44 protein-coding genes and 2 pseudogenes (1 of these 46 running past the window's edge) are annotated in these 57,671 nt (G+C 41.6%); 19 read left to right on the top strand and 27 right to left on the bottom strand.

The window, feature by feature from the left end; all coding sequences use genetic code 11:
- Together H6G97_RS19605 and H6G97_RS19600 are read right to left on the bottom strand one after the other, a co-directional pair.
- Window positions 1-2,292, bottom strand: partial view of an FG-GAP-like repeat-containing protein gene (locus H6G97_RS19605; protein WP_190942381.1) — the 5' portion only. It extends 765 nt beyond the left edge of the window; the window shows 2,292 of its 3,057 coding nt (coding positions 1-2,292); it begins with the start codon at window positions 2,290-2,292; its stop codon lies off the left edge, out of view.
- Window positions 2,261-3,772: a DUF4347 domain-containing protein gene (locus tag H6G97_RS19600; protein ID WP_190942380.1), complete on the bottom strand. Its 1,512-nt coding sequence runs from the start codon at window positions 3,770-3,772 to the stop codon at window positions 2,261-2,263. Before H6G97_RS19600 ends, H6G97_RS19605 begins: the two co-directional genes overlap by 32 nt.
- Window positions 3,773-4,648: 876 nt before the next feature.
- Between H6G97_RS19600 and H6G97_RS19595 the strand changes: the two genes are divergently transcribed.
- The gene (locus H6G97_RS19595) at window positions 4,649-5,908 is read left to right on the top strand and encodes a glycoside hydrolase family 10-like protein (RefSeq protein ID WP_190942391.1); all 1,260 of its coding nucleotides are present in this window, start codon (window positions 4,649-4,651) and stop codon (window positions 5,906-5,908) included.
- A gap of 84 nt (window positions 5,909-5,992) precedes the next feature.
- Here H6G97_RS19595 and H6G97_RS19590 read toward each other — a convergent pair whose 3' ends face one another.
- The 13 genes and pseudogenes from H6G97_RS19590 to H6G97_RS19525 form a co-directional block, all read right to left on the bottom strand.
- Window positions 5,993-6,184, bottom strand: coding sequence for a DUF6887 family protein (locus H6G97_RS19590; protein WP_190942379.1), 192 nt, complete (start codon window positions 6,182-6,184; stop codon window positions 5,993-5,995).
- On the bottom strand, window positions 6,181-6,357 hold the full coding sequence (locus tag H6G97_RS19585; RefSeq protein WP_190942378.1) for a DUF6888 family protein: 177 nt from the start codon (window positions 6,355-6,357) through the stop codon (window positions 6,181-6,183). The genes H6G97_RS19590 and H6G97_RS19585 overlap by 4 nt, the downstream gene beginning before the upstream one ends.
- 5 nt (window positions 6,358-6,362) lie before the next feature.
- Window positions 6,363-7,844 carry a site-2 protease family protein gene (locus tag H6G97_RS19580; protein WP_190942377.1) on the bottom strand — a complete coding sequence of 494 codons (1,482 nt, stop codon included), beginning with the start codon at window positions 7,842-7,844 and terminating at the stop codon, window positions 6,363-6,365.
- A 363-nt stretch (window positions 7,845-8,207) separates the two neighbouring features.
- The gene (locus tag H6G97_RS19575) at window positions 8,208-9,230 is read right to left on the bottom strand and encodes a spore photoproduct lyase family protein (protein WP_338421779.1); all 1,023 of its coding nucleotides are present in this window, start codon (window positions 9,228-9,230) and stop codon (window positions 8,208-8,210) included.
- Between the two features lie 103 nt (window positions 9,231-9,333).
- Window positions 9,334-9,690: a hypothetical protein gene (locus H6G97_RS19570; protein WP_190942376.1), complete on the bottom strand. Its 357-nt coding sequence runs from the start codon at window positions 9,688-9,690 to the stop codon at window positions 9,334-9,336.
- Between the two features lie 505 nt (window positions 9,691-10,195).
- Window positions 10,196-13,387 (bottom strand): annotated as a pseudogene (locus H6G97_RS19560) (RNaseH domain-containing protein).
- Window positions 13,388-13,389: 2 nt separating this feature from the next.
- Window positions 13,390-16,803, bottom strand: coding sequence for a pPIWI_RE_Z domain-containing protein (locus tag H6G97_RS19555; RefSeq protein ID WP_190942374.1), 3,414 nt, complete (start codon window positions 16,801-16,803; stop codon window positions 13,390-13,392).
- Complete coding sequence (locus H6G97_RS19550; RefSeq protein ID WP_190942373.1) at window positions 16,787-18,307, bottom strand: restriction endonuclease-related protein; 1,521 nt, start codon at window positions 18,305-18,307, stop codon at window positions 16,787-16,789. The genes H6G97_RS19555 and H6G97_RS19550 overlap by 17 nt, the downstream gene beginning before the upstream one ends.
- Window positions 18,308-18,433: 126 nt before the next feature.
- Window positions 18,434-19,639: a bifunctional phosphopantothenoylcysteine decarboxylase/phosphopantothenate--cysteine ligase CoaBC gene (gene coaBC, locus H6G97_RS19545; protein WP_190942372.1), complete on the bottom strand. Its 1,206-nt coding sequence runs from the start codon at window positions 19,637-19,639 to the stop codon at window positions 18,434-18,436.
- A gap of 80 nt (window positions 19,640-19,719) precedes the next feature.
- On the bottom strand, window positions 19,720-19,932 hold the full coding sequence (gene isiD / locus H6G97_RS19540; RefSeq protein ID WP_100897932.1) for a protein IsiD: 213 nt from the start codon (window positions 19,930-19,932) through the stop codon (window positions 19,720-19,722).
- A gap of 154 nt (window positions 19,933-20,086) precedes the next feature.
- The gene (locus H6G97_RS19535) at window positions 20,087-20,692 is read right to left on the bottom strand and encodes an alpha/beta hydrolase (RefSeq protein WP_338421778.1); all 606 of its coding nucleotides are present in this window, start codon (window positions 20,690-20,692) and stop codon (window positions 20,087-20,089) included.
- Between the two features lie 150 nt (window positions 20,693-20,842).
- The gene (locus H6G97_RS19530) at window positions 20,843-23,734 is read right to left on the bottom strand and encodes a helicase-related protein (protein WP_190942371.1); all 2,892 of its coding nucleotides are present in this window, start codon (window positions 23,732-23,734) and stop codon (window positions 20,843-20,845) included.
- A complete protein-coding gene (locus H6G97_RS19525; RefSeq protein ID WP_190942370.1) occupies window positions 23,688-24,263 on the bottom strand; it encodes a hypothetical protein in 576 nt (191 codons plus the stop codon). The genes H6G97_RS19530 and H6G97_RS19525 overlap by 47 nt, the downstream gene beginning before the upstream one ends.
- 414 nt (window positions 24,264-24,677) lie before the next feature.
- On the opposite strand from H6G97_RS19525, the gene purH reads away from it, so the two are divergent.
- Entirely contained in the window at window positions 24,678-26,198 is a 1,521-nt protein-coding gene (purH, locus tag H6G97_RS19520; RefSeq protein WP_190942369.1) for a bifunctional phosphoribosylaminoimidazolecarboxamide formyltransferase/IMP cyclohydrolase, read from the top strand.
- Window positions 26,199-27,514: 1,316 nt separating this feature from the next.
- Here purH and H6G97_RS19515 read toward each other — a convergent pair.
- Both H6G97_RS19515 and H6G97_RS19510 read right to left on the bottom strand, forming a co-directional pair.
- On the bottom strand, window positions 27,515-28,006 hold the full coding sequence (locus H6G97_RS19515; protein WP_190942368.1) for an orange carotenoid protein N-terminal domain-containing protein: 492 nt from the start codon (window positions 28,004-28,006) through the stop codon (window positions 27,515-27,517).
- Window positions 28,007-28,710: 704 nt separating this feature from the next.
- Window positions 28,711-29,109, bottom strand: coding sequence for a DUF6335 family protein (locus H6G97_RS19510; RefSeq protein ID WP_190942367.1), 399 nt, complete (start codon window positions 29,107-29,109; stop codon window positions 28,711-28,713).
- A 345-nt stretch (window positions 29,110-29,454) separates the two neighbouring features.
- Between H6G97_RS19510 and H6G97_RS19505 the strand changes: the two genes are divergently transcribed.
- From H6G97_RS19505 to H6G97_RS19465, 9 genes are all read left to right on the top strand, one after another.
- Window positions 29,455-30,552 (top strand): DJ-1/PfpI/YhbO family deglycase/protease, encoded by a 1,098-nt coding sequence (locus tag H6G97_RS19505; protein WP_190942366.1) that lies wholly within the window; start codon window positions 29,455-29,457, stop codon window positions 30,550-30,552.
- 105 nt (window positions 30,553-30,657) lie between these two features.
- Window positions 30,658-31,356, top strand: coding sequence for an SRPBCC family protein (locus tag H6G97_RS19500; RefSeq protein WP_190942365.1), 699 nt, complete (start codon window positions 30,658-30,660; stop codon window positions 31,354-31,356).
- Between the two features lie 102 nt (window positions 31,357-31,458).
- Window positions 31,459-32,628, top strand: coding sequence for a zinc-dependent alcohol dehydrogenase (locus H6G97_RS19495; RefSeq protein WP_190942364.1), 1,170 nt, complete (start codon window positions 31,459-31,461; stop codon window positions 32,626-32,628).
- 62 nt (window positions 32,629-32,690) lie between these two features.
- Window positions 32,691-33,080, top strand: a complete 390-nt coding sequence (locus H6G97_RS19490; RefSeq protein ID WP_190942363.1) for a hypothetical protein — start codon at window positions 32,691-32,693, stop codon at window positions 33,078-33,080.
- 157 nt (window positions 33,081-33,237) lie between these two features.
- Window positions 33,238-34,407 carry a zinc-dependent alcohol dehydrogenase gene (locus tag H6G97_RS19485; protein WP_190942362.1) on the top strand — a complete coding sequence of 390 codons (1,170 nt, stop codon included), beginning with the start codon at window positions 33,238-33,240 and terminating at the stop codon, window positions 34,405-34,407.
- A gap of 7 nt (window positions 34,408-34,414) precedes the next feature.
- A complete protein-coding gene (locus H6G97_RS19480) occupies window positions 34,415-34,756 on the top strand; it encodes a cupin domain-containing protein (RefSeq protein ID WP_190731111.1) in 342 nt (113 codons plus the stop codon).
- Window positions 34,757-35,235: 479 nt separating this feature from the next.
- Entirely contained in the window at window positions 35,236-36,153 is a 918-nt protein-coding gene (locus tag H6G97_RS19475) for a manganese catalase (protein WP_190942361.1), read from the top strand.
- A 159-nt stretch (window positions 36,154-36,312) separates the two neighbouring features.
- The gene (locus tag H6G97_RS19470) at window positions 36,313-37,224 is read left to right on the top strand and encodes a helix-turn-helix transcriptional regulator (protein ID WP_190942360.1); all 912 of its coding nucleotides are present in this window, start codon (window positions 36,313-36,315) and stop codon (window positions 37,222-37,224) included.
- Window positions 37,225-37,450: 226 nt separating this feature from the next.
- Window positions 37,451-38,644: an NAD(P)H-quinone oxidoreductase subunit H gene (locus H6G97_RS19465; protein ID WP_190942359.1), complete on the top strand. Its 1,194-nt coding sequence runs from the start codon at window positions 37,451-37,453 to the stop codon at window positions 38,642-38,644.
- 13 nt (window positions 38,645-38,657) lie between these two features.
- Here the strand turns inward: H6G97_RS19465 and H6G97_RS19460 are convergent, their stop codons facing one another.
- Window positions 38,658-39,623, bottom strand: a complete 966-nt coding sequence (locus H6G97_RS19460) for a GDSL-type esterase/lipase family protein (RefSeq protein WP_190942358.1) — start codon at window positions 39,621-39,623, stop codon at window positions 38,658-38,660.
- Between the two features lie 212 nt (window positions 39,624-39,835).
- Between H6G97_RS19460 and H6G97_RS19455 the strand changes: the two genes are divergently transcribed.
- From H6G97_RS19455 to H6G97_RS19445, 3 genes are all read left to right on the top strand, one after another.
- Window positions 39,836-40,012, top strand: coding sequence for a hypothetical protein (locus tag H6G97_RS19455; protein WP_176727114.1), 177 nt, complete (start codon window positions 39,836-39,838; stop codon window positions 40,010-40,012).
- 175 nt (window positions 40,013-40,187) lie between these two features.
- Window positions 40,188-43,088 (top strand): glycerol-3-phosphate acyltransferase, encoded by a 2,901-nt coding sequence (locus H6G97_RS19450; protein ID WP_190942357.1) that lies wholly within the window; start codon window positions 40,188-40,190, stop codon window positions 43,086-43,088.
- Window positions 43,085-43,420: a cupin domain-containing protein gene (locus H6G97_RS19445; RefSeq protein ID WP_190942356.1), complete on the top strand. Its 336-nt coding sequence runs from the start codon at window positions 43,085-43,087 to the stop codon at window positions 43,418-43,420. The genes H6G97_RS19450 and H6G97_RS19445 overlap by 4 nt, the downstream gene beginning before the upstream one ends.
- Window positions 43,421-43,515: 95 nt before the next feature.
- On the opposite strand, the gene H6G97_RS19440 is transcribed toward H6G97_RS19445, so the two are convergent.
- Together H6G97_RS19440 and H6G97_RS19435 are read right to left on the bottom strand one after the other, a co-directional pair.
- On the bottom strand, window positions 43,516-43,872 hold the full coding sequence (locus H6G97_RS19440) for a hypothetical protein (protein WP_190942355.1): 357 nt from the start codon (window positions 43,870-43,872) through the stop codon (window positions 43,516-43,518).
- Between the two features lie 139 nt (window positions 43,873-44,011).
- Window positions 44,012-45,532, bottom strand: a complete 1,521-nt coding sequence (locus H6G97_RS19435; protein WP_242055000.1) for an aminotransferase-like domain-containing protein — start codon at window positions 45,530-45,532, stop codon at window positions 44,012-44,014.
- A gap of 216 nt (window positions 45,533-45,748) precedes the next feature.
- On the opposite strand from H6G97_RS19435, the gene H6G97_RS19430 reads away from it, so the two are divergent.
- Complete coding sequence (locus tag H6G97_RS19430) at window positions 45,749-45,964, top strand: hypothetical protein (RefSeq protein ID WP_190942353.1); 216 nt, start codon at window positions 45,749-45,751, stop codon at window positions 45,962-45,964.
- Window positions 45,965-46,067: 103 nt separating this feature from the next.
- Here the strand turns inward: H6G97_RS19430 and H6G97_RS19425 are convergent, their stop codons facing one another.
- On the bottom strand, window positions 46,068-46,409 hold the full coding sequence (locus H6G97_RS19425; RefSeq protein ID WP_190942352.1) for a type II secretion system protein: 342 nt from the start codon (window positions 46,407-46,409) through the stop codon (window positions 46,068-46,070).
- Window positions 46,410-46,491: 82 nt separating this feature from the next.
- Complete coding sequence (locus H6G97_RS19420; protein ID WP_190942351.1) at window positions 46,492-47,979, bottom strand: CIA30 family protein; 1,488 nt, start codon at window positions 47,977-47,979, stop codon at window positions 46,492-46,494.
- Window positions 47,980-48,349: 370 nt separating this feature from the next.
- On the opposite strand from H6G97_RS19420, the pseudogene H6G97_RS19415 reads away from it, so the two are divergent.
- From H6G97_RS19415 to H6G97_RS19405, 3 genes and pseudogenes are all read left to right on the top strand, one after another.
- Window positions 48,350-49,617, top strand: a pseudogene (locus H6G97_RS19415) (ATP-binding protein).
- Between the two features lie 355 nt (window positions 49,618-49,972).
- Complete coding sequence (trpS, locus tag H6G97_RS19410) at window positions 49,973-50,983, top strand: tryptophan--tRNA ligase (RefSeq protein WP_190942350.1); 1,011 nt, start codon at window positions 49,973-49,975, stop codon at window positions 50,981-50,983.
- A 58-nt stretch (window positions 50,984-51,041) separates the two neighbouring features.
- Entirely contained in the window at window positions 51,042-51,971 is a 930-nt protein-coding gene (locus H6G97_RS19405) for a methylenetetrahydrofolate reductase (RefSeq protein ID WP_190942349.1), read from the top strand.
- A 108-nt stretch (window positions 51,972-52,079) separates the two neighbouring features.
- Here the strand turns inward: H6G97_RS19405 and H6G97_RS19400 are convergent, their stop codons facing one another.
- From H6G97_RS19400 to H6G97_RS19390, 3 genes are all read right to left on the bottom strand, one after another.
- On the bottom strand, window positions 52,080-52,325 hold the full coding sequence (locus tag H6G97_RS19400; RefSeq protein WP_190942348.1) for a hypothetical protein: 246 nt from the start codon (window positions 52,323-52,325) through the stop codon (window positions 52,080-52,082).
- Window positions 52,326-52,652: 327 nt separating this feature from the next.
- Window positions 52,653-53,207, bottom strand: a complete 555-nt coding sequence (locus tag H6G97_RS19395; protein WP_190942347.1) for a phosphate-starvation-inducible PsiE family protein — start codon at window positions 53,205-53,207, stop codon at window positions 52,653-52,655.
- A gap of 81 nt (window positions 53,208-53,288) precedes the next feature.
- Window positions 53,289-54,212, bottom strand: a complete 924-nt coding sequence (locus H6G97_RS19390) for a tetratricopeptide repeat protein (RefSeq protein WP_190942346.1) — start codon at window positions 54,210-54,212, stop codon at window positions 53,289-53,291.
- A gap of 267 nt (window positions 54,213-54,479) precedes the next feature.
- Here H6G97_RS19390 and H6G97_RS19385 point away from each other — a divergent pair, with 267 nt between their 5' ends.
- Window positions 54,480-56,528 carry an elongation factor G gene (locus H6G97_RS19385; protein WP_190942345.1) on the top strand — a complete coding sequence of 683 codons (2,049 nt, stop codon included), beginning with the start codon at window positions 54,480-54,482 and terminating at the stop codon, window positions 56,526-56,528.
- Between the two features lie 54 nt (window positions 56,529-56,582).
- On the opposite strand, the gene H6G97_RS19380 is transcribed toward H6G97_RS19385, so the two are convergent.
- Together H6G97_RS19380 and H6G97_RS19375 are read right to left on the bottom strand one after the other, a co-directional pair.
- Complete coding sequence (locus H6G97_RS19380; RefSeq protein ID WP_190942344.1) at window positions 56,583-57,053, bottom strand: hypothetical protein; 471 nt, start codon at window positions 57,051-57,053, stop codon at window positions 56,583-56,585.
- Between the two features lie 140 nt (window positions 57,054-57,193).
- Window positions 57,194-57,538 carry a PIN domain-containing protein gene (locus tag H6G97_RS19375; RefSeq protein ID WP_190942387.1) on the bottom strand — a complete coding sequence of 115 codons (345 nt, stop codon included), beginning with the start codon at window positions 57,536-57,538 and terminating at the stop codon, window positions 57,194-57,196.
- Window positions 57,539-57,671: the final 133 nt, after the last annotated feature.

The following is a 57,671-nucleotide window of genomic DNA, read 5'->3' as shown; positions in this document are numbered from 1 at the left end:
GATAATTGTACCACTAGCTTGGTTATCAATTATGCTTGCGTTAGTGGGGTTGATGAGATTGACAAAAAAGCGTTCGCTTGATTCAGCAACGAAATCGTTGAGAATCGGTACAGTGATTGTTTGAGTGGTAACTCCAGGGTTGAAAGTCAGGCTGCCTGTGACTGCGGTGTAATCAACGCCTGCGATCGCAGTATCATTACTAGTGTTGTAAGCGACTGTGACTATTTCACTACTGGCATTGGAGAGTTTGACGGTAAACACAAAATTGCCAGCGCTTTCGCTACCACTTTTATCTAGGATGGAGATAGTGGGAATGTTGTCATCATCAACTATGGTGATTGTACCAGGAGCGATCGCAACTGTTTGGTTGGGGTAACTCAGGTTAAGATTAATCGTTTCGTCAGTTTCAGTCACCTTCTCACCCAGAACATTGAGTGAAATGGTCTTTGTTGTTTCCCCAACAGCGAATTTTAAAGTCCCAGATGAAGTACCTGTTACAGTTCCAACTTTAATGTTATTGTAGTCGCTGCCAGAAGTTGCCGTGCCATCCAAGACATAATTTACAGTAGTGGCAATGGCAGTATTACCACTGCGAGTCACGGTGAAACTGACAATTTGGCTACCAGTATTACCTTCAATCACAGTTGGGGTAGCAGTTGAAATGGCGTAATTGAGATTAGCACCAGGAGCAAAATTAGTATTCCCAATATGATTCAATGGTTGCTCGGCAAAGTTTCCAGGTGATGTGTTAGCAACAGTACCTAATGTCAAATTCGGCGCTGTCCCAGTGATTAAACTTGCTACCCAATCTGAGGCTGTTGAACCACTAGTGTTACCTGAACGCCCTACATATCCAGCGACAAACGAGGTGTCAACAACTGTGGCATTAGCTGGAACTGAACCGCCAGTAGAACCTTTTCTAAATACAATCGAGCTATATGCTCTGTCCGTAGTAGATGTGCCATCTAAAACAGAAACTGAATCCAATACAGTCCAATTTGAGTACACACTACCATCAGCAATACCATCATCATTTGAGTCAATATCATTGCTAAGGATGGGTGCAGTAGTACTTTGAATCAGGAAAAAGCTAACAGAGTTATTTTCTATGTCAGCTGCGCCCGTGTGACCGATTGAACTTGAGGCTCCGCTTCCCCATCCGGCTCCACTTCCAGTATTAGTTAGGACATTTGCACCAGAGTTGACTGCATAAGTATTGCCTTTTTGTAACAGAACCAGCAACCCATTGCTTCCAAACTGCTTACCAGACAAATCAAAAATATCTTGAACCTTGCCAGGATTGGAGGAGCCAGAATCACCCTCGATCCCAATTAGATAAGTTCCGGGTGCTAGAGTTGCACCAGAAGTACCACGCAGCTCGATATATTCTTTAGGGCTATCTGTACTTGGGGGATCAAAAAGAATTTCGTTGATCAGTATCGGCTGAGGGGGAACGGGATCAACAGGAGTATTGGGATTACCGGGATTATTAAATAGCACCGAAACATTTTTAGATTCACTGTTTGCCACCGCCAAGTCAGATTTACCGTCTTTGTCGAAGTCGCCTACGGTGACAGCATAGGGTGTTGTGCCTACGTCAAAGTTCGTGGCATTTCCAAAGCTGCCAGTGCCATCTCCTAGCAGAACTGAAACCGTGTTTGAATCTGCATTTGCGACTGCTAAATCAGATTTTCCATCCCCGTTGAAGTCAATCACTGTGATAGATACAGGATTTAACCCCACATTAAAGTTGGCGGCAGGTTTAAAAGTGCCATTAATATCACCATTTCCCAACAGCACCGAAACATTGTTAGAGTCTGAATTCGCCACCGCCAAGTCAGATTTACCGTCTTTATTGAAGTCGCCTACGACGACAGAATGAGGATTTGTTCCTACATCAAATTGGGTGGCTGAGTTAAAAGTGCCATCACCGTTTCCTAATAGGATTGAGACGTTGTTGAAGTAAGAACTCGTCACCGCTAGGTCAGATTTTCCATCCCCGTTAAAGTCGCCGATAGTGACGGAAGTCGGACGGCTTGGAACTTTAAAGTTTTTGGCAACTGCAAAGCCGCCACTACCATCTCCCAACAGCACTGAAACATTTTGGGAGGCATTGTTTGCTGTTACTATGTCAGATTTTCCATCCTTGTTAAAGTCGCCCACTGCGATGGATACGGGAGATGATCCTGATGGCAGAGCAAAATTGATCGCAGTCCCAAAGCCACCAGTAGCTTTGCCATCTCCAAATAGCACCGAAATGTTACTCTGGTGCGCCAATGACGTAGTTACCATTACTGAGAATTGCTACAGCACTACCAAATTCACTATCGTCGTTATTAACCGAATTATTGAAAGTTTGTTGGAGTGAGCCACTGGTATTAAATTTGTATGCTCGTCCGACATCTGCAACTGCATCATCAAATTTAGGAGCGCCAATTAGGTAATCGATGCCATTCATTGCCACCGAAAAGCCAAATAACTCTCCTATTCCACTCGAAGGATTAGTAAATGTTTGTTGGAGTACACCATTGATATTTACTTGATATACTTCCCCTTTATTACTATTAGCTAAAGGTGCTCCAATTAAAATATTGGTATTATTAGATGCTAAGGAAAAGCCAAATTGCTCATTAGCAGCAGGTGATGGATTATTAATTGTTACAGAGGGGGTAGTTAAAACTGTAATAGCCCCACGCAAAATGTTAATCCAAGTCGTATTATTTTCAGTATTAGCTAGACCAGGAGTAGCGCTTGTACATATAGCATCATTTGACCAGTTATTAGTATTTGTGGCACCCACAGCCGAGTTACTAGTGTAAGCACTAAATTTACTAGTGGTGGGAGTTGTGGTTCGAGGAAAGGTATATATGGGAGTATTGCTAGAGTTTAGCAACTGGGGAACATCTGTATTGTCGGTGTTATTAAAAGCCTCTGTTGTTGTATCCCAGCCATTGTTACGTGTAACTGCATATACTCCACTAGTATTTAAAGATGATATTTTTAGTACATAGTCTCCAATTTTCGGGTCGTAAGTTAAGTCTGGAGTAATAGTGGCATCGATATCACCACCGTTATACAGCACTATTAAAGTTCCAGCTTTCAAAGAACTAAAGCCAGAGCCAGACAAAGTAATATTCAGGGAGCCATTACCGTCAACTAATGTGTGATTTTGGAGATTTACGTTGTCCCTAACAACTAAAAGTTCAACCCATTCTTTGGCTCCATCACTACCTTGAGAAAATTCATTAATAATTACGTCACCAGTGCCAGCTAAAACGTAGTCGTAAGTTTGTATTACATGGGTTTCAAATGCCAAGGCGGACTCAAATTTTCCACTTTTAAACTCAAAATCCCAATTACCACCTAAAGCTCTACTTCCTGTTTTGTCAATGGAGGCGGCAACATTTGCCCCGGTAATTTGGCTAATCTGCTCCACAAATTCTGTGCCTTCTCCATTTGCAACATCACAGCCATAAAGTAAAATATCCGCATCATCAGTTAAATAATTTCTCCACTGTTGTAATTGATTGGTGTAGTAGTTTAAATTGTTGCTATTTAATTGCGTGTAACCCAGTTGCAAGCTTCCGGTACTGCCGTGGGAGACAATGTGAACTGATTTGTATTTACCACCTTGCAAAGCTTGAGTGATTTGTTCTACTCCATCCTTATTGGAGTTAATAACTACTACACTAATTCCTGGCTTTATCCCAGTAATCAAACTTTGGTAGTCTATCACTGCGGTATCAATAAAGGCGATATTTTGATTTGACACTTGCAATTCCTCAGCAAAATTAGTTTGGATTTTATAAGTTTTGCTTTTTAGCATTTGCATAATTATTGTTGTTACTTTAAAAGTGAAATCTAGGAACTATTGACTCTAAAATAATGGCTTGAAAAATATAGAAAAAACAGGAGTGGTATGTTTCAGCATTCGCTTCTATACCTAAATTAATCGGCAGCTAGAACCTTTTTCTTTAAAAATTTCGCAAAGTAATGAAAAAAGTAGAAGCAAATTAGCTTGCTGTAGGTTATCACATTCGCGTCTCTCCTTCTCCCAAAGAGAGAGGCTAGCACCAAGGGAGAAGGACGCAAAAGAATAAGAGTTTTAGAGAGTAATTGCGTAACAGCTTATTTGTTGAAGTAAAACAGAAAAATAATATGATGACGCAATCAAAAATTAGGCCAAAAATACTAGATTTTCTACCAATGTGGTTCGGTTAAGGTTATGGGTGGGATTTTCTGGTGTGTAGTAGAGACGTTGTATTTCAATATCTCTACAAGTGTTATCGATAAGCAATTTATCTTAGCTAAACCTTATTTTATTTTCTACAGTATTATTACTGTAATAACTAAAATCTGCGAAAATTTTAGATTTATAAAGTTAATTTATGGACTGAGAAAAAATAAATTATCTCAAATTATTTTTACATTTGTAGGGCGCACATCTGGACTAGCCGGAGATGGAATGTTTTTTTAACTAAATCTACAATAATTAGAAATTCAAATTTTTCTAGCACCTAGCCGCTATTCCTTAATCTCCAGTCCTTCTTTCATGTTGCAGTTCATGACGATTGTTTTAGCGCTTACAATCGAAACGATCGCTATTTATGTTGATTGTTCATAATTTGATGATGTATGTAGCCAAATGATGAAAATTTTTGTAAGATGGTGTGTTGGGTTTGTTTCTTGGTGGAATATTCGCCAAAGCAAAAAGTCTCTTTTGTTTGGCGTTACGCTTATCTTGAGTGTGGTAAGTACGGTGATGCTGTCGTTTCCCTTGAACGCTCAAACAAATTTACCGCAAACGCCCGCATCTGAGTTAAGAGGGGTGTGGTTAACAAATATTGATAGTGATGTGTTATTTGAGCGCGATCGCCTTAAGGGATCTTTGCAACGCCTTGATGAACTTAATTTTAACACCATATATCCGGCGGTTTGGAATTGGGGATATACATTGTATCCCAGCAAGGTTGCACAAAAAGTTATTGGGCGATCGCTCGATCCTACACCGGGTTTAAAAGGACGAGATATCATTAAAGAAATTGTCGATGTGGGACATCAAAAAGGGTTAACAGTGATTCCCTGGTTTGAATTTGGCTTCATGGCACCAGCAGATTCTCTATTAGCTAAAAATCGCCCCCAATGGCTCACCAGTCGCAGCGACGGGACTCGGATTGTTAAAGAAGGCACACATAATCGCGTTTGGCTAAATCCCTTTCGCCCAGAAGTACAACAATTTATTCAAGATTTAATCGTTGAAATTGTCAGAAACTACAATATTGATGGTATTCAATTTGATGACCATTTTGGCTTACCATCAGAATTAGGGTACGATGCCTATACAGTGGCACTTTACAAAAAAGAACACCGTGGTAAAGCTCCCTCCAAAAACTCTAAAGATCCAGAATGGGTGCGCTGGAGAGCTAATAAAATTACCGAGTTTATGAAGCGGGTATTCACAGCCATCAAAGCTACTAAAAAAAATTGCATCGTTTCCGTTGCTCCTAATCCTCAACGTTTTTCCTATGAGTACTTTTTAGCAGACTGGCAGAAATGGGAAAGGATGGGAATCATTGAAGACTTAGTTTTGCAGATATATCGGGATGATTTGAATGTTTTTGTTAGCGAATTAGAATATCCAGAAGTGAAAGCGGCAAAGAGCCATATTCCAGTGAGTGTGGGTATTCTGGCTGGGTTGAAAAATCGATCTGTACCAATGCAGCAGATTCAAACACAAGTGCAAAAAGTACGCGATCGCAATTTTGCCGGAGTCTCTTTCTTTTTCTATGAAACCCTCTGGAACATGAGCAAAGAAAAACCACAAGAGCGTCAAGCTGCCTTTCAGAAGATTTTCCCCACACCAACGGCTTACCCCAATTTGCTTGCAGGTTGGAAACCTTTCAGTTAATTTTCCTCACAAGCTGTCTGTGAACACATCGCTTAATTTAAGCGATGGTTCACAGACAAATACTTAAAAATCTTTCATGGTAATTTAACTAGCTTGCTGTCCAAACCGTCTCTGTAAATCAGCCTCCGCTTCCTCAATTGTCATCGGCATCTGTTTTGGAGATTGGGCACGTCTCCTGTCGATGTAGATATGGAATGCTTCATCGTCGTTGCGATGCTCCAAAATATAAGTTCTTAGCTGCTCTAAAGGCATTTGTTGAAAGTTAGGTTTTGTCATAACCAAAGAATTTCTCCAGTTGGTGTTACCTCAGCTTCAATTGAATTATTGGCCAAGATATAAACATTTCTGGTGCGCTCGTCTAATCTTACAAGGTCTATTCTTTTATAAACTCTGGTAAGTTGGGCGCACACCCGAATTGCGGATATTGCTTGTTTGGGTGTAGGCTCCATAAGCACTATCCTATTCCCAAACGCCCAGCCAAGCCAGGAGTTAGGGGTAGAAGCGTGGTAATCATCAAGAATAGAGCCAAAAGCCCCAAAGCGGCTCTAGCATCATCAGGTTCAGTAACTTCATTCAAGCTGGGGCGTTCTTGATCCCGTTGCAAAAAGAAAATCACGATCGCCCAGTACATGGCCAGAGTATTACCGAGAGACACTAACGCCAGTAAAATTAAAGTTGCTACCGTTGCTCGTCCTGCGGTTTTGCGTCCATAAATCGCTTGAACAATGCGCCCACCATCGAGTTGTCCGGCTGGCATTAAGTTCAAAGCGTTAATTACTAACCCCAACCAACCAATCACCACTAAAGGATGAACACTTACCAGGGATGACTGCAACGCCGAACCAAGGACAACTCGCGCCAAACTTCCCACCAAAATCGACCCTTGGAAAAACTGATTGGGCAATTGAAATAAACTACCTGGGTGAGAAAGCAGCAAGCCTGTCACCAGCATTAACAAAGAGACAATACCACCTGCGGCTGGCCCTGCCAAAGCGATATCAAATAATACCTTACGGTTGGGTAACAAAGATTCAAAGCGGGTAATTGCACCAAAGGAACCAATTTGCACAGCTGGTAAAAAGAAGGGCCAGCTAAGGCGGATTTTGTGACGCTGGGCAAGTAACCAATGACCGATTTCGTGAACTCCTAAAATCGCAAATATCCCAGCGCCTATGGGCAAAGCTTCTTGAAACCGCCCTGGATTGGCAAAGAAATCAAAATTCAGCAGTAATCCCGCAGCTTCTAAACTTGTGGCAATGGTCGCTACCAACAGAATACCTGCAAAAGCTTTTTGCGATAACAACATCGGCCGGGGATCATTGCGACTCGGTAGGACGATTACCACTGGTTTGCCGTCTGTATTTTCCACTAAAAACAGGCGATATTGCTCACCAAGGCGTTGCTGCAAGTTTGCAGTTAGACGGTTGTGAGTCTCTTCTGGTTCTCCCCGCAAATTGCCTTTAAAAATGGCTCCATCTTGGTAAGCGATGGTTTCTGTAGCAAAAAACGTATCGATACCGAAAATACCTTTAACTACATTTAAGTCTTCTTCTGGTATCGGTGTGATCTCTGGTTTCAGTTCTGCTGCTGTTGGTTGTGAGGATTTTGCTTCAAGTAAAGAATCAGCGGCGATTCTTTCTGTCGCGCGTTGCTTAAGGATGGCATCTTGCCCAGCTGCGCGTAACTGGCTGCCTAAGTAGATGTACAATCCTGCGGAAGTTACTACTAAGAACAATATACCCGCTATATTGATGTAAATCCCTGCGGCAAACAATCCAAAAAACAGGAGCCAGGGAGTCATCAACACCACCGACTGTAACCAGGCTAAGATTCCCAGTTTACCAAAAGGTCTGGCGCGATAAAAGCCCCAGCCCAAAATGCCTAAAGCTAACAGTAGGATTGCCGCCAGGATAGAAGTTTCTGATAAAGTAAACATCTCCAAACCTTTGCTATTGAGACTAAGCCAGAACAAGTCCGGTATTGCAGATACACTTATTAATGTATAACGCCGCCTGTAGTCTGCCCAAATTATCCCCCTTTGAGTGGACGTAGCCCAACCCAGACATTGGGGAAGTCGAACTTGCAATAGCTCTTACAGTAGATTTTGGCTTGATGGATGCATTAATAGGTTTCAAAGGTAAGAGAGCATTTATAAAGTAAATCAAAAGTTAGGTGTATTATGGCTTTCCTAACGTACCAGCTTTTGAGCAAGTGGAAATAAGAGCGATCGCATAATATATCAATCGCTCTCTTGCCCAATAATTAATTTGTTCAAACTGTATTTGAGCGAAGTAGTCCCCTAAGTCCAATAAAGAACTTCAGCATTTGGAAAGCGCCTACTAATCTCACTCTCAAAAAAGCTACGCAACGCCTTCATTGTATCCTTCTCGTAAACGTACTTCGTCCCGCCAAACTTATTACGTTTGACGCTGCGTTTTGCCTCATCCATCTCTAATTTTGATTGCGGATACCAAGTTTGTAACACTTCTTTTGACCCAGGTGTAAACCGGTGTGAGATTAACTCAAAGGTAAGGTTACAGTCAAAATCTAGCGCCTCGTTTATCTGGTCAAACAAAGAAATATAGTGCATCTGCCAATCGTCTATCGGCATAATTGGCGCGATAACCAAGCCTACTGGATAACCGCCACCGCCACGCTCTTGTGGTAGCGCCAACCGTCGCAATGCATTCAGTCTGGATGCTACGGATGCTGTGCCACCTTCAAATTTGCCAGAAATCGGTGCGGCATTAACACTCATCCGACAGCGAGTATGCCCATTATGTGGTAAGTCGAGTAATCCATCCACAGCATCAAACTTCGATACCCAACGTAGATGTGCATTGGGACGAGTGCCGAAGTAACGGATACATTCAGCAAGACTTCCAGTTAAATGTTCTATACCTAATGGGTCTGTGTAACAGCTAACTTCAAAACTTGTGGTTTTCCCGTGTTGCTCGTAGTTAGCTAAGTTCTCTAATATCTGCGGTAAGTTGGCAAAAGCGCGGATGACAGGTGGCCCCGACAAGCTACCTGCTAGGTAGCAGTATTGACAGTGAGCCGGACAACCTTCGGCAAGGTGAAACTGCCAATCCGCAGAAGGTGGAATAGGACTCAGTTTCAAAGAACTGGGTGGTGCAGTAACCACCGCTAAGGTACGCTTGGCGATGTTGTAAGTATCCCGCTCAGACTCACCACGCAGTCCCTTCAAGCGGTTCTGTGATAATTCTTCTATTGGTAAGTTGAGTGACTGCACACGTGTAAGAATCTGCTGCCCCCAATCTTCATCTAGGGCAGCAGGTGTAAACAGTACCCGTTCAGGTATCCACAACCTTGGCGATTTTGTTTGTGTATCTGATACTGAAACTTGGTCTGTAATGGTATTCAGCAATATCTTTCTCCGTTATTTAGTTTGCTGACTTCTGCAATTAATTTTCTAGGACTTGCTTAATTCGTCGTTCTAACAAATCAAGATCCAAACTGCCTTCATCACGGTTAATTCGACGCACAGTTGAATTAACATTAGCTAAATTAACCAATAAATCTTGAAGAATTTCCTGCTGCTGACGGGCTTGAGTAACTTCTTGTGGTTCCTGTACTAAATCACGCACAATGGTATCTTCAGCGCGAGAGGCGATAATTGGATCGTTTTGCCCTTGAACGTGAACAAAGGTTCGTCGCCCTGGGCCTCGCTCTTCTTCTATTGGTATAACTGCTGTTACTTGGTCAGAACGCACATATTTGCCAAATCCCAAATGGACTAGTTCTGATGAGAGTATTTTCATACAATTGAAGCGTTATTTTTATGTCTTACTTATATTGTAAAATCTAGAAAAGTGACTTGAAGCCATAGAGCATACGGGTTATACCCAATTCAAAGTAGTAGTTTCCTTTCCTAATAGCTGCTTGATATTTCTATGTCAATCACACTATCTTTACCAGCTTTCGGGCTTGCTCTGGGGTTTTACTAAGCTCAATAAACTCAAGTTTTAGGTTGCAGTCTTAACTTTGGCTTGTTAAGTACAGCATTTCATTAATTTGTAGCGAATTAAATTTGGCAATCCCTTGTAATGCCAATGCATCCTTTTGCAATGTTAATGCATCGGGATGCATTAACATTGCGTCCGCTTACAATGCCAATGCATCGGGATGCCTTGTTAATGCGTTCCTTTGCAATGTGAATGCGTCGGGATGCCTTCTAACAGTCATCTTTCTGCAAGTTTGATTGTAAATAGTACCCGCTTCAAGTTGTAAATTTATTAGTAGCCTCTTTCTACACTGGCAGGATATTTAATCTTGCTCTGATTCAATATCTTCGTCTGCGATCGCAAAATCACTGATATAGTCCCGCACAACGCGCTCAAAAAATAAGGGAGCAGGTAAGGCTGTCCAATCGCTGTAGTGACCAAAGCCATAGCGTAGGGACTCAACAAGAGCAGCTAGGTCATCAGGATTATCTTCTGGTTGGCGCAAGGTAACAACAATCTCAAGGGGGTTGGGAGTAGGCCAGCGACCCGCAAATGGAGCTTGTTTAGTAAGATGATACACTTTTAACCCGGCTTTGTTACAAATTGGCTCTTTAGAATCATCAGTTTTTTTGACTAGAGTGTAAGTTGAACGATAGCAACTTTGTCCACGAGCTTTTCTTTGTGGTAATTCACGCGCCACAGATAGATAAGCTACGCATCCAGTTTTGTTAGTCGCACTAAGTCGAAATAAGCCGGTCGCGCTAGATGCTGAAGGAATTTCTAGCGCAGGTGGTAGTTTCTTTAGTTCTTCTTTAGTCCTGCTATCTTCTACAAAAGTTTCTATTATATGTCTGGCTTTTTTCTCAATAATGCCAGGAGCAAGTTATTGACGAATACGAATTATACGCGCGCCTTGCCAATCATCTTGCATATTCTCAGACTGCTGACCAAGGTTAATTTGATTAGTATTAATTCTGATATCAGCTAGCCAATTGCAAAGTTTAACGCAGTTGGAAGAATCAATTATAACTAATGGTTGCTTACCTTCTTCCACAGAATCAGAAATAATCTGTTTTACAAAGTCCATAAATCGGGTCTTGCGTACCTCTTCTTTATCAGCAAGTTTTATAGGAGTAAGCTGGGCAATAAAAGCTCGTGCATCAGAAAAACTAGCCCACGAACTGATGACTAAATTTCCTCTATCATAAGCACAGGAAAACTCACACTTTCCTGTATCTACATTGATGCGGATTGCTATTGGTAAAAATGTCTTTCCAATGTTTCCACGAGCGCGACCCTGTTGTTTACGCTCAATTGTAATTGCAATAATTTCTTTTGGTCTAGCTTCTGGTGGAATATTTTGCAGATACTTATCAGCTTTTTCTTTGATATCATCAATTCGACCAGAATGAGCAAAGATTAAATCTTTTAATGCTGATTGCATCCGATGGAAAAAATCTGCGAGTTTAAGACAGTTTGCTTTTCGGGTTTTTTCGATGGGTAATAAAAACTGCACACCAGCACCAGCCATTGCTAATGCTTTGCGAGTTGATGGTTTATTTACTTTATCATCATGCTTAACACTTTTTTGACCAGTAGGATCTGGGTAAAATTCTCTTGCCATTATTAAGCAGAAAGTTGGCTGATTCAGCTTTGCAATCTGTTTTGCAGTAGATTCCCATGCTTCAATTCGCTTCTGCGATCGCTTTTCAGCTTTCTCATCTTTCTCAGGTAAACCTTCTCGTGGCCCGTGGGTATCTTCTGGCAAGCGATTAATTTCTATTTCAAGTGTGTCTCCCCACAAAAGTTGAGTAACCTTCTGCAATAGTTTCGCTTCTGTTTGTAAATGAGCTTCATAAAAGATAAATAATAAAGGTTGCTCATTGGGATATAATCGCTCCATTGCTGCTTGGTTTGCCTGAATGATGGCTTGAAGTTCATCAGTCTGATTCCTTGTGCGTTGGCTGAATTGAAGAGCTTTTCTTCCCCAATGAATACCTTCTAAACGAATGTCAAAATATTTACTTAGCAAATCATCAATTTGTTTATTGTTGAGTTGATCAAGATATTTCGGAGTAAATTCAAAGTTGGTATTTGTTTCAAGAACTTCCAAAACACCACCAAGCAGTGTAGGAAGATTAATCATGCGCGATGCTGTATCATCTAGTTTATGCTTAGATGGTACTTCTGTGTAACCATCGAATATTTTGATTCCTAATGGTTTAAGAATTTTCGTGATCGCCTCAAACGCATCTAATTTATCAATCTCTGGTACACCTGTTTCAATACCGTATCTTTCTGAAGTTTCTTCGTCTTCTTCTGAATTATCTTGAAGTCCGTTACGGTAAGTTAGAAGTACCTCACAGCTATCAGTAGAGGCTAAACCTAAAGCGATTTCTTGACCATTACAAGATGACCCCAGATTCAATTTTCTCCGCAATATTTCAAAATGTTTATCTGTTTTCCAATTCCATTTTATCTGTTCTTGCTTTTTATTTTTTCCCTTTTTGCTGTTTTTATCTGCTTCAGCTTTGACTTGATAGTTAAAAGCGCGATCGGGATAGTCTTGAGAAAATATCAAACCGCTAATATTCTTACGATCATACTCAGGAGATTTTAACTGAGTGAACCAGCGACGTTTAGAAACCTCAACTTGTAATAAAGGTTGATGTAAAGATGGATAAGTAATGACTTCCAATCTCACTACAAAACTGAATTTACCCTTTTTGTTCTTTAAGGCGATCGGATCTGTAATCAGTTCTGCAATGCCAGAGGTAAATGTACCATTGCTGAAAATAACACGTTTCATCGGTCCTAACTCTGGAAAAATAACTTGTCCAGCAATTTGACAAGCCACATAATCTGCAAGCATTCGATAGGCATATTTATCTTTAGGTTGAGTTGTATCTGTCTCTTTATTCCAAGCCCAAGGTAACACTTGAGATTTGAATGGAGAAATTTTTATTAACTCTCCCGTATCTTGCAAATCTTCCAAACGGTCGATAATCTCTGTTGATATATCTTCTTCTTTAGCAAAAGGGCTGAGATAATTTATAAACCAATCGTTAATAATTGGGCGAAGTATTTTATTTATTTCTTCTTCATCGCCACTAGTAAGGTAAGCAAAAGGTTCTGGTAACTTATCGCCTTTAGTACAATTTAAGGCGTATTTGCTAAGACCTACCTCTGGTTCAATTCGTGCTGCATCTTTTAATACTACTTGTAGAAAATTTCGCAATGAGCCATAAGGAAGATTTTTGACATTAGCTCCTTTTTGAATCTCGTCAAAACATTGCAAACCTGCTTTTGTCCAAGTTAGAGTATAACCCTCTACTATAATTGGAGGCAGTTTATCTGGTACTGTGAAAGCTAGAGGATATTTTGCAATTGGTTTGATTGCGCCTGGTTGAATATACAATGTATCTGAAACCAAATCACCTTCAGTTTCTTCGTCTTCCTCTTCTGCAAAAAAATCATTTTCCAATTCAATTTCATTATCAAAGTTGTTAATCATTTTTACATTTCCAATAGTGGTGAAAACTCATCAAAACCTTCTTCTTCATCCGCAGATTCTTCTAAAGAACAAAGTTCATCGGGGTAAATTATTCCTTGAATGCGCTGCAAAGGTTTTAAAAATGCGCCATAAAGTTCCTGGTAAATTTCACGAATTACCGGGTCTTCATGATTAACACATTCCTCTAAAATGATTCGCATCTGAATCAGCATACTATCTCGTCCAGAGTCGGGCTTACCTTCTGTGGATTTTTTAGCCCAAGCTGCATCGACAAAGTAAACTGATACGGGGCATCCATTCCGCATTCCTCGACCAATTGTTTGCAGAATAGCTACCATTTGATTAGCCGTAAATGATTTGAATAATTCAGGCCCCAAACGGCTAGCCATTAAGGGTTCACGTAACAATCTATTGGCAGTTAACCACAGGTTTTTTCTTGATTGCTGCCAAGCTGTTGCTATTGCATTCAAATCTTCTGTTTCGCTAAAAACTCGACTATCAAATTCTTGTGTTGCTCGTCCTGCCAAGCTGTACAAAAGCTGCATATCGTTTTTGGTAGGGTGAGGACGAGTGAGGAAATAAATCGAGCCAATTGCCGCATCTAGTTTTCTTTCCCCTTTGGTAAAAACGATGTTGACGCCTCTACCAATTGCCAACATAGGAAAAATTAAAATATGGCAATTTTCATCATCTCCCAATGCTTCACACTGAGCAGAAGTGACAAAATCTTTTGGTTGTTCTCCCTCTTTCAGGGAGTTAACAACTGCTTTTGTATGCTTACCAATTTGAGGATGATAGTCATTGATATATTTCTTAATATCACGAGCTTGATCGTAACTATTAACAACTAAAGCAGCTTTGCGACGGATACCAAATTTGATATCAAATTTATCCATAGATTTGTAAATTTCAGGCTTAGTTCCTCCTACAAGAGCAGCGACCATCCGCAGAAGATTACGTTTTTGCAGGTCGCCAGCACCGCTATATTTGAGGGGTTCATCACCACGTTCCCTATCTGGAAACCATTTGAAACGATAAATGCTTTCTGCTGATTTATTATTTTCTGACTGACGTGGTTTAAGTAAATAATGGGGACCGACGTTAATGTGGTAAGCGGGACTTGCTTGTAAAAATGATGTGGCTGAGGTAATTAAAATGGCTGGGCTTGCTTGTCCGTCATCTGCTGCTAACAACCGATGAAAGCGGTGCATTAACATTCGAGGCGCACCTACAAATGTAATGTAAGATAATTCCACATTTCTGGCAGCAGTGCGCGTTGTTAGGGCTTTAAAAAAACTATATTGCACACCAGAAAATGAGCCTAAAATGCTCTCTGGAATGATTTTTCTGAGTTTTGGTGATGCAGTTGATTCTACAATAGGTTCACGAATTAGACCTTCTGCAACCATCGTTCTCGTTCCTGGTACAATTCGCTGATAACCCAAAATTACGAATGTAACAGTTATAAGTAATTTAATTAAATCTTCTGCTTCTATGGTTAATTGATGATCTGGAAAACAGAGTTTGAAAAATAATTCAATAATTTCTTGAACAATCGCATCACGATGCTTAATGAGATTTTCAGCTAGGTAACGGCGGAAATGATGAATGAGAGTCTTCCATTGCTGTTCTAAGGTTTCTTTGTTTATGCCTATATAATGAGGCCAAAAATCTGCTTTAAAATCTTGAGGGTTATTAACACCTGTGCGGTCATAAAAGGCATTATAGGCTGCTTTTTCCCAAAATTCAGCTAACGCTCTACTTCTGGTAACTTCTCTTTTGACTTCTTGTTCATCAATTTCATCTTGCCTATTAGATTTATTAACACTGTTTAAGAGTTCGCTAACAATCCGTAATACAGTCAGCAATTGATTTTCGTAGCGTTCTCTTACCCGCGACCCAGACATATTCTGAACAGTGGTAATTAAGGAAGTATTATAGTTACCAAATTCTGCCGAGTCTCGGCTGTAGAGTTCTACATCTCGATCAAATAATCGATGGCTTTCGCTGCCAGCAAAGCGGTTATGAATTTGTTCTAAAATTACCCGATGAATTGATCGCTCTGAGCCTGAAATACTTAAAGTTGCTGCCCCATAATTATCTAAGACGTTCTGCACCATGTCGCCTTCGTCGAAAACAACTAGGTCAAAGGTACGGGCAATTAATTCAAAATATCGTACTTCTTCCTGAATCGCGTGAGGTGATATTTGAGTATCGAGCGATCGCACATGACCAACCCAAATATTCGCATCCAATAAATCTCGCTGTGCTTTGTTGCGACCACACATTGTCCATAGGGGACACAGGCATTTTTTCATCTTTCCCTGTTTCCCGCCTCCTTGCAATATCTCGTTACAAGGTGCGTAACTAAAGCCCCACAAAGACATATCAGCAGTTGAAAAGGCTGGTAGAACGCAACTCATACCAAAAACTTCTGCTTGTTCCAAGGTATAAGCAAAACCACCATTATTTCCGGTAGCAGCGATCGCTTCTGCAATATTGTCTGCGTGACGGCGACGAGTTTCATCACCTTGACCGACAAGCATTCCCACCTTAACTTGATGAAATGCCAAATCAGCCATGTACTGTCTAGCAACTTCAATTGAAGGAAACACAAACATTGCTTTATAGTTATGTAGCCCCAACCAAACAGCAATCAACACAAGCAAGGTTGTTTTACCTGATCCAGGCAAACCAATTAAGTGCTTGATGTCTTCCAATTCCAACACATCATCTTGTTTCCGCAGTCCTTTTCCCGCCTCCGACACCATCAGATCAAAGCGTTCAAATCGATCTGCCCAATTACCAGGTCGTCGTTCAGGATCTTGTTTTTCACGCTCGTCCATCTCACGAGCCAAATCGCGCAGTTCTCTTAGCGGGATGAGAATCTTCCCTTTTGGTTGGCGGTTGAGCGAATGTGTGCGATGTGCAGCAATCGGAGCAGTGATACGGGGGATGGGTAACTGCACGGCGGTTGACTCTTCACCTAAGGCAACAGCCATTGGCTGACGAGGATCGGCAACTGTAAAACCATACGTCTCATATGGCAAAGGCGTACTAAGAATTTGCCGCGCCTGTGTAATTGATGAATTTTCTAAAGGGTCTGTTCTTTGAAAGTGAAGTGTTTCAATATCAATTTCATACGTCCCTTTAGTATTGTTGCAGTAATGATAATTGTTAAAGAGAGCAATTGCGTGCTTAACTGACTGGTTTGTAACATATGCCAGTGACATCTGCCGCATATTGAAGATAGCTTGACGGGCTTTTTCAAATGCAGGTGCATTTAGGATGCTGGCCATGCCTGACATTACTACTGGTGCATACTCCAGTGAATTAGTCCCGATAAATTCTTCCATGAAAACGCAAAGCCAGCAAATTCGCTCTGCACCTTTCCAAAACTTAGGTTTGGTTCGCATAGGGCATCTTCTTTAAAAACTCAATAACGGAGGATACTGACATAATTACTAAACTGGCTGGATCGTCTTTTTTATCAAGGGTTGATTTAAGAGTAGAAATGTAGCTTGGGTTATCCTCAATTAAGCGATCGTTCACAGCCAAAATCCGACGACGATAATAAATCAACCCGCCAATACTACGATTGAGACGCAAAGCCAGAGTCACTGGACTTGTGTAGGACTTAGCATCAATCCCAATTACTTTTCCATTAATCCCTATATCGCATAAATCTGACTCTGGATAAAGTTCAGCATCTAGCCCGTTTTGTCTGGCTATATCAAATATGGCTAATTCATCAATTGCTGGGCCTGTCCAGTAGGTGAGAATTTGCGGCTTGGCAATCCATAAAATATCTTTGTTGGGATCTAGCTTCTCATATACTTTTGGCGATTCATGGCCAATGCACTGGCGAATGGGACATCGCCCTTGTGCAAAAAGTTTACTGTTAGGATGAGGTCGCATGAGTGTGCCGCAGTCTGCACAACGGTGTGCCAAATTATCAATTAGCCAAATATCCGGTACTAGGTCGAAAAATTTCTCAATGATCATTCCTTGTAAAGGAGTTAAATCATGATCAACCAAGTAATCAAATAGTTGGCGTTGTCCTATCAGAGAATATCTACCAAACAACTCTCGTAATGCAGTGTAAGCCTTATGTTGACGACGACCGCCCAACCTTTGAGTTGCGTCGCATAACTCAGTATAAAGACGATGTTCTATAACATTATTTTCTCCAAAACCCCTACTTAGGTTGGCAATCTCTGCACAGTCTGATGTGGGAACTCGCAAATCTGGATCGATGATGGTTGCGTTAGAAAAGCGAAAGTCTGATTGGCTAAAAATTTTTAACCCCCAACGATCAGAACCAAGGGGGTAGCGTGCGTTATTCAAAACAGTGTGTACACAAGCCGCGCGATCGCATTGTCCTTCTTCAATATAGAGACGACCTAATTTGCACATTGCTTGATAGAGTTCTGGCGGCAATGTACTATCCTCTTGACGAACTATTTGTTTACCTGGCAGTACTCGTTCATATTGGCGAATAATTCCTTGCGCTAACAACACCACTGCATCTTCAGCCAGATCCATTGCTGGTCTGTGTCCAGTAGGTAACGGCAAAGCAGTTGCGGTGATTGTGGGTAGCCACGTGGGGTCTTGACCTTGTGCTTCTACCAGAATTTGCATCTCCAAAGTATCGTCAGAGAAAGAAGGCAATACTTGAGTAATTGCTGCAAGTGTCCAACCTTTCTTCAATAGGAGAGCAGTTGCCAAACCCTCCAAAACCTGACGAAAGCCAAATTCTTGTCCTTTGGGTTGTGATAAAAGTTGTTTCGTTCTCCACGACCGAACGGTACGCAGCGCAGGTGGTTCTATAGACAGTTCAAGCTGTTCAATCTGGCGTTTTAGCTCCTTTGCTAGAGCCTCCGCAGTTCCCTGCCACTGACGCACGTCCTCAAAGTACATAAGTGTAATTGGATATTTTTTACATCAATTCCTGTTTACACTAAATGATGTAATTTAAAATGTCAATACACCAAACAAGACGCAAAGAGTAATTTTTGTGTCTTGGCACGGTACTAGGGAACTTGGTCAAAATAGTACAAAATCAAATAATTGATGTGCCATTTCCAATTTAGAACAAGGTGCGATCGCTACTTGCCGTCCTTGACTATCTAAAAATATCGCTTGATTCTTATCACTCCCAAAACCACTATCAGGTTGATCGATGGGATTGGCAACAATAGCATCAAGTTTTTTACTCTGTAATTTTTCTAATGCAGGCTTGACAATATCTCTACTTTGTGCTGCAAAGCCAATTAATATCTGATGCGGCTGTTTGAGTTTTGCTAATTGGGCGACTATATCCGTTACTGGTTCCAGGGGTAAGGCTTGGGGGAGCGATCGCTTGGGTAATTTCTCTGTACTATAATCTCGTGGCTTCACATCTGCTACGGCTGCTGACATGACAATTACATCAGCGTTGGGTAAACATTCCAGCATGGCCTGCTGCATTTGCTCGGCACTAATGACGGGAATTGCTTGCACTCCTAATGGTACATCCCAATTAGCTGGTCCATGTACTAGAGTGACGTTTGCGCCTCGGTGAAGTGCGGCTTGCGCTAAAGCTAATCCCATTTTACCTGTTGAAGGATTGCCAATAAATCTCACTGGGTCAAGATACTCTCGCGTTCCCCCAGCACTAATTAACACTCGTTTACCTGCTAAATCTCGTTTACCTTGAGTGTGTAACAACGATTGGATATGAGCCAAAATTTCTGGAGGTTCTGCTAATCTACCAGCACCGACGCGATCGCACGCTAATAAACCCGATGCTGTATTCATTCCATGATATCGGCTATCTATCAATAGCTGTTGCCAATTTCGCTGCACTGATAGCTGTTCCCACATATCCGTATTCATTGCGGGTGCTAACAGCACCGGACAAGTAGAAGCCAGCACGGTATTTGTAAGTAAATTATCCGCCATCCCGTAGGCTAACTTTGCTAATGTATTAGCTGTTAAGGGGGCAATTACCATGACATCTGCCCATTCACCCAACTCAATATGCAAAGGACGAGAGTGAGTTGGTTTCCAAAAATCATCATCTGTGTAGGCGGGATGACGAGATAGGGTGGCTATTGTCAGAGGCGTGATAAATTCTTGTGCCGAACGGGTGAGGATAACTCGAACCTCCACCCCAGTTTTAAACAGCGTCGAAACTAATGCACAGATTTTGTAGGCGGCGATACCGCCACCTACAGCAATTAGAACCTTGTTCAACTTTGGATTAGGCATGATAAAAAGTTAGGAGTAAGTAGTTACAAAAATTAGTACTAAATAGTTAGAACTCCTAACTCCTAACTCCTAACTCTCAACTACGCTTCATCGTAAGGTTCCAAGTCTAAGAGGTAGATATAGGGTTCAACTAACTCTGGGCGCTGAAATGCGATCGCTCGCAATAAATGCCAATCATTTAAACCCTCAAAAGCATTACTATAATTATCTAGCTCCAGACGTGTAGCTAGTTCTTCTACTTCTGCCACAGTCATGGCAGCAATTTCTTTCCTGGAAATGCTTAGAGTTGTCATAATGCTCGCCCCTCCCTTATGCAGCACTCGCCTTCAGCATGGGTTAAGTTGCGCTGAACGCAGCCACCCAATATATATTACTCATTAGAAGTCATTAATTTCGTGAAAATTGTCAGAATTTGTACCAGAATTTATAAAAAATTCGTAATCCTGACTAAGCAATCGTATTTACAACGAAATTTCGTAGCACCTCTAACGTTTGTGGATTTATTTCATGCCCCATATCAAATTCGTGGTATTCTACCGCCACTTTTAGAGACTTAAGGGTTTCTCGTGCCTTGAAAGCAGCTTGTAGTGGCACAACTTCATCATACCTCCCGTGGCAGATTAAAGTTGGCGAAATCCCTTTTTGATCTGCCGTTACTGCATCAGGATGTAAATACCCACTCATAACAACTAAACCTGCTAAAGGCAATTTTGAGCCGACATCTAAAGTCATTGCCCCACCTTGAGAAAATCCACTTAAAATAGTACGTGACAAAGGTATGCCAGTGGTACTTTCTAAAGATTGCAAAAAATCTGTTAGCAGTTGCCGACTTTCTGCCAACCCTTGATACATATTTTCCACCCGCAGGTCATACCATGCCCTCCCTACTGGGGAATAGGGATAAGGGTAAGGTGCGTTGGGTAATACAAATTGGTAATCAGGTAAGTTGAGCAACGGTAACAAAGATGCTACATCCTCAGCATTAGCTCCCCAACCATGCAAAGTGACAATTAAGCCTGCGGGGGGTTGAGAAGTTTCTTTTTTAACGGTAATAGCTTGTAAAGACAGAGGTTTACTCCTAAAATTCTACTTTTTTAATAGATTCTATCTCTTCAAGCAGACATATTATTTACCGCATTTGCTGCTTGCCCAAAGAATGCGATCATAATAGATATCGCTAAGTAATTTCCAAGCGTACATTAACTATTTGTTCTCTGTTTCATCTTCAAGCAGAATGGTGTTCAGAAGATTCAATTCACTGGATGCCATAAAGTAGCGATCGCTAAAAACTGTTTCTAATTGCGTAAAAATCCGTCTACCTGCCACAGCTACCCAAGGAAATGTTCGATAGTGAGGTACTACGGGTATGATTAAGCCTTGAGGAGTTAGAGAACGTCCTAGCGCACTTCTCCAAGCTTGTGGATCTTGTAATACCTGTTGGCGCATATCATCTTCTGATTGTTCATCCCAGAAAAGGGGATAGTCTAGGGGTAAACCTATAACTATATTTTTAGTTTTTAATGCTTGACGTGTGGAAGATTCAATCACAAATCCCTCTTGTTCTCGACTCAATAGTTTATACAGTTCGTTGGCAGGACGTTTGAGTTTTGAGGGAAATTTGAACTTCTTGCTTTCGGCAATTTCTTTTAGCGATCCTAAAAGACGACTGCTATTTTGTTTAACATCGGCTTTCCATGCTTCAAAGCTAAATATTTCTTCAGTTTGGCGATCGCTCCAATCTTCTATCCAGAAAGGCCCAATACAAGTTAATCCATCTGGTATTTGTAGTTCGTGGTTATCTAAAGATGGCAATAACCGACTCGACATCCTAGAAACAGTTTTGACTAATGCTTCCAGAGTTTGGTAATTCACATACGATTTTGCATTCCGATCTGATGCTTGTCCTGTTAAATTCAAGTGCTTAAAAATTTGTTCTGTTAAGTTGGCTGCTTTGATCGCAATAGCTTTTGCTTCTTGAGAGTGATTATCGCGGATAAAAACTTTGGTTTCATGGAGGAAATCTAAGACCTCATCAGACATTAATCTCAATAATTCCTCATCTCCAATTAAACCCACTGGAACAAATGCAATTCGCTTGTACTTGAGTCCAGCATCTCCTTTAATACGAGTGTGAATTGTAGAGCGCAGCATTACCAGCAAAGTTAATAAATCGCTTGACTGACGCAACCATAATCGTTTACGGTCAATGTCTTCTCCTTCAATGATGAAATCATTGATTAGCATGACTAAGCGTCTATCTTTGTAATCTCCAGAAACTTGCATTCCGGTTTCTGGATCTGTATACATTCCTCGACCCCGGTAAATTAATTGCGCGACTTCCATTAAAGCGGCTTCAATATTAAATCGGGGAATTGCTGCAATAATCCAATCTGTTTTTGGGAAAGAAACACCTCTTGCTCCTGAAGAAGTCATCAAGAAAACTCGGATTTGATCGCGTCGTGGTTCTTTTACTAATTCCAATCGCTTATTAGCTGGTACGCTTTGATCCAAAACTGCTACCTGTCCTTTATTTACCAGAGCATCTTTACCACTGGTCAATTTATCCTGCAAGTGACGTAAAAAAGCTTTGTCTTGAGCAAAGAAAATTAGCTGCTCCGCTCCCTGTTGTAACCCGCGTTCGATTTCCAAGTAGGCATTCATTAGCAACTGGTCTTCTAATTGCTCTCGAATGGCTTGTCGAATTGTCTGTTTTGTTCCATCACTAGTTAATCCTGGTGTAACGGGAGACAGCCTAATACTATAGTCAATATCGAGTTTCCTGGCGGGGTAACTATTTGTCATAACATGGAGCGTTGGGTGCTTTCTGGGGCCTACTTTGGTATAAGTGCCTGTCACCCGAAATGGTGCTTCACCTTGACTTTGACTAATTAGCACCTTGTCAGGGGCGCGATCGCCTGAATTTAAAAAACTATTCAACACAACCTCATTACTCAGTGAGGCATCAGCAACAATCAGAACAATTCTAAACGGAGACGGCGTTGTTTCAAACGGATCGAGAAACTGCTGGTGCAACCATTCTGCTAACTTATGGACAAAGGGCGCTCCTGCACCATCACCCGCCAGTTCATCTACCATGACAATAATAGTAGGAATTTTGGCTGCAAATGCTGAACGTTCATTCTTTCCTGGCTTGGTATTAGCTGGCTTTGAAAACAACTTGCTGAGGGCATCAACTGTAGTTGATTCGTTAAGCGTTCGATAACCTTGAATGGCAGCAGTCATTACTAGGCGATTAACTCGTGGATTAGCTTCTAGTAATTTTCGAGCAGAGGTTGCTAAGGTACGTAATACGCCAGGGCGATGAGGAGATTCTACGCTATCTTCCCGTTCGTTGAGAGAACGTTTAGACCGAGTAGAGGGGACTATATTGCAATCAATCTCCTGTTCTTGTTCTGGAGTGAGGAAGAGAATACTGCAATCAGGATGGTTGAGTCTTTCAAAGCCATCGACAACAACGGCACTATCAATACGGCGAGGTTGAGAGCCGTTTTGCTTGGCCTGTTGCTCGTACCACTTAGGAGCTGAAACAATCAAATTGGCATTACTTGTGAGGGTCAATATCCCAGTAGTATTACCGTTGTTTCTGGCAATTTTGTCAGTAACATCCCGATTAATTACCACTCGTGGACTCAAATAAAGAAACAAAAAGCCTTGAGAACGTTGCTGAATAAATTGCATCACAGCAGTCGTTTTACCAATCCCAGGATTTCCTTCCAAAGCGATGACATTGATTCTACCTAGTTGAGCAGCATTCAGCCCTGCGATAACTGCTGCTTGGTGAACCTGTGGCAAAGGAATTTTTTCGTTGTGTGGATTTACCTGATTCAGAGCTTGTTCGATTTGTGATTGAGGATTTTCGCCAAAAAAGTCAAATAATGCTTCGTTTTCCTCAACAGCAGCGATCGCCTCAGCCTTGCTCACTTCATCCATTGGGTTGTAAAATCCTTTCACATTCTCCTGAAATAGAAAGTGAAGATGTCCTCCTGGAGTTGGATTCTCAGCAAGACGCTTTGCTTGTGTTTTGAAATCAGAGGGTAGCGATCGCTGAATCAATATCATCTTCATCGCAGTCATACTGATTTTCCAAATGCTCGGCAACTGCACTACACATTTGCTCAAAATAATCAGTTCCTTCTACTCGTTCACGTGCAGAAATAACTTTGGCAACAACTTTGTCTGACTTGCTAGGCTTGGTATCTCCTGCTTGAAATTTTATCGGTACGAGGTTAGCAGTGTTGGTTAGATTCTGAAACTTAGTACCTGCACGTGTAGCAAGTTGTTTGAGTTGCTGATCGGGATCATCTAACAGCAATGTCAATAATGAAGTATCAGAAGGTAATGCAGTATCTAATGCTTGGTCGATAGCAGCAATTAATTTGTCTATTGCACCGGGTAACTTTGTTGCATTGCCATCACTCAAACAGCCACCAATGCGCGACCTATTCCCGAATGCTGGCATTGGCAAGTTTTGAATAAACCCACCGCCTCTAGCTGGGTTGAAAGCTTCTTGGAAGTCAGGCTGTGTAAAGAACCGACGCAGAACGGCTGAAGTATTTATTCTCAGGCGTTTATTTTGTTTGTCATCAAATTTAAACAGCGGCATCCCTTTAGGGTTTGGCTGGTCGGTATTTGCCTGATTACTGCTAGTAGGAATAGCTTTAGTGAGTAATTCTATGGGTGTAGCAAGGTCAATAGACGGCTTCGGAGACCGTGCATCAACTTAAGCGCCAGTTTCTTTTGAAGGCATATTTTTTCCTTAATTTTCAGTCTTATGACTGCTTCATCTGCTTTAACTTCACAGTCTGGGCAGATGGATTCATTTCTTTTAATATCTTGAATGTGTCATATCTGTCAAGCTGCCCAAAATTCACACTTGTAATGGTTCACTTCAACTTTTTGCACAAGCAGCATTGAAAACTTAATTTATTTGCTGGTATTAGCAGTATTGAAGTAAACCAAGGCTTATGCAAAACTTGAGATCCTTTGCTTCACAACCTAACATCTGAGGAATTGATCAATGGCGCGTCTAGCCCTGCTGAGTGTATCTAACAAAACTGGTATAATTGACCTAGCCCGTAGCTTGGTTGAAGAATTTGACTTTGATTTAATCAGCAGTGGGGGAACAGCCCAAGCCCTCAAAGATGCAGGACTCCCTGTTACCAAGGTTGCAGATTATACAGGCTCACCAGAAATTTTAGGTGGTCGAGTCAAAACCTTACATCCCCGGATTCATGGCGGGATTTTGGCACGGCGAGATGTTCCCCAAGATATTACAGACTTAGAAAATAACCAAATTCGCCCGATTGATTTAGTGGTGGTAAATCTATATCCTTTCGAGGAAACGATCGCTAAACCAGGAGTAACATTATCAGAAGCTGTTGAACAAATCGATATCGGTGGGCCAGCAATGCTACGGGCATCATCGAAAAACTTTGCCCATCTCACTGTATTATGCGATCCGGCACAGTATGACGAGTATTTGCAGGAATTGCGCCAAAATAACGGTGTAGCATCCCTAGAGTTTCGGCAAAAGGCGGCATTAAAAGGATTTTCGCACACTGCTAGCTATGATCAAGTGATCGCTTCTTACCTCTCAGAAGCACAGCAGTACACCTTTAGCGGTACACAATTGCAATCTCTGCGTTACGGCGAAAACCCGCATCAACCCGCTACTTGGTATCAAACTGGTACTACTCCAACAGGATGGACAGCCGCGACGAAACTGCAAGGCAAAGAACTTAGTTACAATAACTTAGTTGATTTAGAAGCTGCACGCCGAATCATTGCTGAATTCACTGATACTCCAGCCGCAACGATTATCAAACATACAAATCCCTGTGGTACGGCATTGGGAAGCACTATTTCAGAAGCGTATCAAAAAGCTTTCAATGCTGATTCTACTTCTGCCTTCGGTGGAATTGTCGCACTCAACCGTCCGATTGATGCGGCTACAGCTAGCGAGTTAACCAAAACATTTTTAGAATGCGTGGTTGCGCCAAGTTGTGAAGCCGAAGCTCAAGAAATCTTGGCTAAGAAATCTAACGCGCGGGTTTTGACTCTAGCTGATTTGAGCAGTGGCCCTAAGGATACAGTGAAAGCGATCGCAGGTGGTTTTCTTGTCCAAACTAGCGATGACATCATTGCTGATACTAGTCAATGGCAAATAGTCACTGAACGCCAACCCACCGACAGCGAGTTAGCCGAATTGCTGTTTGCTTGGAAAGTTTGCAAACATGTTAAATCGAATGCCATTGTTGTCACAAGCGATCGCACTACACTAGGAGTAGGTGCTGGTCAAATGAACCGCGTCGGCTCAGTTAAAATTGCCCTAGAACAAGCTGGAGAAAAAGCCAAAGGTGCAATTCTAGCCAGCGATGGATTCTTCCCCTTCGATGATTCTGTGAAAACAGCCGCAGCAGCAGGAATTACAGCCATCGTCCAACCTGGGGGAAGTTTACGCGATAAAGATTCAATCAAAGCTGCTAACGAACTGGGTTTGCTGATGGTCTTAACTGGTGTACGTCACTTTTTACACTAAATCATTGACCATAAGATGTACACTTCAGGAAGTGTCACATAACTTAATTGCTTTTTGATTGGACTAGTGATATATTTTAGTCGTGTGTGAGGAGCAAGTTAAAAATAAAAAGCGCCTGGGGTGGAAACACGGCAACACTCCCAAGCGCTTTTTAATTTGCATATAGAAATTAGATTACTTGTGCAATTTGAAAAGTGTCACCCAATATACTTGCGTTCTGATGAAAGTAGTGATACTGTATATTTGTGTGAGGAGCAAGTTAAGAATAAAAAGTGCCTGGGGTGGAAACACGGCAACACTCCCAGGCACTTTTTAATTTGCATATAAGAAATTAGGATCTAAAGTGAATAGCACTAAGATAAGTGCAAAGCATTGTATTGCCTCGTTCCCAGCCTAAAGGCTGGGAAAATATTCTGAGAGGCTCCGCCTCCTCTTTCTTAATCAGAGGCAGCAACTCATTTGGACTACATTCCTAGTCTTGAGACTGGGAACTAGGTTACACAAGCCTTTCGGTTTTTCTTAGTCCATTATGATCTGATTACTATTTAACTCAATAGCTGATACAAATAAGTAAATGGGCGTAAATAAATATAATATGTTCCGTTATTGCGAGTGAAGCGAAGCAATCGCAAAGTCTCTGGGATTGCTTCGCTTCACTCGCAATGACATCTTATATTTAATCATGCCTACCTACTTACATGGGTAAGGTTGTATATTCGTACAACCCTAAAGGCGCTTCATGATGTTACTTAGATTTTTGAAAATAGTATGAGATTCTGAATTTATTTTCTGTCGAAATGGGGGAGAATAAATGGCTCTCCTAAACTAGTTATAGAAAATTAATACTTGATATCAGGTTAAGTTCTTATATAGTAAGGGATTCAAGAATCAGAAATCATATTTTTATTAAATCTTTGATTCTATTTTAGCGAAACCTAATTATATCAGGTATTTTAAGTGTTTTTTAGTATTAATTTATCAAGCGAAGTCTGGGAGACCCGAATAAATTAACCATTTCAAATATTAATAAAGATAGAAATTTTAATATAATGCAAGCATATTTAAAGCAACCAAAAGACAGATTCAATCAGCAATCATTACTTTTAGTTTATTGATTATAAAACAAAGAACGTTATGAATGTAGGGTGCAATTTATCTAAAGATATAGATGATGACAGAGTAAGAGCTTTAGTTCTTACTCTGTGCTTATTAATCCTTTTATTCCGAATGAAGTTGGTATAGCTACCATCGTCATTTTGAGACTAAATAGCCAGCTTTAACCAGTCTAAAAAGTTGAAACCTTCAGTTCAAAAGTGCTAAATTTCAGCACCCGCTTTTGCTTCTGCACCCATTGGCGAAACATAATCACGGAAAAGAGTAATTTGTTGCTCAAACTCTAATCCTTGAATTCTGCCAAACAATTCTTGACATTCTGAGGGAAGTTCATAGTCAGAAGGTACAGGAATAATAGTACCATTATCCATACCTTGAGATAATCGATACCAAAATAGTAGCTTGGTGGTATCACCCAAAGAACCATATTCACGAGATATTAGGGTATCCGCTTTATTAATCAAGTCACGCTGAACTTGTAATTGTTGTTCGTGAGATAATTCCTTAACTTGATTAAACAAACCTTCAGCAATTTCTGGAGAAACAGTGCTGGCACCAGGAGCAGCTGGCGTAATAGACTTACCCATTTCTTTGTAAATGAACCAAAACAAAGCCAGTTGTTGATCCACATCCAACTGTTGCCAAGCTTGGACATGTTCACGAATAGTTGGATCGCCAGTTTGTGTAAATGTCATTATTAACTCCAATTGCAATTAATCAATTTCATTAGCAAGGTTATCAAATGTACATTTAGGGTTTTACCCTACTGAAGACAGATGTATTGGAATCATAAAGAAGAACAATTATAAATAGAACATAAATCGTGCCGATTGTAGTCCTGCATTAGAAATATTACAGTTAGATAAAAGCCCAATACTGCTCGGTTTTTGCATTTTTAACTCGGCATTGAATTTGGGAAAAGGTTAAAGCTTTTTTCTTTCCCCTTTCCCCCGCCCCTTATCCCCAGAGGGGCCCCCACCTTCCCCTTTTCCCCAAAACCCGACAAGTATTGCATAAAAGCCAATATCAAAACCCAAAAACAATCATTATTTTGGCTATGAGAAGAATTTACCCATGAAAATGCTACGAGAATCAGATATTTTCATATCAAGTTTGGGTGATTACTTATAGTAAAATTTCTCAATGTAAGTTGAGTTTAACAGGAGTAAAAACCAACACAAACAAGGAACGAATGTTGCGTTTTGTTCCTCAACCAAATCTAGAGATATTATAAGTCTTTAACCGAATCTGATATCACAAATTATTTCGGTAGATAGATGTTAATTTTATTGTAACAGTGCTTAGAAAAGCACTGCCCAATTCAGTCATATTAATTTATTAACGGCGACATCCAATTTTTGAATGTACAGTAGGGATACGGCTTCTGTTGTTATTTAGCTTATTCTCGCCGATCTTGATAATCTTCAGAAGACTTCGGATCTAACTCCCAGCGAGAATCGTCACGTTCCTCTAAAATTTCGTTAGTACGCAGAAACGCAAAATCATCCATTTCTAACCCTACTGCTGCTTCTAGCTCCTCAGTTACATTTTGATCAGGAGTGGAAGTACTACCACCAACAGCCTCATCCCCAACTGCATCTGCATCTTGCCAATAAGCATCAACATCGCCACCAGTGAGTTCAGGACTAGTTTCTGTGTATTCCTGTCTTTCTGTTCTTATTGAGCGCCCACCAATATTGTATCCTGGCAAGTCTTTCACACCAGTACCGTAGGATTCGGTAATTTCCTGTGGCAAATCATTGGTTTCAATTTCGTCATTATGATTTTTTTCTGCCATGATACTAGCCCTTTTGTGCATTCTTAGAATAACGTTTTCCTGTAACTAAGTTGTCTTACTAGAGATGTATAGCTTTAGAAATAAAATAATCTATCCCCTAGGAACGAAGCTAAACTACCCATTGGGACATACCATTGTCAATATGAATTCATGGTCAAGCAACTTGTAGTTGAAGTTTTTAGTTATGAGTTAGGAGTTATCAAACGGGAATTATTCATCAGTAGTAAACTTCTCACTCATAACTATTTTCTATTTAGCAAAAATAAAAATCCTAGCTATTTAATGTCCTAATCGATAAATATTGTAGCTAGTTAAATACTAGAAATAAACAGGCAATACAAATTTATGACTGACTATAACAATCATTCCGGTAAGAAGAAAATTGCCATTCTCATTGAACAGTCGGTAGAGGATGCAGAATTTACAGTTCCTTATAATGGACTAAAGCAAGCGGGAATGGAGGTAGTAGTCCTCGGTTCCCGCATGAATGAAAAATATAAAGGTAAACGTGGCAAACTTAGCATACAAGCTGACGGCACTACTACAGAAGCGATCGCAGCTGAATTCGACGCAGTGATAATCCCCGGCGGGATGGCTCCCGACAGAATGCGGCGGAACTTGAACACAGTGCGTTTTGTCCAAGAAGCTATACAACAAGGAAAATTAGTCGCTGCTGTTTGTCATGGGCCACAAGTTTTGATTGAAGGCGACTTGCTCAAAGGTAAACAAGCCACTGGTTTTACCGCTATTGCCAAGGACATGATTAACGCTGGCGCAAAATATCTAGATGAGCCAGTGGTTGTTGACGGCAATTTGATTACATCTCGTGAACCTGGAGACTTGCCAATTTTCACCACAGCTATATTAAGTCGTTTGGGTTATGGCGGCAAAGATGCCGCATTACCAAATGAGAAAGACACAAGTGCTGAATGGTGGAAGCTGGCTGATGCTTGGGGTGGCTCAACTAAAGGTGAGATCACCAAAGGTTTAAATAATGCCCTTGCTGGTGAACGTTATTCGCTAGAAGCATTTGAAAACTACTTGCAAAAGGAATCAGATAACGAAGTTAACTCAGTCTTTCAGGAAATAATTGCTAATAAACAGCGCCACATTCAAAAACTGGAAACTTATCTCCAGCGATTGGACGAAAAACCCTCTTTAGGCGCAAATATTGCCAATCAGTATGCCAAGGTCAAAACTGCCATGACCGGAAGTGATGACATATATCAGTTACGTTCTGCTTTAGGTGATGTGCAAACTGGTATCGGCGATATTGGCAATTTGTCTGCAATGTTCACTGACCCAGTAGCAACTGCTATTTTCAAAGAAATTTACCACGATTTATTGAAATACGAACAGCAATTGGCAACACTATATCGGGCACGGGTAGGCGCTCAGATTCAACCTCCTAAGCCGACTACAGGGGCTGCTGTTTCAATGTAAGGTTTTTTGAACGTAGACAGCTACCGAAGAGGCGCAAATAACACACAAGAAAGAAGAGGGTATTTGCGCCTCTATGGTGAATTTACAGTAATGGAGATATAAAAAGTGACTTCAACATCAGGGGATAAATCAAGTACAAACCAGCCAGAAGCTAGTGAAGTAGAGCGTTGGGCATCCCTTATCGGTGGCGGTGCTATGGTGCTGATGGGTTTAAGGCAAGGTTCATTGCGAGGAGCGCTGACGGCTTTAGCCGGTGGCGGTTTGGTTTATCAAGGTGCAACCAAGCAAAGCACAATCCAGAAAGCACAGGAAGCAATAGGTCTAAACCAACCCATCAAAGTTGAAAAGACGGTAACAATTAATAAATCGGCAGAAGAATTATATCGCTTTTGGCACGACTTTGAGAATTTGCCTACATTTATGAAGCATCTCAAATCTGTCAAGGTGCATAACGAAAAACGTTCTCATTGGATTGCCAATGCACCTTTGGATAATACAGTAGAATGGGATGCAGAGATTCTCGAAGACCGGGAAAATGAATTTATTTCTTGGGCTTCTGTAGAAGGTGCAGACATTGATAATTCTGGTTTTGTCCGCTTCAAAAAAGCACCAGGCGATCGCGGCACGGAAGTTAAGGTTGTTTTGGAGTATAACCCCCCCGGTGGAGCATTGGGAGCTACCGTAGCTAAACTTTTTGGTGAAGAACCAGAACAGCAAATTGGCGATGAATTGCGCCGCTTCAAGATGCTAATGGAAGCAGGCGAAATTGCTACAACAGAAGGTCAACCTTCTGGACGCAAGTAGAGTTATTTGTTCTTTGTCCCTTGTCATTTGTCCTTTGCCAAAAGCGAATGACCAATGACCAATGACCAATGACTAATGACTAATGACTAAGGACTAATAACTATGAAAGCAGTTTGCTGGAACGGTGCTAATGATGTGCGGGTACAGTCGGTACCAGATCCGACAATTCTTAATCCGCGTGATGCGATTATTAAAATTACTTCCACGGCGATTTGTGGCTCTGATCTACATATATATGGTGGCTATATTCCCACAGTGCAACAGGGTGACATTATTGGTCACGAATTTATGGGGGAAGTCGTGGAAGTTGGTAAAGGAGTCAACAATTTAAAAATAGGCGATCGCGTTGTTGTTCCTTCCACCATTGGCTGTGGTAATTGCCATTATTGCCAACATGATATGTGGTCGTTGTGCGATAATTCCAATCCCAAAGGTTGGATTGAAGAAAAATTATTTGGCAATATCACCTCAGCCATTTATGGCTACTCCCACATGTTAGGTGGCTATGCAGGCGCACAAGCAGAATATATCCGTGTACCCTTTGCTGATGTGGGTGTCGTCAAAGTTCCGCCAGACTTGCCGGATGAGATGTTGTTATTCATCTCCGATGCCATCCCCACTGGTTATATGGGCGCAGAATTATGCGATATCCAACCGGGTGATACTGTAGCCGTTTGGGGTTGCGGTGCTGTTGGACAATTTGCCATGATTAGCGCCTACATGATGGGAGCCGAAAAAGTGATCGCTATAGATCGCTTTCCCGAACGCCTGGAAATGGCGAAAAAGTTTGCCAAAGCAGAAGTGATTAACTACGAAGAAGTTAATGCTGGCGAAGCGTTGAAAGAGATGACAGGTGGTCGTGGCCCCGATGCTTGCATCGATGCCGTTGGTTTAGAAGCACACGGTGTTGGTTTAGAAGGCTTCTACGACGAAACAAAACAAAAGCTCAAATTGGAAACCGACCGTCCCCACGTTTTGCGGGAAATGATGGTCGCCTGTCGTAAAGGCGGGACTCTTTCAATCATGGGTGTTTATGGTGGTTTTGTAGACAAAATACCATTGGGTGCAGCCTTTAATAAGGGTCTAACCTTTAGGATGGGACAAATGCATGGACAAAAATATATGCATTCGTTATTGCAGATGATTTTGGATGGAAAACTTGATCCATCCTTCGTTGTCACCCATCAATTGCCTTTAGAACAAGCACCCCACGCCTACAACATCTTTCAACAAAAAAAGGATAACTGCATCAAAGTTGTTCTTAAACCCTAAATGGCAAATAGTCATTTAAGGTTTGGATGTGTACACCTTACATAATAGAATTGAGGTCTTTTATGAATCGATTAACTTCTTGGCTGCGAAATATTCGTATTTCTCAAATTCTTGTAGTTTTCCTGGTAGGATTTATGTTTTTACTGGGTCAAGCTTTTAGCGACATTAATGTAGCGCAAGCTGATGTTATAACTCCAGAGGGAACCTATTATAAAGGAGTACCAGATGGTCAGGGTGAAATGAGAAACGATACCCAAACAACGAAAACCCAAAACCCATTAAAAGAAGCTGCTGAAAATATCCGCGAAAAGTTAAACTTGGATGAAGAGACTCCTCGCTCTACAAAAGAGTTTCTGAAGTCTACAAAAAATAAAGTCGAAGAAACAGTTCAGCCATTGACTGAAACTAAAGAAGGTTATTACCAAAATCCTCCATCAAGCACTAAGAGATAGAGTCTAGGTTTTTGACTCAGTTTTTGACTCATACATTGCTCAACCAAATTTGAGTAGTGACTGAGACGCGATAATTATCGCGTCTCAAAATCAGGCTAAATCAAGTATTTATCTTGATATAAACAAGCCAGAAATCATAACTAAGGAATAAATAATTATGAAAGCAGTTTGCTGGCATGGAGCAAACGACGTGCGGGTAGATACAGTTCCCGACCCTAAAATTCTTAACCCACGCGATGCCATTGTTAAAATTACTTCGACGGCAATTTGTGGTTCTGATTTGCATATTTATGACGGCTACATTCCCACCATGCAAAAGGGCGATATCCTTGGTCATGAATTCATGGGGGAAGTCGTAGAACTTGGAAGTGCAGTTAAAAATGTGAACGTAGGCGATCGCGTCGTTGTTCCCTTCACTATATCTTGCGGTAGTTGCTTTTTCTGCAATCGGGATTTATGGTCATTGTGCGATAACTCTAACCCCAATGCTTGGTTAGTAGAAAAGCAAATGGGACATTCGCCAGCAGGTCTATTTGGCTACTCTCATTTATTCGGCGGTTACGCTGGTGGTCAAGCAGAGTATGCACGAGTACCATTTGCCGATGTCGGCTTGCTCAAAATACCCGATGGTTTAACGGATGAGCAAGTGCTATTTTTAACAGATATTTTTCCCACTGGCTACATGGCAGCCGAGAACTGCAACATCAAACCCGGTGATATTGTCGCCGTTTGGGGTTGTGGCCCAGTCGGACAATTCGCCATCAAAAGTGCATATATGCTAGGTGCGGAACGTGTAATCGCCTTTGACCGCATTCCCGAACGTCTGCAAATGGCTAAAGAATACGGTAAAGCTGAAGTTCTCAACTACGAAGAAGTAAATATTGGCGAAGCACTCAAAGAAATGACTGGCGGTCGTGGCCCCGATGCTTGCATAGATGCAGTAGGAATGGAGGCACACGGTACAGATTTTATGGCGTTTTACGACCAGGTAAAGCAAGCAGTACGTCTAGAAACAGACCGTCCAACCGCATTACGGCAAGTAATAGTGTCTGCTGCTAAAGGTGGTCACGTATCAATTGCGGGTGTGTACGGTGGCTTCCTTGACAAAATCCCAATGGGTGCTGCCATGAATAAGGGATTAACCTTCAAAATGGGACAAACAAATGTCCATAGGTATTTACGACCCTTGTTAGAACGGATTCAAAACGGTGAAATCGATCCAACCTTTATCATCACCCATACTTTACCTTTAGAACAAGCGCCCCACGGCTACGAAATTTTTAAGCACAAGAAAGATAACTGCATCAAAGTTGTACTCAAACCATAAGGTAATTATGAGCGATACCAGCGTTAAAAAAATAGATTCTACCCATTCCCCTAAAGGTAAACTCGGTCAGAAGTATCTTGCTTCTGGTAAATCTATTTCCATGCGTCTTTGGGAAGACGAACAACCAAACGAAGACAAAGAACCAGCTTCCCGCGACTATGAAACAGTTGGTTATGTAATTAATGGTCGTGCCGAATTGCACATTGAAGGGCAAATGATTTTGCTAGAGCCTGGAAATTCTTGGGTTGTACCCAAAGGAGCCAGCCACACATACAAAATTCTGGAACCATTCACGGCTGTTGAAGCAACCAGTCCACCGGCTCAAGTCCACGGACGGGATGAAAATTAAGCTACAGATAAAAGAAGAGGCAGGGGGCAGAGGGAAATGACCCCTTCTTCCTGTCGTGGAATGAAGGGGAGATGGGTCTGAGTCCCCCACATTAAGTGGTTTTCGTAAAGAGCGGGAAGCTAACGCAACAGGTGGGGTCGAATCCCAATTCTTTTCTATCCCCCTGCTCCCTGCTCCCTTGCCTTTTTTTCAATGTAGGTATTTCGTAGGGTAGCACAACTGTGCTACCCTACTGTCTTTTGGTTATACCTTTCTCGAAAGAAGCCAGGGGTTTATGAAATCCTTTCCTAGACAGAACTATTAAGAAAAAAGCCCTAGTCGGAATACTTATTTAAAAGTATTTTTTTTATCAGACTAGAGGCTGATGAAGATAAAGCATTTGATTAGTTTCCTAGTAATAAGAGGCTACGCAAAATCGCATAAAAGTTTGGCAACTGTTTTGATTTTGTGTAAACGACATCTATTAACGAGGAATTCAAATGTTTTATCACAATAAGAAACTTCAGTATTTTAAGCCACCAGAAAAACCAGATGCAGTTTACGCAATGAAAATTCAAGAACTCATTGGCGGCACATTTGGTGAAATGACGGTGATGATGCAGTATTTGTTCCAAGGTTGGAACTGTCGAGGCCCTGCCAAGTACCGAGATATGCTGCTAGATGTTGGTACTGAAGAAATCGGTCACATTGAGATGCTGGCAACAATGATTGCTCATCTTCTAGATAAAGCGCCGCTCAAAATGCAAGAAGAAAGTGCAAAAGATGCGGTAGTAGGTGCTGTGATGGGCGGTAGTAGCCCACGAGATGTAATTATGGCGGCGGCAATGAACCCCCAACACGCTATTGTGTCTGGTTTGGGTGCAACCCCATCTGATAGCGTCGGCTATCCTTGGAACGGTCGTTATATTGTCTCCAGTGGCAACCTGTTGGCAGATTTCCGGTCTAATCTCCACGCCGAAAGTCAAGGACGTTTGCAAGCAGTGCGACTGTATGAGATGACCGACGATCCAGGGGTGAAAGATACCTTGAGCTTTATGATTGCTCGTGATACCATGCATCAAAACTTGTGGCTAGCAACTATTGAGGATTTAGAAAGCTCTGGATTGGAAACCACGCCAGTTCCCAGTTCCTTCCCATTGGAATTGGAGAAACGCGAGTTTTCTTATCAGTTCTGGAATCACTCAGAAGGTACGGAAAGTTCTGAAGGCCGTTGGGCAAAAGGCCCCTCAATGGATGGCAAAGGCGAATTTGAGTATGTAGAAAATCCCCAACCACTAGGCCCAGAACCGCAACCTCCTGTGCCCGATCCACGACTGCATGGTACCTCGAAAATGCCACTGGCACAAGGCGATGCTTCGAGCGCACCCTCTTTGATTGACCGTATAATCGGTGACTAATCATTGGCATAGAGTTGCATTCACATCTGTCTTAATAACACTTAATTCCCCCAATTCTCCTTCTAAAGGAGGGTTGGGGGAATTTTGATGAAGATGCATCAGCTAGGTAGCTATCATTTGGTAGTTTGATAGATTAGGAACGTGAAAGTAGTAAGAGCGATGCTAGAAACGAAATCCTTATCTGTTGACTTCTCCAAAGAAAAGGAAGATGGGTATAAACGAATTTTTTCGCGATCGCCACTTCTGACTAGTTTGAGTGCAAACTGGAATAATGTTTATTTTGCTTATGACTGGCAGACGGCTGGCGAGACTCCAGAGGTTTTGTCTAAACAGCATGGTGTTGCCATTTTTACCGAAGTGCCAACACCAATTCAGGCAGAACGGAGGCTTGATGGTCGCTTTCAAAGTGAGCAAGTAATTCAGGGTAATATTGTTGTCGCCCCTGCTTACACGGGACATCGTGCCTGTTGGGATACAGCCGGTGGTGTGATTCTTCTGGGATTTGAACCAACTGTTTTCGCTCATGCAATTTACGAATCAGTTGATCCTGATCGCATTGAACTTTTACCACACTTTGCCACACCCGATCCACTGGTTTACCAAATTGGGCTAGCCCTCAAATCTGCCCTCGAAAATTATGGTGCAGATAGTCGGCTATACGCAGAAGCAATGGCTAATGCCCTAATCGTTCATCTATTGCAGCACTACTGTACACAGAAACTTGTATTACGGGAATACTCAGGCGGTTTACCAAAACACAAGTTGCAGCAAGTGATTGATTATATCAATACTTATCTTGCTCAAGACTTAAGTTTAAAGGAGCTTGCAGGCGTTGTCCAAATGAGTTCTCATTACTTTTCGCAACTGTTTAAACAATCTACTGGTGCGACTCCACATCAATATATTATTCGCTGTCGGATTGAAAAAGCTAAACAGTTGTTGCTTCAAAGAGAATTTTCCATTGCAGAGATTGCTAGTCAAGTTGGTTTTGTCGATCAAAGCCATCTCAATCGCCACTTTAAGCGTCTTATGGGAGTTACGCCTAAGACAGTTTTACAAAAAAATCGGTAAAACGTCCAAAAATAGGACAAATATACAAGACTACAATCCATATTATTCCAATAATGGAGGCTAGCACGATTTAAAATCGTGATTCTAAAAATCAGCATAAAAAGTGTTTCGCTGTATGAATAGTATCTATCTAACTTTCGACTAAATTTCACTCTTTATATAATTCCTGATTAAAGCGAAGCATCGCCACTCATTTTCAATCTTTGGGGAAGAGGAATATTTAATTATGACCGTCGGTAGAAGGATTGAAACTAGAACTGAACCCATGCTGCTCAACATGGGCCCTCACCATCCGTCTATGCATGGGTGTTTTAGATTGATTGTCACCCTGGATGGTGAAGATGTCATCGATTGTGAGCCAGTTCTTGGCTATCTGCATAGAGGTATGGAAAAAATTGCTGAGAACCGCAGCAATATCATGTATGTGCCCTATGTTAGTCGGTGGGACTATGCAGCTGGGATGTTTAACGAAGCGGTTACAGTTAATGCCCCAGAAAAATTAGCTGATATTACTGTTCCGAAACGTGCTAGCTATATCCGTGTCATCATGCTGGAATTGAACCGGATTGCTAATCACCTGCTATGGTTGGGCCCATTCTTACTTGATACGGGTGCTGGAACTCCCTTTTTCTACATCTTCCGAGAACGGGAGTTGATTTATGATTTGTGGGAAGCCGCTACAGGTTATCGGATGGTGAACAATAACTACTTTCGCATTGGCGGTGTGGCGGCAGATTTGCCTTATGGTTGGGTAGACAAGTGCGAAGATTTCTGCAATTACTTTTTTCCCAAAGTAGACGAGTATGAGCGCTTAATTACCAATAATCCCATCTTCCGCCGTCGCGTTCAAGGCATTGGCGCGATCGCTCGTGAAGAAGCGATCAATTGGGGGCTTTCTGGCCCGATGTTACGCGCTTCTGGTGTGAAATGGGATTTGCGGAAAGTAGACCATTATGAATGTTACGACGATTTCGACTGGGAAGTGCAGTGGGATACTGCTGGTGATTGTTATGCCCGTTACTTGGTCAGAATTCGGGAAATGCGCGAATCGGTGAAAATTATTCGCCAAGCCCTCAAAGGACTTCCCGGTGGTGCTTTTGAGAACCTGGAAGCCAAGCGGATGGCAGCAGGGAAGAAATCTGAGTGGGATGGCTTTGATTACCAGTACATTGCCAAAAAAGTTGCCCCCACGTTTAAGATTCCCAAGGGGGAAATTTACGCCCGTGTAGAAAGTGGTAAAGGTGAATTGGGAATTTATTTAATTGGCGATGATCATGTCTTCCCCTGGCGATGGAAAATTCGTCCCGCCGATTTCAATAACTTGCAAGTATTACCCGAAATCTTACGCGGCGTGAAGGTTGCCGATCTAGTTGTAGTATTGGGTAGTATCGATATCATCATGGGATCAGTAGATCGGTAGTTGTCCACGAATATTAGTGGCGGAGTGACGACTTCTCCAGTATTTCCAAAAGCGATCGCTCCATAACTTCACTGACAAATTTATTACCTTGCAAGTTGAGGTGAATGTGGTCGTGAAATAAACCTTGCGGGTTAGTGGTTGAATTGAATATCGGCAAAAAGTCTACATAACTAATTTGCTGTGCTTTCGTAAAATCGCTCAAGCGCTGACGTGCTTTAATTTCGTAATCGCGGGGGCCTGGTTCGCCAATTTCTCGTAGTAAAGGAGTCATGACTAGTAAAAATTGGCTGTTGGTTTGACGAGTTAGGGCTTGAATTTTAGCGATCGCCTCTAGATTAATCCCCACGCGATCGCCTGGTTCATTTTGCACTGCTTGTATTTCGGGTATCGGCTTTTGCTTAAGGATATAGCGCTGCCACACTTCCACTAACGCTAGAGGAGGTTTACTATCTGGGTAATTGCGATCACGTCCTACTGGTAAAGAAGTGGGAGCAGTAGCAAACAAATCATCAGTATTAATTAATAACACCACTACTTGCGCGTTAAAATCGCCAAATTTCTTTAAATAAGCTAATTCGTTCCTTGGCCCCCAAGAGTTCGCGGAAGCATTCAGCACTTCTACTTCCTGATAATTACTATTAGTTGATGATGCCAGAGAACGCATCATCAAACTAGATATTGTATTTGTCTGATCTGTCCACCAGCCACCATTAGCGATAGAATCACCTAACAATAAAACTCGCAGTCCAGAAGATGCAGGTATCTTTTTTGGCGAACTACCTCGCATAGAATATTCATTAATTTCAATGCGATTACCAAAACGACGGGTACGCTGGTTAGGAGCCAATAAATAACCAATCTGCTCATCGCCAATATAAATCAGAGGATTACCAAAACCAAACAGCGATCGCAGTCCAATTTCAACTACCACAAACAATCCCAAAACTACCGCCAAAATTACAATCAATGCCACTTTCACCTACTCACACCCTCTTACACCGAATTACTGTTCAACGATAGTAACTGACGCATTAGGCATTAGTCTCTAATCCCCAACATTTGTATAAATAAGACCAATACCTCTAGAGAAGTAAGTAATTGTGGGGATTTAATAATTGCCAAGCTTAAACAAAATAGTATTAGGAATTTAACATCATCCGCAAAGAGAAGGACTACAATCAAAACGGACAAATGTTTCATGCTCCAACAACAGAGGATTACAAAGCTATGTCCGACTTAAATCGAGGAATTATGAAATTTGAGGGTGCAGATTCCCCAAAAGTAGTCACTATCTCTACCGTGTTGCTTCTGGGATCGATCGCTGCTCTCATAATCTGGGCGCTGCAAGCTGCCTATGCGCTAAACTAAAACCATTAGTTGCCTAGAAGGGCACTGGCAAAAACGGTTTCCGTTGTAGCCAAGTGTCCATTTAGCAACTAGTAAATAAAAACGCCCTAATAACCATCAAAAATTTCAGAAAAACTTTAGATTTGAGATTTGAGGTTTTAGATGGAAAATTTAGATCTAAAATCCAAAATCCAGAATGTTTGAACCTTGGGGTGTCTTAGTTCTTTTAATTGTCTGCCCCCTCTTGGGCGGATTACCCCTGATTGCATGGATAACTTACGCGCTGACGCGGAAGCAGTTATCACAAGTTGGTACAAGAAACATCAGCGTATCGGCTGCCTTTTATCATGGCGGCAAATTTGTCGGAATTCTGGCAGTCCTGTCAGAAGCCCTTAAAGGAGTTGCGGCAGTTTTACTCAGCCGCGTTTTCTTCCCAGATGGATCGTCTTGGGAATTAGTTGCGCTGATCGCTTTGGTAATCGGTAGATACTGGATAGGCAAAGGGGCAGGTACGACAAATGTTGTTTGGGGATTTGTCGTACATGATCCATTGGTGGCAATCTTTGTATCTTTCTTTGCAGGTATTAGTTTTACAATTCTCCAATCAAAACGGGTAGTCAAATTTGGGGTTTTGCTTCTTTTTCCTATATTTGTGGCAATTTTGCACCTGAGCGATATTCCCCGGATGCTTGCTGCTGTCACCTTAGCTGGTTTAATGTTTTGGATTTACACCAAAATTCCTGACGATATGAACCTGCCAGCCCAAGATGCCCAAACAGAATCGCAAGCGATGTTGGAATTTTTAGGAGGCGATGTCGACGGGCTACGCCAACGCACAGTGGTTTCTTTAGATGAAGAGTTGGATGCTGCCATTGTTGGCGAAAAGGCAGCTACATTATCTCAAATTAAGCGCTGGGGTTATTCAGTGCCGAAGGGGTGGGTATTGGCACCAATCGAGAATCCTGAACTGTTGACAGAATTTCTCCAGCCATCAGAATTATCGCCCTTGGTGGTGCGTTCCTCCGCTATTGGAGAAGACTCAGAATACGCTTCTGCTGCTGGACAGTATGAAACAGTTTTAAATGTTACTAGCTCAGAGGCATTGCAGCAAGCGATCGCTCAAGTTCAAGCTTCCTACAATCATCCATCTGCTGTCCAATATCGGCGCGATCGCGGTTTGAATGAGACAGCAATGGCTGTGTTGATTCAACAACAAGTCCAGAGTGTATATTCTGGTGTCGCTTTCAGTCGCGATCCCATAACTCAACAAGGTGATGCAATCATCATTGAAGCCCTTCCCGGCAGCCCAACGCAAGTTGTTTCGGGAAAAGTTACACCAGAACAATATCGCGCTTTTATCCTGGAAACAGAAAATTCTTACTCTGTACAATTAGAAGGTGAAGGACGAGTACCACAAGCATTAATCAAGCAAGTTGCATACTTGGCTTCCCGACTCGAAAAACGTTATCATGGCACTCCTCAAGATATCGAGTGGAGTTATGACGGTCAAACGCTTTGGGTATTGCAATCTCGACCGATCACCACTCTGCTGCCCATTTGGACACGCAAAATCGCTGCTGAAGTGATCCCCGGAGTCATTCACCCTTTAACATGGTCGATTAATCGTCCCCTAACTTGTGGAGTTTGGGGAGAGCTTTTTACTATAGTTTTAGGCGATCGCGCCTTGGGGTTAGATTTCAACAAAACAGCAACTCTGCATTATTCCAGAGCTTACTTTAATGCATCCCTCTTAGGAGATATTTTTCTTCGCATGGGACTGCCGCCGGAAAGTTTGGAATTTTTAACCAGAGGAGCTAAATTAAGTAAACCTTCCTTGCAGTCAACCTGGGAAAATTTGCCGGGATTAGGGAGGTTGCTGAAGCGAGAATTAAGTTTAGAAAAAGACTTTAAGCGGGATTATCACAAACGCTTCATTCCTGGGTTGTCGCAATTGGCACAGGAAGATACAGATAACTTGGAACCATCAAAGCTGCTGGCAAGAATTGATTTTATTCTGGAGTTGCTGCATCGAGGAACGTATTACAGCATTTTAGCTCCCTTGAGTGCTGCCTTAAGACAAGCGATTTTTCGGGTAAAGGATGGCCAAATTGATAACAGTGTCACCCCAGAGATAGCAGCATTGCGATCGCTCAGTGCAATAGCGACAGATGCCAAGCAAATATTAGTTGAGTTTGAGCCACAGCAGGTATTTGAGCAATTAAAGCAAACCCCAGAAGGAGAGAAGATCCTGCAAGCATTTGATGAATTGCTTCAGGATTACGGCTATTTAAGTGAAGTGGGAACTGATATCTCCGTTCCTACTTGGCGGGAAAATCCCCAGATGATCAAGCAGATGTTTGTGCAGTTAATGCAAGGTAACGAACCACAAGCAGGCGCTAAAGACGCGATTAATAGCATCTTTGCTAGTAAGCGCAAACGCTCGTTTGTGCAACAGCGTGTAGATATCAAAGGGCGAGTCACCGAAGTTTATTCCCGACTGTTGGCTGAATTGCGTTGGAGTTTTGTCGCTTTAGAGAAGATTTGGTTAAACTCTGGTTTACTCAAGAAACCAGGAGATATCTTTTTTCTCAACTTTGATGAAGTGCGGCGTTTAGTTGGGGGTGAAGATTTCAGCTTAATTGAGTTAGTAGAATTGAGGCGATCGCAATTTTTCCAAGATAGTGAGATTATTCAAGTACCTCTTTTAGTTTACGGCAATACACCTCCTCACCCCTTAGCTCCCTCTTTGCTCTACTCTGACCAAATTTTACAAGGTATAGGAGCTAGCCAGGGGCAAGCCGAAGGTAGAGTAAAAGTGTTGCGAAATTTACAAGATGTACCAGAGATTGACCGAGATACGATTCTGGTAGTGCCTTACACAGATTCCGGTTGGGCGCCATTGTTATTGAGGGCTGGGGGATTAATTGCCGAAGCTGGTGGAAGGCTTTCTCACGGTGCGATCATTGCTCGTGAATATGGAATACCCGCAGTCATGGATGTTCATGGTGCTACATGGCTTTTGCAAGACGGTCAACGGGTACGGATTGATGGGTCTAGGGGTATTGTGGAATTATCTAACGATTTAAGACCAGAATGATTACCACTTCTCTGAAAAACTTAGTAGAAGAGTCTGTTTCTCACAATCCTGAAATCAAGAAAAAGGTAATGCTACGCTTTGGCGACTTACCTCACCTAACTAACTTTTCTCAAGCCTGTTTTGCGCCCGGACAAACCGCACCAGCACACGCGCATCAAGATATGTGTGAAGTATTCTTTGTGGAAGCTGGTTCGGGAGTAATTCACATTGATGGTAAAGAGTACCCACTACTACCGGGAAACTGCGTAGCGATAGAAGTAGGAGAAGTACATGAAATTGTCAATAGTGGCTCAACTGAGCTTATTTTGACATATTTTGGTTTGCGAGTCTAAAAAGTTCCCAGCCTGGAGGCTGGGAAGCAGTTAAGGCATAGCCTTTGCCTTAACTGAGTGCTATTTGATACAGACAAAGGTACATTTTTGGCATCTTAATATACCAAAGGTGTTGCGCCGCGCATTTGACGTAAAGAATTTATACAGGCAGCACAGTCGCAGCCAAATAAGTTGATTGCCATATCGCTTTCTTGATCGTTGAACTCCAGCATGGGAGCATCTTCTTGAGAAAACTCTATTTCCGGCTGATATTTAGGAATTTGAGCCAATACAGAAGCTCTTGCACACACTAAACCCACTTTATGTTTATTGCGTATACAAGATAAATTATCTGTAGTCTTAGCTTCTGGTTGTGCCTCCATAGCTTGTGCTTGATTGAGCATTACTCCCATAGAGAGAATAGAGCTAATCAGTACGGGACAAGAAAGGAAGGTTAGTATAAATTTGTTCATTTGGTTACTTAGAAAAGAATTGCGATCGCTTAGATTATCCGATTAAATCTTACGCGCAAGTAAATGTCTATCAGGAATACAATAATTTTACCTATGAGTTTCCATTACAAACTACTAAGCGACATTCATCTTTGTGCCCCTACGAGCTGTGAATAAGCGGTTGATAATGAGATATGCGATGCTTGGTGACAAGCCGCTCAGTATCTACGCATCCTCTGGAAATATACTTTTTCAGCAACTTACCCACAATCGAGATACCTTGCTCAATCTCCTCTGGTGGGAGACAAAAAGTTAAACGCATTGCTGGATAACCCTGCTTATCGGGGAAAAACGCCGAACCGCAAGCCAAGTAGACATTTTCTGCAAAGGCTTCCTTACGAATTGTTCCAATCGGAATATCATCTGGTAACTGTACCCACAAAAATAATCCTCCTGTGGGAACTGTCCACCGGATTTCTTCAGGAAAATAGCGCTCCAAAGCTTGCAGCATGGTATTGCGACTTTGCAGATTATCTGCGCGAAGTCGGCTGAGGTGACGGCGATAATGTCCTGAAGCAAGATATTCGCTAACTATTGTTTGCGAAATACTCGATGTGTGCAAGTCATGGAGCAACTTCCGCTCAATAATTCCTTGATAATGCTTACCTGTAACTACCATATAACCCACACGTAAACCAGGCATTAAAGTTTTAGAAAAGGTGCTTAAGTAAGTCACCAAATTATTTTTATCTAAAGCTTTAATTGGCGCTGGGACAGTATCGAAGTTTATTCCTTCATAAGCATTATCTTCCAAAATTGGGCACTCATACTTTTCGGCTAACGCTAATAATTGCTGACGATGAGTTTGTGTTGTTGTCAATCCAGTTGGATTGTGAAAAGTACTAATTGTATAAATTAATTTTGGGCGGTGGCTGTGTAAATATTTCTCTAATAAATCTAAATTCATTCCCTCCGCAGTCATGGGAATGCCAATAATCTTAGCTCCTAAGTTTTCTAAAATAGAAATTGCGCCATAATAAGTAGGGGCTTCTACAATCACCCAATCACCAGATTGGACATAATAATTCATAGCTAATGACAACCCTTGCTGAGAGCCATTAGTAATAATTAAATCTTCTGAAAAAACCTCTAATCCTTGATTTACTAGCATTTGGGCAATTTGTCTGCACAGAGTTAGTTGTCCTTGAGGCATCTCGTGGGGAAAGAGAAGACCAGCATCTTCTTGTTTTAATGCTCGTCTAGCAATGAGGTTGATATCTTTTGGCGGATGAGGATAACCGTAACCAAAATTAATCATTCCTGGCTGTGTTTGTGCTTGCACCAGGGGAGTATACATCTCATAAAAAGAACACTTACCTGGTTTTGTAATTATGACATTTTGGGCTGGAGCAAATCTAGATTCTAAGTTGGCACTCTTCAGAGAAGCGCTGTTGACAAAATATCCTGAACCCTGACGAGCAGAAACAATTCCATCTGCTTCTAAAACGTTATATGCTTCAATAATAGTGAGTTTATTAACTTGTAAACTCTCTGCCAGAGAGCGAATAGAAGGTAAGCGATCGCCACTTTTGAGTGCGCCAGATTTAATTAAACTACTGATGCGATCGCGGATCTGTAAATAAATCGGTTTGTGTGACTGTCGTTCTAACAAAATTTTCATTTTGGCGCACTCGTTAATGACTAAATAATCATCAATACTGGCAATATAAACTATTTTTACCAACTTTACCTAGTACAGTTGAGAGTTTTTTTACTATACCAGTTGCGATCGCGCTTAACTGTACTAGATAAAATCTGTCAAAATTGTACCTTCTCAGTTGAAAATTATTACGTGAAAGTAAAAGTAATAGTTCACCATTAATTGGGTGCTTTCACTATGAATAAATCTAATGTTTTATTAAATTTACAAAAATATTGGCAATATTTTGTCATTTGGATGAATAGTGGTTCTGACCTCCAAGTTTGGTACGAATCAGACCGTCGTGGTAACACTTCTTCTTGGCATGCCTACGATCCAATTACAGGACGCTCTGCCTGTTTTGGTTCTGAAGAAGAAATGCGAATTTGGATTGATAAATGTTACTACAGATAATAAAATCGGCGTTGCTGAATTCTGCTTTTTAACTTCTCCCAACAACATAGGGACGCACAAATCTGCGTCCCTACGAAAAATTTATTCTACACAAGTGAAATATTTAGCGTGATTCCATCTTAGAAACTCGCTCCTCTAATTTATTAACTTGTTGCTTCAATTCAATCACTAAAGTTGCAAGCCGATCAAACATCGGATTTTGCTGTGATAAATTGCCTCTAGAACCCGTTCGTGGGGTAAGTGTTGTTCTTGGGGATGGAGACTGGCCAGTTCTCCCTAGTTGAGACTCTATCTGATTTAACCGCGACTCAACACGATTCAAGTCCGCTTGCAGGTTGTTGATGCGGGAATCAACTTGCTGCGATGAGGCAATTCTGGCAAAAAAACTGCCCCAGAGAATTGTTCCTAAAATCCCGGCGATTACTAGCACCTTGATTTTTTTCATATCAATAGCTGACTTCTGACAAAAGTCGGTTTAACCAGACTTTGCTGGTATGGTTACAGATTAAAAACCTGTTGTGGATATTTCACTTGTTATCTGGTTGTAAGTTAGAAAATAAACTCTGCCAATCGATAGAGTTGACAGTATTTTCTCCCTGTTTAACCTCAAATGTGACATTAGACGCTTTTTCTACTTTTAGCGCTTGCACACAAAGTTCTGCCACATCCTCACGGCTGATTTTGCCTCTAATATTATCGCCTTGCTCAAATATTAATTCCTTACCACCGACATCTTCAGTTAAAGCGCAAGGTCTAATAATCGTATATGGAATTCCGCTTTCTCTTAAACTATCTTCTCCCTTCAACTTCCAAGTCAAAATTCCTCCCAATTGATCGTTTAATTTGACTGCTGGCGGTTCTTCATCTAAATTAATGCCAGGACGACCGGGACGAGTCACGCCCGCAGAACTGACAAGGATAAATTGTGGTAAAGTTGTTCCGTCATAAGCTCTAATTGATTCCAGCTGCAAAGCAAAACCACCAGGAGAAAATTTGGGATTTAAAGCGCCATCGTATTCAAATTTGCTCAACATCAGTTGGAATGAACAAATTCTACTCTCCTCAATTGGCGGCGCATCTTTAACAACTTTTGCCCGAAATACCGGAATCAAATCTGCAAAGGGAATATGAATATCTATCCAGCTATTAGCTATGGTGTCAAAAGAATAGCTGTAGCCAATGCCATCCCATTTTGTATCTGTCCGCAGAAATATTTTATAACGCTGACCGTCACCCTTGACGCGCAATTTCACACCTTTGTAACCAGATAAGTTGAAGGGTGGATCAAAATTCTTAGTTCTGACAGAAGCAAATCCGCCAGAGTTAGCGGTGGAGACATTACCAGCAAATAAAGCTGTATTTTCTACTAATTGGATATTACTAGCACTCACGCCACCCATAACGACATCATCCAAGGCCCCCCAGTTATCTTTTAATTCTGCTGATGGCTTGGTGAAATCAAATATTAATTTTTCGTTTGCTTGGGGTAAGTATTTTGCAGCCGCTTGGACTAAGTTTTTGACACCTTGATATTCTACATTTTCGGGAGTGTCGCCAACAATTTCTGGTTGGTAAAATTTAACACCTTGATAATATTTGGCTCTATCTGCTGTGTCTCCCTCAACTGGTTGTACACGCACTGCTGTACAACAAACTACAGCTTGGATATCAGCCATAACTAAAGGAGTTAAAGTTTCTGGTTGTGTAATATCCGCAGCTACTAAATCTATATCATTACCAAGAATTGACCGCGCTTTGTCAATATCTCGAACTAGGGCGCGAACATTATAACCTCGTTCGAGCGATCGCTGCACCACGCGTTTACCTACACCGCCTGTTGCACCTGCCACTAAAATTACACCCACGTTTCTTTCTCCATTGGGTCTATCTTCATTATCCTTAGGACGGCCTTGGATTAACTGCTGTACCCAGTTAAGGAAAGGAATTACCTCAAAGTAAGTCAGGGTTTCGATAAACCTGCCTAAGTCCCATTGAGAACGATTTTTGTCGGTCATATTTGCGTCCTCATAACTCTCTTCAGTTTAGCCCAATGAGCCAGTTATGTTTTCTTGAAGCCAGCACCGAGACAGTAATAGTTCTGCTGTATGCAAATAGCATCCCTCTCTAGTAGAATTTTTCTATCAAACTAGTGCTGCGTAGCAGAAATAACTATCCAGTTGATTTGTAAAAAGGACTAGGGAATTGGGTTTTCAAACAGAAAATTATGGAATTGGCTCTAAACGCAAAAACGCAAACATATTCTAGAATGTTTTCCCAGTTCCCATTACCATAGCAGCGTTCCTTCTCTACCATACGTACTCATTCGTGGGATAAGAACGCTGCAACTTGTTGAAATGATTTTTATAACCCATGCAATAGGCATCCATGAGCAAAACCAGTGATGAGGAAATATTGTTGCACAATCAAACTTGGCAGCGTGAGCGGCAAATAATAGCACGTTTGTCTTCTTTGAACTATCGAACTGGGGAACTGGGTAGCTATTTGCATAATATTGCCTGTGGAGTCAGCGAACTCATTGGAGTTGATTGGACAGTTGTTACCTTTTGCCAAGAGGGATTTGAAACCGTTCTAGCCAGTAGTTTAGAAATGGGCGAAGGCGAACATGTTTATGCACTACATGGTTTATTAACTGGCACTGTTATCCAAATTGGTCGCTCATTAGCAGTGAAAGATGCTCAAAAAAATCCAGAGTATGGGCAGGCTCCAGAAGGTTATTGTGCATATTTAGGTATACCATTGCGGACTGCTGAAAATGAAGTAATTGGTACTATCTGTTCTTTTAATCAACAACCACGGGATTTTACGAAAGAAGACATTCAGATTGTCGAATTATTTGCTGAACGAGCTGCAACAGCAATTGATAACTATCATCTCTATCAACAACAGTGTCAATTTAATCAAATTCTGGAGGCTGAAGTAGAAAAACGCACCGCAGAATTACAAACAGCCCAAGCCAAACTTTTAGAACAGGAACGACTGGCAGCTATCGGTGAATTTGCCGCCATAATTGTGCATGAAATTCGTAATCCCTTGACGACAATGCTCATGGGATTAAAGTATTTCCGAAAAACCATTTTGACTGAATCTGCTCAAGAGCGATTAGCTTTAGCACTGAGTGAAGCTAGTCGTTTAGAACGTCTATTAAGTGAAATTTTACTTTACGCCAACCCCAAGTGTTACAACTTTGTGAATTGAATGTGAATGAACTTATCCATGAGTTGCTTATATGCATACGTGAAATGCCAGAAGCTCTGGAACGAAAAATTGAATTTATTCCGGTGTCGCCTACAGTAAAAATTTTGGGAGATAAGGACAAACTTAAACAAGTATTTATTAATATTGTTCGCAACGCTTGCAAAGCAGTTGCAGCCGAAGATATTGTTAGATGGACAGTAGATTGTTCACATACAGATAAAGTTTGTATTAATGTTCATAATGGCGGTGAACCAATTCCATTGGAAGTTATCACCAAACTTTGCCAGCCATTCTTCTCTACAAAACCTTGTGGTACTGGGCTAGGACTTGCTATTACCAAACGCATTGTCAATGCTCATAGTGGAAAACTGTTAATCTCTTCTAACCTTTTGACAGGAACTACTGTGAGCGTTCAATTACCAGTAGTTTTTCAATGAAAATTTGATTGATATAAATACCAGAGATTTGTAATAAATCTTACTTTTATTTACAACTTGTGAGCGAAATCACACTAGCAAGATAAGCATTTGGGATTGTGGCAGCAATCAAATGTGCAGTTTAAGAGACCACTTATAGGAGCTAAAATTGTCCATTCTCAGCCACTAAGGTCTGTAGAATAAAGCTTTCGTCTCATTGCGTCCTATTGAAGTTGAGTTAAAGACTCTCATCTCAAAAGGGCGAATTGACCTAGAAAATGTCAAAATTAAATGAGTTTTGCGTAGAGGTAAGCGACTTGTCGTCAGACATCGCCACTTGACATAGCGCGGATTTGAGATAACTAAGTTGAAATTTATGGGCAAGCAACGTGTTCTTTCTGGAGTTCAACCAACCGGCAATTACCATCTAGGTAACTACTTGGGAGCCATTCGCAACTGGGTAGAAGGTCAGAGCGAATACGAAAATTATCTTTTTGTGGCTGATTTACATGCGATTACAGTGCCACACGACCCGAAAGAGTTGGCGGCTGATACCTACACTCTTGCTGCTCTCTATCTAGCTTGTGGTCTTGATTTAAATCACTCCACCATCTTTGTGCAATCCCACGTTTCGGCCCACAGTGAACTCACCTGGTTGCTCAACTGCATTACACCTCTCAACTGGCTGCAAGACATGATCCAGTTTAAGGAAAAGGCTGTTAAACAAGGAGAAAATGTCAGTGCAGGTTTATTAGATTATCCTGTGCTGATGGCTGCTGATATTTTGCTTTACCAAGCGGATAAAGTGCCAGTGGGTGAAGACCAAAAGCAACACTTGGAATTGACACGGGATATTGCAGCTCGGTTAAATCACCAATTTGGTAAACCAGATCAACCAGTTCTAAAGTTACCAGACCCTTTAATTCGCAAGGAAGGGGCAAGGGTGATGAGTTTGGCAGACGGTACACGCAAAATGTCGAAGTCTGATCCTTCTGATTTAAGCCGGATCAGTTTGCTAGATTCACCGAAAGACATTCAATACAAAATTAAGCGTTGTAAAACTGATCCGATTCGTGGTCTGACTTTTGATGATCCGGCGCGTCCAGAGTGTAATAATTTGTTAACGCTGTATACACTGCTTTCTGGTAAAACGAAGGAAGATGTCGCAGTTGAATGTCAAGATATGGGTTGGGGACAATTCAAGCCATTATTGACAGACACAATTATTGAGTCCCTCAAACCAATCCAAGAAAAATATCACTCGATAACGGCAGATAAAAGCTATTTGGAGTCTGTGTTGCGGGATGGAGGGGAAAAAGCTAGAGCGATCGCAAATCAAACTTTATCACAAGTCAAAACTGCTTTAGGCTACTCTCTTCCTCTATAACTTTTAACCTTTAGGTGTGATTTGTTATACCATTTAAGAAATTGAAAACCTTAATGTTATGCATCACACCCATAGCCCTACAGGGTTAAATGACTTCCGCAAAGCTGTACAAGCTGGTGAATTTCTAGTTACCGCCGAGGTAGCACCACCGAAAGGGGGAGATCCAACGCACATGATTCAAATGGCGGCGACTCTTAAGGGGAGAGTTCATGCCGTCAATGTTACTGATGGTAGCCGCGCCGTGTTACGGATGTCTTCGTTAATGGCATCGGTGATTTTGTCACAAAACGGTATAGAGCCGATTTGTCAGATTGCTTGCCGCGATCGCAACCGCATTGGTTTACAAGCTGATTTGATGGGCGCTCATGCTTTAGGCATAAATAATATTTTAGCTTTGACTGGCGACCCAGTAAAAGCAGGCGATTATCCAGATGCCAAAGCAGTGTTTGATTTAGAAGCGGTACGACTGCTGCAACTGATTCGGAAGATGAATCAAGGCGTTGATTGCAACGAAAAACCTTTGACTGATGGAGCGTTAGATTTATTTGTTGGTGCAGCAGTAGATCCGCAATGTAAAAGTTGGTCAGGTTTGCAAAGCCGATTTGAACGTAAAATCGAAGCCGGAGCGCAGTTTTTTCAAAGTCAGTTAATTACCGATTTTGAGCGGCTAGAAAAGTTTATGGACACAATTGCTGCTGGTTATAAAAAACCGATTTTGGCAGGAATATTTCTATTGAAATCGGCAAAAAATGCCCAGTTTATTAATAGATGTGTTCCGGGTGTAAATATTCCCCAACATATTATTGATAGATTGGCAAAAGCCAAAGATCCTTTTGAGGAAGGGATGAAAATTGCAGCCGAGCAAGTGCAAATAGCGCGGCAATTATGCCAAGGTGTCCACATGATGGCAGTGAAGCGTGAAGAGGCAATCGCGCCAATTTTAGATTTGGCTGGGGTTGCTCCAATTAATCAGTTGGTATCCAAGTAAATGAGATAACGCATCTTTATATTAAAGCAGATGGTTAATCCCATCTGCTTTTTTTATAATGCGAAGCGATGTCTACCACGGGCTACGCCTATGCACTTAAAACCTGGGTTACATCTTACCGTGTTGCAGCACTTGTTGTAGATGTTGGCGGATCTCTTGTACGTGTTCAATATCAGATTGACGCAATTTTTGGAACAACTCTACACAAGGCTGAGAACCTACTTGTTCTGCATCTTTGATGTAGGTATCGTAAGCTTTAACGGCTTCAGCCTTGTTGTGCAAAACGGTGACAAAATCATACTCCAAATTGCTAATTGGTTGTTGAGACTGTCCGTTACCTGTATTTGTAGTCATTGCTTGACCCTCTTTGAGAATTTCTAATTAACTTATACTCACCCTAAAAGGGGGATTCATCTTCCAAAAAGAGTATATTTCAATACGTCGGAAGTACCTTGCAAAAGGTGAGTTACAGCAGATTGCAACTTAGTGAGGTACAGATAATCGTAGGGGCACAACATATTGTGCCCCTACCCATGTATTTCATTTACCTGAAATAGGCTGTATACCATTTTAGATTTAGATACATCCAATTTCCTGATACAGCCCCAAACAAAGGAGTGGAGAGTAAGAAAATGCTTTTTCTTCACTCCCCACTCCCCACTCCTCATATTTCATAAAAATTTATCCAAGCGGTTGATTCTCATCACATTGACGTGAATACTGTAATTCCAACTCATTTTGCCGTTCCCTACCTCCTCTATAGACAACCGGGCAAAACTTAGTATTAGCACTCATGCAATCCATGTGTGGTGTCTTAGCACAGACTACGAGTAGTCCACCCAGAACAAACAACAAACCACAAATTGCAAGCGTATTAACCCAATGCATTTCCAACGCTCCGTGAACTACTACTTCTCGGAGTAGAGATACAATTGTTACCTCAACTGCCACTCCCACAGAGATACTATGTTCTTGCAAATAGACCATTAATAGTCGGAATAACTCGACTAAAATCAACACAAATAGTATTTTTGCAGTCATATGTTTATAGTCTAGTGGCTGCATGAGGGCGATAGCTATGCCCCACAATTGGATCAGCATAACCGCGAACAAACCCAAACACAAGACAATCACAATTAAGTCTTGAAAGGCTTCCATGTTGCGAACAATTGATTGCCGATCAAGCCAGCGATCGCTAAATAAAAATCGACTTTTCTGGCGCTTTTGCATGTACATTTTTCCAATCGGGACAGGTTCAGACAACACCAGCGAGTCAACCCAATAGTTTTATGTTATGCAATATTAAGTTTTTGCGCCTCAGCGAGGTTGGTAATTTAAATTTTGTGCCTGTTGCAACAATTGTTCGGCATTTTTTGCCCATTGAGGATTTCTCTGAGCATTATATAAATCTCTAGCAAATTGCAATACTTGTACTGCATCTCCATATTGCTGTAACTGCATAAAAACTAACCCAGCACCATAATAAGCATTAGGATAATTCGAGTTAGCTTCGGCTGATTTTCTAAAAGCCTCTAATGCCTCTTGCAACTTCCTTTGCTGAAACCAAATTGAACCGAGATTATAGTAAGCTTCTGGATATTTGGGATTAATTTTTAATGCCTGATTAAAGGCATCTCTTGCTTGATCGAGTTTGCCTTGCTGGAGATAACACATCCCTATATGATAAGGAGGTTCTGGTGCATTTTTGCTATATTCTATGGCTTTTCTAAAAGATGCGATCGCTTTTTCACAATCTCGTTGCTGTTCTCGTACCAAGCCCAAGTTATAGTGGGCAAATCCTAGTTTGGGATCAAGTTCTAGCGCTCGTTGCAAATAATCGTTAGCTAACTGTAAATTATTCCCCTCTAACAACGCTCCGCCTAAATTAGCAAAAGCTGGAGCAAATTTAGGATCGGCTTGTGTCGCTCGATAAAATGCATCCGCAGAGGGTTGTAATTGTCCCGTTTGCCGGAACGCTAACCCTAAATTATAGTGCGCTGGTGCTAATGCCGGATCTAATTGAGCCGCTTGTTTAAAGGCTGCGATCGCATCTTGTACCCTTCCCGCCTGAATTCCTTGTAAGCCTTGATTTAACCAGTCTACAGCAGTTTTAGGATTAGATTGTGCCAGCTTTGAGGGGACAGGAGGAGATAGAGAAATTGAAGGGGAGGCAATACTAACAACCAGGAAAGTCAAACTTACTAACCCTGCTATGCGATATTTAAAGAATGATAATCCCATTGATTTTCTGACTCGCAACACTTTCAGTTAAATTTACTCCATAAAAAGTTTTTTACAAAAATTTTTAATTCGGCATAAAAGTTTGTAAAAGTTAACTTTTATTAAGCTAAATCTTACGACAGACTACAATTTTTTTAAGTTTCGATTAAAAGGAGCATAATAACAAATTAAAGAAGGGGTAATTTTGACTCCAGAGAACCATTTTTTATCCCTGATACATCCAGCAGAATAATGCGGTTAGGAAAAACTTACCGCAAGGGAGGTTTTATGAACGAAAAAGTAAAATCGGGTTCGCGGAATGTTGCAATTGTCGGGCCTTATTTAAGTGGAAAAACCACTTTACTAGAAAGTTTGTTATTTGTCACAGGGGCAATTTCTCGCAAAGGGAGTGTTAAGGACAGCAATACAGTGGAAGACAGTGCTGCCGAGTCGCGCGATCGCCAGATGAGTGTAGAAGTCAGCGCCGCTAGCACTGAGTATAACGGTATTCGCTTCACCTTTATTGATTGTCCGGGAAGTGTAGAATTTGCCCAAGAAACGTACAATGCTTTAATGGGAGTGGATGCGGCAATTGTAGTTTGCGAACCCATCCGCGAACGAGTCCTCACCCTCGCCCCTCTATTTAAATTCCTCGACGATTGGGAAATTCCCCACCTCGTCTTCGTCAACAAAATGGATCGGGCAAATATTCACGTTTTGGAAACGTTACACGCCCTGAAAGCAGTATCTAGCCGTCCCTTGGTAGCGCATCAATATCCCATTATGAACGGGGAACAACTCACCGGCTTTATCGATATGGTGAGTGAACAGGCATATCAATATCATCCAGGCGCACCTGCTGATCCTATTCCCTTCCCCGAAAGTTTAAAAGAAGAAGAACATATAGCGCGGGCAGAAATGCTCGAAGCCTTAGCAAATTTTGACGACCATTTACTCGAAGAACTTTTAGAAGACATCGAACCACCCCAAGAAGAAATCCTCAAAGATTTAAAAATGGAATTAGGGGCAGATTTGGTAGTGCCCGTTTTCTTTGGTGTAGCAGAACAAGATTATGGTGTTAGACCTCTATTAGAAGCCTTGTTACGGGAAGCCCCCGAACCAGAAACCACAGCAGAACGTCGTTTAAAAAACATAAAAGGTGATACAGCTTTAGCGCAGGTATTAAAAACTTACTACACTCCTCAAGGTGGCAAACTCTCCCTCGTGCGTGTTTGGCGGGGCAAATTAACTGATGGTATTGTCCTCAATGGCATTCGCACTGGTGGAATTTACCGCCTCATGGGACAACAACAGCAGTTAGTTAACCAAGTTAGTGCTGGTGAAATTGTTGCATTAAGCCGTTTAGAAGGAATCAAGACAGGCGATACAATCTCCACAGAACAGCAGTCGGCAATAAAATTACCCAAAGCTGTAGAGTTGGAACCAGTGTATGCCCTCGCTATTACACCAGAAAAGCGCAACGATGAAGTAAAACTTAGCAGTGCCATCACCAAGTTATTGGAAGAAGACTGCTCACTTGCTTGGGAACAACACGGTGATACTCACGAAGTTATCTTGTGGGGACAAGGCGAGATTCATTTACAAGTCGCCCTAGATAGACTGCGCCGCAAATATAACTTGCCAATGACAACCCACTTGCCACAAGTGCCTTACAAAGAAACCATTCGTAAAACAGTGGCTTCAATTCATGGGCGCTACAAGCACCAAAGCGGTGGTCATGGACAGTTTGGTGATGTTTTTCTCGACATCAAACCCCTACCACGCGGTACAGGTTTCAACTTTAATGAAACTATTGTCGGCGGTGTGGTTCCTAAACAGTACATTCCTGGGGTGGAAATGGGCGTGCGGGAATTTCTGACACATGGGCCTTTGGGCTTCCCAATGGTGGATTTGGCGGTAACTCTGACTAATGGTTCGTATCACAACGTTGATAGTTCCGAACAAGCCTTTAAACAAGCTGCCCGATTGGCAATGCAAACGGGAATACCCCAGGCGGAACCTACCTTGTTAGAACCAATTCTGCGGGTGGAAGTGACCACACCTAGCGAATTTACTTCCAAAGTGCTGCAACTGTTGAGTGGTAGACGGGGGCAAATTTTAGGCTATGAGGGGAGAAACGATTGGCAAGGCTGGGATAATATCTCTGCATACTTGCCACAAGCAGAGATGCAAAACTTTATTGTAGAGCTGCGATCGCTCACCTTGGGCGTTGGTTCCTTCCACTGGGAATATGACCATCTCCAGGAAGTACCAGAAAAACTCGCTGAACGCGTCATTCACAGCAATGGCAATGGTGGTAACGGCAACGGCAAGTAATTTTGGATTTTTTTTAAATCGAAGCCCTGCATTTATAAAGTGCAGGGCTTTTTGTTAATGAATACTTAATACACTCTGGACGTGCTGTTGAAATGCTAATCCTTCTTTACCCCAACGGGTTTGAAACTTTTGTAGATTTTCCAATTTTATTGCTTTTCCAAATCGAGGAAAAGAAATGGAACAATCGAATACTTTGTTGTTTTCTGGAGGATGCTCCCAATTCTCCGTCATCCAAATCACCTGGACAAGACGATAAATATTAAATTCCTCTCTAGCGTTTCCATCAGGATAAAGCTGCTTATTCAGCATTTTAACAATGTGCGTTACTTTGCTACGTTGTCTTAAGATTATCAGTTCACCTTCGTGTGGAGTCTTGGCATTTATTTCGTCTCTATTTTCTAAATTTCTCCAATGTAAAGCAAAAATCTTTAATTCTGGATGTATAGTAAATATGCTTTGATAAGCCCAATCTTCACCATTTAAGGGTTTTACGTTTTTAGTCCAAATTAATCCATTTAAATCCATAACTATTTTTCAATCTTGTTTTAAAAGAGAAGCTACAGTAATAGTTTTCCCAAAAATATTGCTAAAATAACAAAATTTTGTGTTTGTAAATATCGCCAAGGCTGAGATTCCCAACTTATTGAATAAGTTGGGAATCTTTTTCAATCTATAAAAGGATTCGTAAACCGCACGCCCTCAACCGTCGCACCTGACGCGAAGTCCTCAGTATAAATTTCTTCAATTTGGTTGAGTCGCGCCGTTGCCCAAATTTGCGCGTCCCAAAACCCGAAGTGATGGGTTTCCACACCGCGAATTGCTTCTAAAGAGATGAGTCGTGTAATATCAACGACATGGCAAGCAGCTAAATAGTTACGCATTCGCACCAGCGCCTCAGCAGGAGTTAAAAGCGATCGCCGAGTCCGGGTTGTGGCCATAAAAAACTCTCCCAACACTTGGGTACTAATTACCGCCTTGCCAGAACGAATCAATTGGTCAGTAAGTGCGATCGCGCGTTCCTGTTTTGCAGTAAGCTAATCGGCATTTAAGCTGCAATATAACTGAAATTACCTTTGTTTTTGATTTTCCGATGCCACTTAATGACTAACTCGCCTTGATTCAACAAGTTATCTAGCAGTGATT

The sequence above is a fragment of the Nostoc flagelliforme FACHB-838 genome (assembly GCF_014698065.1).
GTDB lineage: Bacteria > Cyanobacteriota > Cyanobacteriia > Cyanobacteriales > Nostocaceae > Nostoc > Nostoc flagelliforme_B.
Note: the sequence above shows the minus strand (reverse complement) of the source record. Positions and strands in the feature narration are given on the sequence as shown.

Excerpts from the sequence above, each read along its gene's own strand:
- H6G97_RS19595 (WP_190942391.1), top strand. The coding sequence starts at position 4,649 with ATGAAAATTTTTGTAAGATGGTGTGTTGGGTTTGTTTCTTGGTGGAAT.
- H6G97_RS19590 (WP_190942379.1), bottom strand. The coding sequence starts at position 6,184 with ATGACAAAACCTAACTTTCAACAAATGCCTTTAGAGCAGCTAAGAACT.
- H6G97_RS19585 (WP_190942378.1), bottom strand. The coding sequence starts at position 6,357 with ATGGAGCCTACACCCAAACAAGCAATATCCGCAATTCGGGTGTGCGCC.
- H6G97_RS19580 (WP_190942377.1), bottom strand. The coding sequence starts at position 7,844 with ATGTTTACTTTATCAGAAACTTCTATCCTGGCGGCAATCCTACTGTTA.
- H6G97_RS19570 (WP_190942376.1), bottom strand. The coding sequence starts at position 9,690 with ATGAAAATACTCTCATCAGAACTAGTCCATTTGGGATTTGGCAAATAT.
- H6G97_RS19555 (WP_190942374.1), bottom strand. The coding sequence starts at position 16,803 with ATGCGAACCAAACCTAAGTTTTGGAAAGGTGCAGAGCGAATTTGCTGG.
- H6G97_RS19550 (WP_190942373.1), bottom strand. The coding sequence starts at position 18,307 with ATGTACTTTGAGGACGTGCGTCAGTGGCAGGGAACTGCGGAGGCTCTA.
- coaBC (WP_190942372.1), bottom strand. The coding sequence starts at position 19,639 with ATGCCTAATCCAAAGTTGAACAAGGTTCTAATTGCTGTAGGTGGCGGT.
- isiD (WP_100897932.1), bottom strand. The coding sequence starts at position 19,932 with ATGACAACTCTAAGCATTTCCAGGAAAGAAATTGCTGCCATGACTGTG.
- H6G97_RS19530 (WP_190942371.1), bottom strand. The coding sequence starts at position 23,734 with ATGACTGCGATGAAGATGATATTGATTCAGCGATCGCTACCCTCTGAT.
- H6G97_RS19525 (WP_190942370.1), bottom strand. The coding sequence starts at position 24,263 with ATGCCGCTGTTTAAATTTGATGACAAACAAAATAAACGCCTGAGAATA.
- purH (WP_190942369.1), top strand. The coding sequence starts at position 24,678 with ATGGCGCGTCTAGCCCTGCTGAGTGTATCTAACAAAACTGGTATAATT.
- H6G97_RS19515 (WP_190942368.1), bottom strand. The coding sequence starts at position 28,006 with ATGACATTTACACAAACTGGCGATCCAACTATTCGTGAACATGTCCAA.
- H6G97_RS19510 (WP_190942367.1), bottom strand. The coding sequence starts at position 29,109 with ATGGCAGAAAAAAATCATAATGACGAAATTGAAACCAATGATTTGCCA.
- H6G97_RS19505 (WP_190942366.1), top strand. The coding sequence starts at position 29,455 with ATGACTGACTATAACAATCATTCCGGTAAGAAGAAAATTGCCATTCTC.
- H6G97_RS19495 (WP_190942364.1), top strand. The coding sequence starts at position 31,459 with ATGAAAGCAGTTTGCTGGAACGGTGCTAATGATGTGCGGGTACAGTCG.
- H6G97_RS19490 (WP_190942363.1), top strand. The coding sequence starts at position 32,691 with ATGAATCGATTAACTTCTTGGCTGCGAAATATTCGTATTTCTCAAATT.
- H6G97_RS19485 (WP_190942362.1), top strand. The coding sequence starts at position 33,238 with ATGAAAGCAGTTTGCTGGCATGGAGCAAACGACGTGCGGGTAGATACA.
- H6G97_RS19480 (WP_190731111.1), top strand. The coding sequence starts at position 34,415 with ATGAGCGATACCAGCGTTAAAAAAATAGATTCTACCCATTCCCCTAAA.
- H6G97_RS19475 (WP_190942361.1), top strand. The coding sequence starts at position 35,236 with ATGTTTTATCACAATAAGAAACTTCAGTATTTTAAGCCACCAGAAAAA.
- H6G97_RS19470 (WP_190942360.1), top strand. The coding sequence starts at position 36,313 with ATGCTAGAAACGAAATCCTTATCTGTTGACTTCTCCAAAGAAAAGGAA.
- H6G97_RS19465 (WP_190942359.1), top strand. The coding sequence starts at position 37,451 with ATGACCGTCGGTAGAAGGATTGAAACTAGAACTGAACCCATGCTGCTC.
- H6G97_RS19455 (WP_176727114.1), top strand. The coding sequence starts at position 39,836 with ATGTTTCATGCTCCAACAACAGAGGATTACAAAGCTATGTCCGACTTA.
- H6G97_RS19450 (WP_190942357.1), top strand. The coding sequence starts at position 40,188 with ATGTTTGAACCTTGGGGTGTCTTAGTTCTTTTAATTGTCTGCCCCCTC.
- H6G97_RS19445 (WP_190942356.1), top strand. The coding sequence starts at position 43,085 with ATGATTACCACTTCTCTGAAAAACTTAGTAGAAGAGTCTGTTTCTCAC.
- H6G97_RS19440 (WP_190942355.1), bottom strand. The coding sequence starts at position 43,872 with ATGAACAAATTTATACTAACCTTCCTTTCTTGTCCCGTACTGATTAGC.
- H6G97_RS19435 (WP_242055000.1), bottom strand. The coding sequence starts at position 45,532 with ATGAAAATTTTGTTAGAACGACAGTCACACAAACCGATTTATTTACAG.
- H6G97_RS19430 (WP_190942353.1), top strand. The coding sequence starts at position 45,749 with ATGAATAAATCTAATGTTTTATTAAATTTACAAAAATATTGGCAATAT.
- H6G97_RS19425 (WP_190942352.1), bottom strand. The coding sequence starts at position 46,409 with ATGAAAAAAATCAAGGTGCTAGTAATCGCCGGGATTTTAGGAACAATT.
- H6G97_RS19420 (WP_190942351.1), bottom strand. The coding sequence starts at position 47,979 with ATGACCGACAAAAATCGTTCTCAATGGGACTTAGGCAGGTTTATCGAA.
- trpS (WP_190942350.1), top strand. The coding sequence starts at position 49,973 with ATGGGCAAGCAACGTGTTCTTTCTGGAGTTCAACCAACCGGCAATTAC.
- H6G97_RS19405 (WP_190942349.1), top strand. The coding sequence starts at position 51,042 with ATGCATCACACCCATAGCCCTACAGGGTTAAATGACTTCCGCAAAGCT.
- H6G97_RS19400 (WP_190942348.1), bottom strand. The coding sequence starts at position 52,325 with ATGACTACAAATACAGGTAACGGACAGTCTCAACAACCAATTAGCAAT.
- H6G97_RS19395 (WP_190942347.1), bottom strand. The coding sequence starts at position 53,207 with ATGTACATGCAAAAGCGCCAGAAAAGTCGATTTTTATTTAGCGATCGC.
- H6G97_RS19390 (WP_190942346.1), bottom strand. The coding sequence starts at position 54,212 with ATGGGATTATCATTCTTTAAATATCGCATAGCAGGGTTAGTAAGTTTG.
- H6G97_RS19385 (WP_190942345.1), top strand. The coding sequence starts at position 54,480 with ATGAACGAAAAAGTAAAATCGGGTTCGCGGAATGTTGCAATTGTCGGG.
- H6G97_RS19380 (WP_190942344.1), bottom strand. The coding sequence starts at position 57,053 with ATGGATTTAAATGGATTAATTTGGACTAAAAACGTAAAACCCTTAAAT.